The following is a 55150-nucleotide window of genomic DNA, read 5'->3' as shown; positions in this document are numbered from 1 at the left end:
GCCTACATTGACTGGGGCAAGCCTACGCAAAAAGCCATTGCCCAGGCCCACCCCGACGAACTCGAACGCCTGGGCTTCGCCGCTGGCTCCATGGGGCCGAAGGTGCAGGCGGCCAGTGACTTTGCCCGCAACACCGGCAAAGTGGCGGTGATCAGCTCGCTGGAGAACATCGAAGACATCGTCAAAGGCACCGCCGGCACCCGGGTTTCCACAGCCAAGCCTGGGATCAGCTACCGTTGAATGCAGTGGGTGGGCGCCTAGCGCCCGCCATTTTCGACCTTCCAAAGGAGCTTGCCATGGCCCAGTACCACCCTGGTCATGTACACATCGAGCGCAGCGCGCTGAACACCAATGACCACAGCTATGACCTGAACATCGAATACGAGGCCGCGACGGACCCCAAGGAAGGCAGAGGCATTCAGTTTCACATGCATGGCAGCATCGAAGGCAAGCCGGTGGAAGAAAAGTTCTTCCTCGCCAAGGACCAAGTGTTGCCCAGCTTCCTCATGCTGTTGACCCGCAAGGCTCAGTCTTACCTGGCCCCGCCGAAGAAGTTCGAGAACCTGAGCTCACCGCACAAACTCTACGACTACATGTTCGCGGACATTCGCGAAAAGCTGGACGTGAAATCGGGCGACGCGATCAAGCCTGAACATCTGGAGTGACCCAATCGCCGGCAAGCCGGCTCCCACAGGTACTCCACTATCTTGGGTCCAGCGGGGTACTTGTGGGAGCCGGCTTGCCGGCGATTGGGTTTAACACTGCTCCCAAGGCATACTACTGGCCTCCCCGGCCATGACCATCCGCCTCCCCCATGCGCATCCACGTCAGCTTCATCGACCGCGTCGGCATCACCCAGGAAGTCCTCGCCCTGCTCGGTGCCCGCAACCTCAACCTGGACGCCGTGGAGATGGTCCCGCCGAACGTCTACATCGACGCCCCGACCCTCAGCCCCGCCGTGCTCGAAGAGTTGCACGACGCCTTGTTCGAAGTGCAGGGCGTGCAGTCGGTGGATGTGGTCGACATCCTCCCGGGCCAACGCCGCCACCTGCAGCTCGACGCCCTGCTCGCGGCCATGAGCGACCCGGTGCTGGCGGTGGACAGCGCAGGCCTGGTGCTGCTGGCCAACCCGGCGTTGATTGCCCTGGGCGGGCGCGAGTCGGCCGGGCGCTCGGTGGGTGAACTGTTCGGCGACAACGGCCTGCTTCAGGCCCTGCAAGACAACAACTTCCACCTGCCAATGCGCGAGATGCAGCTCAATGGCCAGAGCCTGCTGCTCGACGCCACCCCCATCACCAACGCCGGCGGCCTGCTGACCCTGTACCCGCCGACGCGCATGGGCGAGCGCCTGTCGGCCTTGCACCATGACCACGCCGAAGGCTTCGATGCCTTGCTCGGTGAGTCACCGGCCATCCGTACCCTCAAAGCCCGTGCCCTGCGCGTGGCGGCCCTCGACGCACCCTTGCTGGTACATGGCGAGACCGGCACTGGCAAAGAGCTCGTGGCCCGCGCCTGCCATGCCATCAGCAGCCGCCATGCCGCGCCGTTTCTTGCCCTGAACTGCGCCGCGCTGCCCGAGAGCCTGGCCGAGAGCGAGCTGTTCGGCTATGCCCCAGGCGCCTTTACCGGTGCGCAACGCGGTGGCAAACCGGGGCTGATGGAACTGGCCAACCAAGGCACGGTGTTTCTCGACGAGATCGGCGAAATGTCGCCCTACCTGCAGGCCAAGCTGCTGCGTTTTCTCAGCGACGGCAGCTTCCGTCGCGTGGGTGGCGACCGTGAGGTGAAGGTGGATGTACGCATCATCAGCGCCACCCACCGCGACCTGGAGCGCATGGTGGCCGAAGGCACCTTCCGTGAAGACCTGTTCTACCGCCTCAACGTGCTCAACCTGCAGGTGCCACCGCTGCGCGACCGTGGCCAGGACATCCTGATGCTGGCGCACTTCTTCATGCAGCAGGCCTGCACGCAGATCCAGCGCCCACCCTGCCGGCTTACGCCAGCTACCCACTCGGCGCTGCTTGCCAACCCATGGCCAGGCAACGTGCGGCAGTTGCAGAACGTGATTTTCCGCGCTGCGGCCATCTGCGAAGGCAACCTGGTGGACATTGGCGACCTGGACATCGCCGGCACTTCGGTGGCCCGCGGCCAGGACGGCGAAGTGGCGAGCCTGGAGCAAGCTGTGGGCGACTTCGAGCGAGAACTCTTGCAGCGCTTATATGCAAGTTACCCCTCAACACGGCAATTGGCCGGCAGGCTGCAGACCTCGCATACCGCCATTGCGCAGCGGCTGCGCAAGTACGGTATACCCGGAAAGTCATGAGGCCTGTTGAACAGCCCGAAGGTTATTGACCGGACGCAACAGGGTGCTCAACCCCAACAGCACGAAGGCACCAATCATCATCACCGCCCAAGCCCAGTGCAATGAGCTGAGCTGGTCACGCACGATACCGGCGAGCAGTGGCATGCTGGCGGCAATCAGGTACCCACCACCTTGCACGAACGCCAACAGCGCGCCGGCCTTGGACGGTGAATCCGCGTGGTCCATGGCAACGATCAACGAGAGAGGGAAAAGCGCCCCAATGCCCAGGCCCAGGCATACCGTCGCCACGGCCGCCAACGCTACCGGCGCGACCATCAGGCACGCCAACCCTGCTATCAACAACAAAATGACCAACACCAAGGGGTGCCTGCGGTCAGGAAAGCGCTGGATCAAGGATGACACGAGCAACCCGGCGAGCACTTCGGTGACGGTCAGTGCCCCCAGCAGGTAACCCGCCTGGGCCGCTGTCCACCCCAACTCGATGTAGAACGGCGGCAACCAGGCCAGCACCAAGGTGTAGGCACCAGTGCCAATGCCGAAGAACAGCAACAGCAGCCAGGCCCGCGCGCTGCGGTAGGGCAATGTGGCCGCCACCTGTCCGCCAGGCGTACCACGCGCTAGCAACAGCCAGACGATCAGGGCGACCAATGCCGGGACGGCAGCGTAGCCCAACGACAGTTGCCAGCCGAACAGGCTCGCGCCGGGTGCTGCCGTGGCGGCGGCCAACGCGGCGCCCGCCATGATGCCGGTGGTGAACAACCCCATCAGCATGCCGGCACTTTGCGGATGGCTGCCTTTGAGGAACGCTGGCATCAGCGCCTGAATGATCGCAATGCCGATACCGCCCAGTGCCGCCGTGGCGATGAGCGCTTCGGCAGTGCTGACGTAGGCGCGTGCAGCGCAGCTCAGCGCAATCAGCACGATGCCTGTCGCCACGCCCGTGGTCTCGCCGACCAGACGCAGCAGCCAGGGGCCGGACAACGCGAACACGCCCATCATCATCACCGGCAAGGTTGTCAGCAGGCCGGCTTGGGTATTGCTCAGCCCCAGGTCGTGCTGCAGCAATTGCAGCAACGGGCCGATGGCAGCCATGACCGGGCGCAGGTTCAAGCCGATCAGTATCGCCAGCAACCCGACACAGGCTTTGTTGGGGGTATCAGACATGATGGAGGGGCTCCTGCAGAAACGCACCGGTTACCTGGTTGAATGCCTGTGCCAGCGGTACGTTGAATACGTGCCCCTCGCCAGCGAGGGTGGCCAGGCGAGCGTGACCGATGTTGCTGCAGATGGTTTCGGCCTCGGCGCTGGGGCTGATCGGGTCAAATTCTGCGGCAAGCACCAGTGTGGCAGCCTGAATGCGTTGCAAATCGCCAGTCAGGTCGTACTGCTTCATGCCCTCGCACCAGCGGACCTGGTTGTGCGCCCGCAGCTGCGCCGCCTGGGCGTGCCACGCCTGGTAAAGCCGCTGACCATCGGGCGAGGCGGCGAAGTCCGCACCCACCAATGCAGGCCAGCTCGATTTGAAGCGCTTGAGGCAACCATCCTGCTTGCCCAAGGCGGCCGCCCACTCGCTGAGCAGCCCTCGGCGATGCGCCGTGCTCATGCTGGCGAAGGTGCCGGCAACGATCAGTTTCTCTACGGCGTGCGGTGCATGGCAGGCCATCTCAAGGGCCACCATGCCCCCCAGGGACAAGCCGATCAGCTGGATGCTGTCGAGCCCAAGGTGGTCCAGCAGCGCCAGCATCTCCAAGGCTTGGGCGTGCGCGGTGATGCCTTCGGGTGCATCACTGGATGCACCGTGCCCTAGCAGGTCGGGTACGATGACACGGTGCCCGAGGCCAAGCAGCGCGCTGAGCTGCGGCATCCACGCCCTGCCGCTGTTGCCCAACCCGTGCAGCAGGAGTACAGGGCTACCGGAGCCGGTGTCATGATAATAGTGACGATGCTGTCCATGTATGAAAAAAGCCATGCTGCCTCCTGATCCTTGAGCTTCACCGCGCCAAGATAGCTTAACGTTAAGATTGTTAAAAGGTGCGGGGGTTCAGAAGATGCGCTGGTTACACATTTCCAGGTTGAACGATGAGTGCAGCAATGAACGATCATGTCGATTTCGTCGTCGCGCAGTGGGCGCAGGCGATGCCTTCCGTGGATGTTTCCTCCATGGAAATCTTTGGCCGAATGGCGCGTATCAGCAAGCACCTTGAGCGCATGCGTGCAGAAGCCCTGGCGCAGTATGGTTTCAAGGAGGGCGAATTCGACGTCCTGGCAACCTTGCGCCGTGCGGGGGCGCCCTACCGCCTGACGCCCACCGAGCTGTATCGCTCGTTGCTGATAACGTCCGGCGCGATGACCAACCGCTTGGCGAGACTGGAAAGCGCCGGCATGGTCGAGCGCATTGCCGACAATCATGACAAGCGCAGCTCCCAGGTGGCCCTCACAGCACAGGGCAAGGCATTGATTGATAAGGCCGTCCTTACCCATACTGAGATCCAGGAGCTGGTACTGGCCCCCCTGAGCGCCGAGCAGCGAGCACACTTCGCTCAGCTGTTGAAGCAAATGCTCGCTCATCTGCCAGGTGAGGGTGCGCCCAGGCAATGAACTGGAAAATTCAGGAGGAATTTTCATGCTTCACAGCAATTACCTGAAGCAATTGGATCTGCAGGACATCGTGGTGTTCATCAACCTGCTCGAACTGCGCAGCGCCAAGCGGACTGCCGAATTGATGAATGTCAGCCAGCCCACCGTCAGTTATTGCCTGAAGCGCCTGCGCGGGTGCTTCGACGACACCTTGTTCTCGTCGTCGCAAGGGGTGCTGAAACCCACCACCAAAGCGGAAAAGATTGCCCCGTACCTGCGCGTGGTGGTCGAGTCCGTCAACCGCTGTGCCGAGGACGACAGCAGCGCCTCGCCACAAGCACAGCGCAAGATCTGGCGCATCTGCGCGCCCGAGTATTTCGAACTGTCCTTCTTGCCGCAGGCGCTGGCGGTACTGTCACGTACCCACGGCAATACCTCGCTGCACCTCGAACGCTTGAGCCGTGACCTGCCGGTGGACCGGCTGATTTCAGGCGACATCGACATTGCCATCGGCTTTGGCCCGGGCTACCACCAGATGCACCCCGAGCTGCAGTGGCAACCCGTGCTCAGCGATGATTTCGTGTGCGTAACCAGCCAAGGCATGCTCGCCAGTGAAGAGGCCATGAGCCTGGACGAGTTCTGTGCGTCGCCCCATGTGTTCCCCACACCGTGGATATCGGAAAAGAACATGGTCGACAGCTGGCTGGACAAGGTTGGCCGATCACGCAACGTGCTGGTGCGCGCCAACGGCTATCAGGCCTGCGTGAATATCGTGGCCGCCGTGCCCGCCACGGTGGCACTGCCCGCACGCCTGTTGCCGCACCTGCGCATCGCGCCTGGGCTTAAGGTGTGCAAACCGCCACTGGGGTTCCCCAGTTTCACCCTCGACATGATCTGGTCGCGCGACCGCAGCGACAGCAAGGATATTTCCAGCCTGCGCGCACTGGTCGAAGCGGTGGCGCAAACGCTGTTGACGGAACGATGACCCGGCTTTATTAAATTTTCCCATCGCGTTTAAATTTCTTAAAACCAGCAGCTTGTTCTTTTCACTTACTGTGAGGTCATCGGGTAGCGGTGTTCTACCTGACCCACAGTTCACGGAGGAATAAGTCATGCTGGCGCACGTACAACCCACGGTGTTTCCGTTCTATCGACAACCGACGCCGTGCTACGGTTTTGAATGTATCTATGCCGTCGACCGCGACCTGCGGGTAGGCGATTCAATCAACAGTGCAACACTGTATGAAGACCTCGCCCACAGTGGCGCAATTATCTACCGCGACTTTGCCGATACGCTGCCGGACTTCAACGACTTCGTCAGTGCGCATTCCGCCCGCGTGACATTCGACCCGGCCCGCAAAGCCGCCACGTCCAACACGGCAGAAATCGAGGCCGGGGTGAATGAAATGGGGCTGCACCGTGAGAACGGTAACTTGCCATTCAACCCCGACCTGCAGTGGTTCTACTGCCTGGAGCCAGCAGCCGTGGGCTCTGAGACGACCTTGTGCGATGGCCAACGCGTACTGTTCGACTTGTCTTCGAAAACCCGAAAGTGTTTTGAGAACCGTGAGATTCGTTACAGCCGGCGCATCCCTTGGAACAATGTAAAACGTTTTCTGAGCATTGAACTGCAACTGCCCATCGATGACATTACCGACGAGCATTTGCACCACGTCAATCAACTTGTCAGTGGCCAAACTTACCGTCGCATCGATCAGAACCTGATTGCGTCCGAACTGGTTATCTCCGCGGTTGAAACCAGTTGCTTCAGCGGCAAGAAAGCGTTTTGCAATTCAATGCTCGGCCCCAGCGTCAATTATGAACCGCCGCTTATCACGTGGGCCGATGGTGAAGATATCGCCCTGGATATCTGGGACGAAATCAAAGAAGTCACCGCCCGCAATACCTATAGCCACTTCTGGCAGAAGGGCGACCTGGTGGTGATCGACAACACCCGGGTGATGCACGGTCGCCGACGCCTGGATGACCCCTCACGGCGCATATTCGGCGCGCAAAGCTACCGCCTTGGAGGTATCGGCCAATGATCAGCCAAAAAATGCAGAACTACCTGGCCGCCACCCCCGACCGCGTAGTGATCAAGGAAATGAACGGTCGCGCCTACACCTTGCACGAATTGCGCCGTGACGTGATGCGACTGGCCAGTGCCCTCGAGGGGCGGGTTGGCCGCTGCGAACGCAAAGTGTTTGGCATCGCCATGCGCTCTTGCTACGAGTGGGTGTACACCTTGTTGGCGATCCAGAAAGTGGGCGGTGTGTTGCTACCGGTGCCCATCGAGTTTTCCGACGACCAGATCGGCAGCCTGCTCGGCAAGGCAGCGGCAGTGTTCGTCAGCGATGAGCAAACCGCCGGTCGCCTGCACGCTATTTTGCCGGACAAGGCGTGCTTCATCCCCGCGCAACTCATGCACGAGACCATTGGTGATGAATGGCGCCAGGAGGACGAGCTCATCCCGGACGGCATTGTTTCGATCATCCACACGTCCGGCACCACCTCCAAACCCAAAGGGGTGATGATCCGCGACGAGGCCGTCGGGTTGCTGGTCGATAACGTGATGAAGCGCCTGCCACAACAGCCGCTGCACTACTTCTCGATCGTCCCCATGAGTTTGCTGATCGAGCAGGTGCTGGGGGTGTTCATCCCGATTCTGTCCGGCGGCACCTTGACCCTCATGCCCGAAGGCATGACCGAATACGGCGCAGCCAGCGGCAACGCACGGCAGTACCTGCAGTTGATAGCCCCCAACCAGCCGAACTTCCTGTACCTGCCGCCCAAGCTGCTGGAAGAGGCCAACCTGCTGCTCGAGCACTGCTCGGTCGAGGAACTGTTCGGGCCACAACGCCCGCACATCATCACCGGCGGCGCGAAGATTCCGGTAACGGTTTTGCAAGCCTTGGAAGCGCACGGCGTGCAGGTGTTCGAAGCCTATGGCCTGAGCGAGAACTCTTCGATCATTTCGCTCAACTCACCGGCGCAACGGCGTATCGGCTCGGCAGGCACACTGCTCGATGGCATCGAACCCAAGCTGGTCGACGGTGAATTGCTGGTCCGCACGCCGACCCTCTGCGCCGGTTACTACAACGCCGACGATACTGCCTGCGACCTGTCCGACGGGTATCTGCATACCGGCGATATCGCCGAATTTCGCGACGGTTATCTGTACATCACCGGCCGCAAGAAGCACGTGATCATCCTGTCTACCGCACGCAACATTTCGCCTGAATGGGTCGAGAACGTCTACAAAGAGAGCGCCCTGGTAGACGACATGATCGTCATGGGCGAAGGCAAGGACGAGCCTTGCGCCATCGTCTTGAGCAGCGCCTGCGCTGACTCGGTCCGCCAGGAAATGGCGCGCCTGGAGCACCGGCTCGCCGACTTTGCCAGGGTCAGGCAGATTCGCGTCATCGCTGACATCGCCACCTTCCGTGATCAGTTCTACACCGTCACGGGGCGGCCACGCAGGGCCGAGATCGAAGCGCGGTTCATCGACCAGATGTACGCCTGAGGAAGCCACCATGTACATCGTGCGTAATTTCTACAAAGGCCGACCTGGCTACCGATGCCTGCAGGAAGCGGTACGTGCCCACTACCTCAAGCACTATGGCGCGACGCCAGAGCCACAGCCTGATCTGTTCGTCTGCCTGACCGGCGCCAACGGTGGGGCTCCAGGTTACGCCTGTGCGGGGATCAGCTACGGCGATTCCGGCAAGCTGTTCAGCGAGTACTACCTGGATCAAAGCCTGGATGAGCGCTACCACATCGATCGGGCACGCATTGCCGAAGTGGGCGCATTCGCCTCGTTCCATAGCGGCAGTGGGGCCGGGAAGTACTTGCTCAACAACGTGATCAAGACACTGGCCCTGCGAAATTTCGGCTTGGTGGTGCTGACCGCGACCGAGCAGGTGCGCCAGCTGCTGATCCCCCTGGTAGACACCCTTGAGGACCTGGGCGGTGCCGACCGCAGCAGGCTCAAGGACCCTGGCGTCAACTGGGGCAACTACTACGAACACGGACCGCGGGTGGTGGCTTCGCGCCTGTCTGCACCGAGTACCTGGGGCAATGCCCCCGCCCTGGCGCTGAGCCAGCCGCATTTCACCTGCCAGGCATCCGCCTGACCACATCTGGCTCCGGGCATGGCCGTGCCCGGAGCACTGGAGGTAACCATGAACGCAAACAAGCGTTACGAGAATTTCATCGTGTTCCTTGCGCCCCTGATCAACAGCGTCGGGGGGATCGCCATCGACCTGTATGCGCCGAGCATGCCGTCAATCGGGCATGAGCTGGGCGCCAGCCCGTCGCTCATGCAAAACACCATCACCATCACCTTGCTGTTCTATGCCATCGGCCAGCTATTTTTCGGCATCATGACCGATGCGCGCGGGCGCAGGCCGGCAGTAATCCTGGGCCTGGCGCTGTTCCTCAGCGGTAGCCTGCTGGCCACCTTCTCGACCTCCATCGAAATGCTGTTGGTGGCCCGCGCACTGCAAGGTTTTGCAATCGGTGCCTGCCAAGTGGTTGCCCGTGCCTTGTTGGTCGATATCGTCAAGGGCCCGCGCTTCTATGTGGCGATCATCTACCTGAGCCTGGCGTTCGGCCTCGGGCCCGTCATCGCACCCTATGTGGGCGGCATGATCGAGGTCTACCTGGGGTGGCGCTACAATTTCGTCCTGTATGCGGTCTACGCCGTGATCGTGATGGCGTTCGTCCTGGCTGGGCTCAAGGAATCGCTGCCCGCCACTGCCCGCCGCAGTGCCATGCAAACGTTGGTGGGCTACCGGTGCATCCTGGCTGACGGGCGCTTCCGCTCTTCGGTCATCGTACTGGGGGCAAGTTTCTCGGCGTTTCTGCTGTGGAACGTGATTGGCCCGCATATCGTCCAGGAGCGGCTGGGCCATGACGCACAATACTTCGGCACCACGGCACTGGCGGTGGGCAGTTGCTATCTGGTCGGGACGCTGGTCAATCGCGCGTTGATCCGCAGGGTCCAGGCGGCCACATTGATGTGGACGGGCATGCTGTTGTTCCTGCTCGGTGTGTTGAGCATCGCCGCCATGCCCGCCGGGTTGAACCTGGTCAGCATCCTGGGTGGCATCATGCTTGTCGCGTTCGGCCAGGGCTTTATCTTTTCCAACGCCATGGCCCGCTCCATGTCCCTGTTCCCCGACCGCGCAGGCGTAGCGGCAAGCCTGCAAGGCTGCCTGATGCTGGTGTTCGGGTCGCTGGCGTCGGGCATCGTCAGTGCGCTGCCGTTGGCGTCCAACCTGGCGATCGCGGGCGTGTTCCTGGTGCTCTGGCTGATCTCGCTGTCGGGGATGCTGACGGTGCGCCTGCAACAGCGCCAAGCGTCGCCAGCCTGAGCCAGGTGCCGACCGCTAGGCTTAGATGACGTGTGTGTATTGATTTCAATACATCGTAATGGAATCAATACACACCCACACCGATCTGTATCTATAAGGGTTTGCCACGACTGGCGATTTGGGCCGTGGACCTTCTGTATCGATTTCATTCCGGCCTCGTTTTCACGAGCATTTCGATAATCTATCAAACCATTGATTTATAAGCGTTTTATTTTATTGGCCACATTTTTGCTACAGGAAATCCAACAAGTGCGTGGCTGACCACGCCTACCGCCCTGCTTTTCGAGGATTTCCCATGAGCGAGTTGCGTTTTACTGAAGATCACGAATGGCTGCGCGTCGAAGCTGACGGCAGCGTCACCGTGGGCATCACCGCCTACGCCCAGAACGCCCTCGGCGATGTGGTCTTCGTGCAACTGCCAGAGTTGCAGCAGTATGAGAAAGGCAGCGAAGCGTCCACCGTCGAATCGGTAAAGGCCGCCAGCGGCGTGTACATGCCGCTGACCGGCGAAGTGGTCGAGGTCAACGGCCAGCTCGAAAGCAGCCCGGAACTGGTCAACGAAGACCCGATGGGTGAAGGCTGGTTCTTCCGCTTCAACCCGGCCGACATGAGCGAAGTGACCGCCCTGCTCGACCAGGACGCCTACGACCGCCTGATCAAAGCCAACGACGACGCCTGAGGAACCGCACCATGACCATCAACCTCAGCACCGCCAACGAATTCATCGCCCGCCACATCGGCCCACGCACCGCTGACGAACAGGCCATGCTCGCCACCCTGGGCTTCGACTCCCTGGACGCCATGACCGCCGCGGTCATCCCCGACAGCATCAAGGGCACCAGCGTGCTCGGTGCTGAAGACGGCCAGAGTGAAGCCGACGCACTCGCCTCGCTGAAAGCCATCGCCGGCAACAACCAGCTGTTCAAGAGCTACATCGGCCAGGGTTACTACAACACCCACACCCCGGCACCGATCCTGCGCAACCTGCTGGAAAACCCGGCCTGGTACACCGCCTACACCCCTTACCAGCCGGAAATTTCCCAGGGGCGCCTGGAAGCGCTGTTGAACTTCCAGACCCTGATCAGCGACCTGACCGGCCTGCCGATCGCCAACGCCTCGTTGCTCGACGAAGCCACCGCTGCCGCCGAAGCCATGACCTTCTGCAAGCGCCTGTCGAAGAACAAGACCAGCCACGCCTTCTTCGCCTCCAGCCACTGCCACCCGCAAACCCTCGACGTGCTGCGCACCCGTGCCGAGCCGCTGGGCATCGACGTGGTGGTGGGCGACGAACGCGAACTGACCGATGTCAGCGCCTTCTTCGGCGCACTGCTGCAGTACCCGGCCAGCAACGGTGACGTGTTCGACTACCGCGACCTGGTTCAGCGCTTCCACGCGGCCAACGCCCTGGTGGCCGTGGCTGCCGACCTGCTGGCCCTGACCCTGCTGACCCCGCCAGGCGAGTTCGACGCTGACGTGGCCATCGGCAGCGCCCAGCGCTTTGGCGTGCCACTGGGCTTTGGCGGCCCACACGCGGCTTACTTCGCCACCCGCGATGCGTTCAAGCGCGATATGCCGGGCCGCCTGGTCGGCGTGTCGATCGACCGCTTCGGCAAAACCGCCCTGCGCCTGGCCATGCAAACCCGCGAACAGCACATCCGCCGCGAGAAGGCCACCAGCAACATCTGCACCGCCCAGGTGCTGCTGGCCAACATCGCCAGCATGTTCGCCGTGTACCACGGCCCGGCCGGCCTCAAGCGCATCGCCCAACGCACCCATGCACTGACCGCCATCCTCGCCGCCGGCCTCAAGGCCATGGGCGTTCAGGTCGTCGGCGACAGCGCCTTCGATACCCTGACCCTGGCCACCGGCGAAGCCACCGCCAGCCTGCATGCCAAAGCCCGTGACCAGCGCATCAACCTGCGCCAGGTCGACGCTGGCCACGTCGGCCTGTCGCTCGACGAGACCACCGCCCAGGCGGATGTCGAAACGCTCTGGCAACTGCTGGCCGGCGACCAACCGCAACCGGACTTCGCCGCCCTCGCGGCCAGCACGGGCTCGCTGCTGCCGGCCAACCTGCTGCGCCAGTCGGCGATCCTCGAACACCCGGTGTTCAACCGCTACCACAGCGAAACCGAGCTGATGCGTTACCTGCGTCGCCTGGCCGACAAGGACCTGGCGCTGGACCGCAGCATGATCCCGCTGGGTTCGTGCACCATGAAGCTCAACGCTGCCAGTGAAATGATCCCGGTCACCTGGGCCGAATTCGGCAACCTGCACCCGTTCGCTCCGGCTGAACAAAGCCAGGGTTACCTGCAGATGACCACCGAGCTGGAAGCCATGCTGTGCGCCGCCACCGGTTACGACGCGGTGTCGCTGCAACCCAACGCCGGTTCCCAGGGCGAGTACGCCGGCCTGCTGGCCATCCGCGCCTACCACCGCAGCCGCGGCGAAGGCCACCGTGACATTTGCCTGATCCCGTCTTCGGCCCATGGCACCAACCCTGCGACCGCGAACATGGCGGGCATGCGTGTGGTGGTCACCGCCTGTGACGCCCGTGGCAACGTCGATGTCGAGGACCTGCGCGCCAAGGCTATCGAACACCGCGAGCGCCTGGCCGCCATCATGATCACCTACCCGTCGACCCACGGCGTGTTCGAAGAAGCGATCGGCGAAATCTGCGCGATCATCCACGACAACGGCGGCCAGGTTTACATCGACGGCGCCAACATGAACGCCATGGTCGGCCTGTGTGCCCCTGGCAAGTTCGGCGGCGACGTTTCGCACCTGAACCTGCACAAGACCTTCTGCATTCCGCACGGTGGTGGCGGCCCGGGCGTCGGCCCGATCGGCGTCAAGTCGCACCTGGCGCCGTTCCTGCCCGGCCACGCGCAGCTGGAGAACCCGCAGGGCGCGGTGTGCGCCGCACCGTTCGGCAGCGCCAGCATCCTGCCGATCACCTGGATGTACATCCGCATGATGGGCGGTGCCGGCCTCAAGCGCGCGTCGCAAATGGCCATCCTCAACGCCAATTACATCGCCCGCCGCCTGGAAGAGCACTATCCTGTTCTGTACACCGGTGGTAATGGCCTGGTTGCCCACGAGTGCATCCTCGACCTGCGCCCGCTGAAGGACACCAGCGGTATCAGCGTCGACGACGTGGCCAAGCGCCTGATCGACTTCGGTTTCCACGCCCCGACCATGTCTTTCCCGGTGGCCGGCACGCTGATGATCGAGCCGACTGAAAGCGAGTCCAAGGAAGAGCTGGACCGCTTCTGCGACGCGATGATCCAGATCCGCGAAGAAATTCGCGCCGTCGAGAACGGCAGCCTGGACAAGGACGACAACCCACTGAAAAACGCCCCGCACACCGCAGCGGAGCTGGTTGGCGAATGGGCCCACGGCTACAGCCGTGAACAGGCGGTGTACCCGCTGCCGAGCCTGGTGGAAAGCAAGTACTGGCCACCTGTCGGCCGGGTCGACAACGTGTTCGGCGACCGCAACCTGGTCTGCGCCTGCCCGTCGATCGAGAGCTACCAGGACGCCTGATAGCGTGGGGCCGCTTCGCGGCCCATCGCCGGCAAGCCAGCTCCCACAGGTCAGCGCAGACCTCTAGGCATGCGCCATCCCTGTGGGAGCTGGCTTGCCGGCGATGGGCTGCGCAGCAGCCCCAACGGTTTAAACGGAGGAAGCAGCATGTCACTGAGCGTCTTCGACCTGTTCAAGATCGGCATCGGCCCCTCCAGCTCCCACACGGTCGGCCCAATGCGCGCCGCCGCACGTTTTGCCGAAGGCCTGCGCCGCGACGGCCTGCTGGCCAGCACGGTCAGCGTCAAGGCCGAGCTGTATGGCTCGCTCGGCGCCACGGGTAAAGGCCACGGCAGCGACAAGGCGGTGTTACTCGGCCTGGAAGGCGAGCACCCCGATACCGTCGATACCGAAGCCATCCCCGCCCGCCTGCAGGCCATCCGCGACAGCGGCCACCTGCGCCTGCTCGGCGAACACGGCATCGCGTTCGTCGAAAAGCAGCACCTGGCGATGATCCGCAAGCCACTGGCCTACCACCCCAACGGCATGATCTTCCGCGCCTTCGACCACGCCGGCCTGCAGATCCGCAGCCGCGAGTACTACTCGGTAGGCGGCGGTTTCGTGGTCGACGAGGACGCTGCCGGCCACGACCGTATCGTCGAGGACAGCACGCCGCTCCCCTACCCATTCAAGTCCGCCAAGGCGCTGCTCGGGCACTGCACCGCGCAACACCTGTCGATCAGCCAGGTGATGCTGGCCAACGAGGCGGCCTGGCGCCCGGAGGCCGAGACCCGTGCCGGCCTGCTGCGTATCTGGCAGGTGATGCAGGATTGCGTCGAGGCCGGTTACCGCCATGAAGGCATTTTGCCGGGTGGGCTCAAGGTCAAGCGCCGGGCACCGGCGTTGTACCGGCAACTCAGCCAACACCCGGAAGCCAGCCTGCGCGATGCGCTGTCGGTGCTCGACTGGGTCAACCTCTACGCGCTGGCGGTAAACGAAGAGAATGCCTACGGCGGCCGCGTGGTCACCGCACCCACCAATGGCGCCGCGGGCATCGTCCCAGCGGTCTTGCACTACTACATGCGCTTTGTACCGGGTGCCAGCGAAGACGGCGTGGTGCGCTTTCTGCTCACGGCGGCGGCCATCGGCATTCTCTACAAAGAAAATGCCTCCATCTCCGGCGCCGAGGTTGGCTGCCAGGGCGAAGTTGGCGTGGCCTGCTCGATGGCCGCCGGAGCCCTGTGCGAAGTCATGGGCGGTAGCGTGCAACAGGTCGAGAACGCCGCCGAGATCGGCATGGAACACAACCTGGGCCTGACCTGCGACCCGATTGGTGGGTTGGTTCAAGTGCCCTGCATTGAACGCAACGCCATGGGCTCGGTGAAGGCGATCAACGCCGTGCGCATGGCCTTGCGCGGTGACGGGCAGCACTTCGTCTCGCTCGACAAGGTCATCCGCACCATGCGCCAGACCGGCGCCGACATGAAAAGCAAATACAAGGAGACCGCCCGCGGCGGTCTGGCCGTCAACATCATCGAGTGTTGACCCGATAACAACACCAAGGAGTCACTGATGTCCGAAACACTGCTCAAGACCCCGCTGCACGCCCTGCACCTCGAGCTGGGCGCGCGCATGGTGCCATTCGCCGGCTATGACATGCCGGTGCAATACCCACTGGGCGTGCTCAAGGAGCACCTGCACACCCGCGAGCAGGCAGGCCTGTTCGACGTCTCGCACATGGGCCAGATCATCCTGCGCGGCAGCGACGCTGCCAAGGCGCTGGAAAGCCTGGTGCCCGTGGACATCATCGACCTGCCAGTGGGCATGCAGCGCTATGCCATGTTCACCAACGAACAAGGCGGCATCCTCGACGACCTGATGGTCGCCAACCTGGGCGATGACGTGCTGTTCCTGGTGGTGAACGCCGCCTGCAAGGACCAGGACCTGGCCCACCTGCAACAACACATCGGCAGCCGCTGCGAGATTCAGCCGCTGTTCGAGGCCCGCGCGCTGCTGGCCCTGCAAGGCCCGGCGGCGGTCAAGGTGCTGGAACGCCTGGCCCCGGAAGTGGCTGGCATGACCTTCATGCAGTTCCGCCCGGTCACCCTGCTCGGCGAAGACTGCTACGTCAGCCGTTCAGGTTACACCGGTGAAGACGGTTACGAAATTTCGGTGCCGGCCAACGCCGCTGACGCCCTGGCCCGCCGCCTGCTGGCCGAGCCCGAAGTGCAACCCATCGGCCTGGGTGCGCGCGACTCGCTGCGCCTGGAAGCCGGCCTGTGCCTCTATGGCCACGACATGAACACCCAGACCACGCCGATTCAGGCCAGCCTGCTGTGGGCCATCTCGAAAGTGCGCCGCGCCGACGGCGAACGTGCTGGCGGCTTCCCCGGTGCTGACATCATCTTTGGCCAGCAGCAGCACGGTGTAAAACAAAAGCGTGTCGGCTTGCTGCCGCAAGAACGTACACCGGTACGAGAAAGCGCAGAGATTGTCGATGCATACGGTAACCCGGTGGGCAAAGTCTGCAGTGGTGGCTTTGGCCCAACACTTGGCGCACCGGTTGCAATGGGTTATGTCGATATCGAACATGGCGCGCTAGACACATCACTGTTTGCATTGGTACGGGGCAAGAAGGTTGCCTTGAAAGTCAGCAAAATGCCTTTCGTACCGCAACGTTACTACCGTGGCTGAATGCAGAACATGAGGTCGGTGAACAGGCTCGCCCTATTCGATTTCGAACCTGTTCAATAACGAACGAACATGGCGCCAGCCCAGGCGCCATGCCGTTTGCGACAAATTGTTCGGCTATCGGCAAAAGCCCAGTTTTCCTGACGAGCAAGGGCTTGTTTTTCGCGCAGGAGTTGGCGTAGAGTCACTGCACTGTGTTTGCATGGGTCGCAACAGTTCGTGACCTGGGCCAGTAGCCGCAATCTGCTACAACCCGTTCGACGTCTCTTACTTTCCAGCAACCCAGCCCAGTCAGCTTTCATTCAATAACGATGTGAAAGTAACTGTTATCAAATTAATAGATTCATAGGAAATAAGAAAATGACACAGCGTCAGAACGGTACCGTCAAGTGGTTCAATGACGAGAAAGGTTACGGTTTCATCACTCCAGACAGCGGTCCGGATCTGTTCGTACACTTCCGTGCCATTCAAGGCAACGGCTTCAAAAGCCTGAAAGAAGGCCAGAAGGTTACCTTCGTAGCCGTTCAAGGCCAAAAAGGCATGCAGGCTGACGAAGTCCAGGCCGAAGCCTGATAATCCCTAAAAAAGAGCCCCTGCGTTGACGCGCAGGGGCTTTTTTTTGCCCGCAGTTCCCTAAAATGGGCCTTTGCCATCTGGAGCTGCAGCGTAATGTCCAAGCCTCCCCTCTTGCCTCAGGGTGACTTTCCGCCCGCTGGGCTAGGCCGCCGGCTGGCGGCGATGTTCTATGACTTTTTGCTGTGCACTGCCCTGCTGATCGTAACGGCGGGCGCTTACAAGATGATCCAGATGGCGATTATCGGCGAGGCCCGCATGCGTGAGCTGACCGATGCCGGGGCGCTGGATGGCGACCCGTTGTTGTCGACGATTCTGGTGTTCGCACTGTTTGGTTTCTTTGCCAAATTCTGGACCCACGGCGGGCAGACCCTGGGCATGCAGGTGTGGGGCGTGCGGGTGCAGAATACCGATGGCAGTGCCATCAGCCTGTGGCAGGCGCTGTTGCGCTTCGTGGTCTCGATCGCGTCGTGGCTGTGCCTGGGGTTGGGTTTCTTCTGGGCGTTGATCGACAAGCGCAAACGCGGGTGGCATGACATCTATTCGGAGACACAGCTGGTGCGGGTGCCGAAGCAGAAGAAATGACGCGCAGTTACGCACACTCTTCAATGCGGCCACCGTCTCTGTAGGAGCAGCCTTGTGCTGCGAAGAGGCCCGTGACAGCAGCCAAGATTGATTGTGCTGTCCCCGGCCTCTTCGCAGCACAAGGCTGTTCCTACAGGCCAAGGTCAAGCACACGCCTAAAGCCAGAATTGAACCCTCAAAAAAGCCGACCCTGAGGTCGGCTTTTGTACATCGATCAAACCCTCAACCCGCTCGGCGGAGTAACCACAACCCTGCCAGTGCGCAGATCCCGGCCGGTATCACGACCGCCAGCAACGGCGGGAACCCGAACACCTGGCTCGAAGGGCCTAGCAGGTCCTGCGCGATGCGGAACACGAAGCCCACCAGCACACCGGTGAATACCCGCTGGCCGAGGGTCACCGAGCGCAGGGGGCCGAAGATGAAGGAAATCGCCATCAGCACCAGTGCCGCGGTCACGGCCGGCTGCAACACCTTGGTCCAGAACGCCAGCCAGTAGCGGGCATTGTTCAAGCCTTGGTCGGACAGGTAGTGGATGTACTCCCACAAGCCGGTAATGGACAGCGATTCCGGCGCCAGGATCACGGTATTGAGCAGTTGCGGCGTGACCGAAACGTCCCAGCGCTCTTCCGGCGTCTTCACCACTTCCGTGTGGTCACCACGGAAATACGTGGTGCTGACATCGCTGAGCTGCCAGTGGTCGTCGTTGTACTGCGCCCGGCGGGCGAAGCTGGAGGTGACGATCTTGCGCTCACTGTCGAAACGGTAGCGGGTCACGCCCAGCAACAAACCATTGGGCTGCACGGCGTTGATGTGCACGAACTCTTCGCCCTGACGGTGCCACATACCCCGCTTGGAGCTCTGCGCCTCACCGCCACCCTGGGCCAGGGAACGGTCGGCCTGGGCCTTGTTTTCGGTGACCGGCGCCACGTACTCGCCAATCAACACGCCCACCAGCATCAGCACCAGCATCGGCTTCATGACCGCCCAGACGATACGGCCGATGGATACACCGGCAGCGCGCATGATGGTCAGTTCGCTGCTGCTGGCCAGGCTGCCCAGGCCGATCAGGCAGCCAATCAATGCCGCCATCGGCAACATGTCATACAAACGGCGCGGTGCGGTCAGCAGCGTGAACCAGCCGGCATCCATCACCGTGTAGGTGTCGCTCAGGTCACTCATCTCATCGATGAAGGCGAACAGCGAAGCCAGGCCGAGGATGATCCCCAGCACGGCCAAAATGGCCATGAGCACGCTCATGCCGATGTAGCGATCCAGTTTAACCACGGGCCACCTCCGCACGACGGGCAGCGCGTTTGAGGCTCAGCGGTTCCCAGTACATCAGCCCAAGCCCGATCAGCAAGAACAGGCCGTGCACCCACCACATGCCCAGGGCGATCGGCAATTTGCCCTTCTCGAGGGCGCCGCGTACGGAAATCAGCATTGTCAGGTAGGCCATGTACAGAAGAATCGCCGGCAGCAACTTGAGGAAGCGCCCCTGGCGTGGGTTGACCCGCGACAGCGGCACTGCCAACAGGGTCACGACGAAGACTAGGATCGGCAACGACAACCGCCATTGCAGCTCGGCGCGTTCGCGCAAGCCCTCCTGGCCGAACAATTGCGAAGTCGGAATAGCTTCGCGCTCGGTCACTTCCTCGCTGACTTCAGGCTTGGGCAGCAGTACGCCATAGGTGTCGTACTTGATGGCACGGTAATCGGCCTGACCAGGGTTGCCGTCGTAGCGGTAGCCGTTTTCCAGCACCAGGTAGCGGTTACCATCGGCCTGCACTTCCTGGTGGCCTTTTTCGGCGACCAGTACCGACGGGGCGCGGTCCTTGGTTTTGTCCTGGTTGAAGCGTTTTTCGGAGATGAACACGCCACCAAGGTTGATGCGGTCGTCCGACAGCTGCTCGGTGTAGGTCACCCGCGAGCCATCACGCAGGGTCTGGAAACGCCCAGGCACCAGGGTGTCGAACTCGGTCAGGGCATCCTGCTGGCTGATGATCTGCTGCACCTGGGCCACGCCCAGGGGCGCCAGGCTCAGGCTCAGCCAGGCAACCAGCAAGGCCACCAGGGCGGCGGGCGCCATGGTCAGGCCCAGCAGGCGCTGCTGGCTCATGCCCGTGGCCGACAGCACGGTCATTTCGCTTTCCAGGTACAAACGGCCGTAGGCCAGCAAAATGCCGAGGAACAGCCCCAAAGGCAGGATCAGTTGCAAGAAACCCGGCAGGCGGAAGCCCATGATCAGGAACAGCACGCTCGGGTCGAGCACGCCCTGCGCCGCCTGGGCCAGGTACTTGATGAAACGCCCACTCATGATGATCACCAGCAGCACGGCGCTGACGGCGCTCAAGGTCACCAGGACCTCGCGGGACAGATAACGAAAGACGATCAAACCAGACACTCCTGGGTTGTCAGGGCGGACTGCCAAACATTGGCGCCAAACAATGACTTAGTACAGCCAAGACCAATGTCGGTTCGCCACAGGCGAACCTCCATGTAAAGTGCGCGCATTATCCTGTGATTGACCGCCCCTGTCACTTGGCCGCGCATGAAGCCGCAAAACAGGGTTGTCAGCACGCTGGCCGCAGGCTCAAACTGGCAGCTTTTCCACGGGTACGCGACCACGCGGCCTGGCCCGCCCAGAGCGCTTGAATGCAAAGCGCCAACTGTATCGATCATTCGGGGACCCTGACATGGAACTGGTTGTAAAAAGCGTAGCTGCTGCATCCGTAAAAACCGCCACGCTGGTTGTACCGGTAGGTGAAGGCCGCAAGCTCGGCGCTGTTGCCAAGGCCGTCGACCAAGCCTGCGAAGGTGCCATCAGCGCCGTGCTCAAACGTGGCGACCTGGCCGGTAAACCGGGGCAGACCCTGCTGCTGCACAGCCTGCCAGGCCTGAAGGCCGAACGCGTGCTGCTGGTTGGCAGCGGCAAGGACGAAGCCCTGGGCGACCGCGCCTGGCGCAAACTGGTGGCCAGCGTCGCCGGCGTCCTGAAAGGCCTCAACGGTGGCGACGCCGTGCTCGCCCTGGATGATATCGCCGTCAGCAACCGCGACGCCCACTACGGCAAGTACCGCCTGCTGGCCGAGACCCTGCAAGACGGCGAATACGTGTTCGACCGTTTCAAAAGCCAAAAGGCCGAGCCACGCGCCCTGAAAAAGGTCACCCTGCTGGCCGACAAGGCCGGCCTGGCCGAGGTCGAGCGTGCCGTCAAGCACGCCACGGCGATTGCCACCGGCATGGCCTTCACCCGCGACCTGGGCAACCTGCCGCCCAACCTGTGCCACCCAAGCTTCCTCGCCGAACAGGCCAAGGAGCTGGGCAAGGCGCACAAAGGCCTCAAGGTCGAAGTGCTCGACGAGAAAAAGATCAAAGACCTGGGCATGGGCGCGTTCTACGCCGTGGGCCAGGGCAGCGACCAGCCGCCACGCCTGATCGTCCTCAATTACCAGGGCGGCAAGAAGGCAGACAAGCCGTTCGTGCTGGTGGGCAAGGGCATCACCTTCGACACCGGTGGCATCAGCCTCAAGCCAGGCGCCGGCATGGACGAGATGAAATACGACATGTGTGGCGCCGCCAGCGTGTTCGGCACCCTGCGTGCGGTGCTCGAACTGCAGCTGCCGATCAACCTGGTGTGCCTGCTGGCCTGCGCTGAAAACATGCCGAGCGGCGGCGCTACCCGCCCGGGCGACATCGTCACCACCATGAGCGGCCAGACCGTCGAAATCCTCAACACCGACGCCGAAGGCCGCCTGGTGCTGTGCGACGCCCTGACCTACGCCGAACGCTTCAAGCCCCAGGCGGTGATCGACATCGCCACCCTGACCGGCGCTTGCATCGTCGCCCTGGGTAGCCACACCTCGGGCCTGATGGGCAACAACGACGACCTGGTCGGCCAACTGCTGGATGCCGGCAAGCGCGCCGACGACCGTGCCTGGCAGCTGCCGCTGTTCGACGAGTACCAGGAACAACTGGACAGCCCGTTCGCCGACATGGGCAACATCGGTGGGCCGAAGGCCGGCACCATCACCGCAGGCTGCTTCCTGTCGCGCTTCGCCAAGGCCTACAACTGGGCGCACATGGACATCGCCGGCACGGCCTGGGTCAGCGGTGGCAAGGACAAGGGCGCCACTGGCCGCCCGGTCCCGCTGCTGACCCAGTACCTGCTGGACCGCGCTGGCGCCTGATGCCGTGAGGCCGGTGGCGCCTTGCGCGCCACCGGCCGGCAGAGACCACCATGAGCAAAGTCGATTTTTACATCCTGCCCACCGACGCCTTGTCGGCGCGGCTCGATTTCGCCTGCAAGCTGTGCGAAAAAGCCTGGCGCCTCGGCCACCGGGTCTACCTGCATTGCCAGGATGCCGAACAGCGCAGCGAACTGGACCAACGCCTCTGGCACTTCAAGGGCGAAGCCTTCGTGCCCCACGACCTCGCGGAGTTGCACGCGGATGCCACGGTGGCCTTAGGGATTGCTGAAGATGCCGGGCAACACAGTGACCTGCTGATCAACCTGGGCGCTGGCGTGCCCGCGTTCGTCGGCCAGTTCGAACGGGTGGCCGAGATCGTCGTCGAGGAGCCAGGCATCCGCCAATCGGCCCGTGAGCGGTTCCGTTTCTACCGCGAACAGGGCTATGCTCTGCAAGACCACCGCTTACAGCGACTTTGACGACGATGGACAAGCCTTCCCCTTTACCCGACTCCGCCCATCTGCTCGATGACCTCGAGTCGATCCGCCAGTTGCTTGGCGACGCCGACCTGCAACCGCCGCTGCTGACCGAGACGGTGGAGCAGATTCCACTGTTGCTGGACGAGCCCGGCGGCAACGCCGTGTCGGCCGTCGAGCCGATCGCCGCAGCCCCTGAGGAAGACCCGCAAACCCGCCGCCAGGACACCTTGCTGCACCTGGAAAGCGAGCTGCGCGCCGCAGCGCAGGCGATCATGCAAGACGTGATCAATGACTTTACCCCGCATATCGAGAACGAAATCAAGCGCCGGCTGGATGCGCGTATCGAGCGCTTGATCAAGCGTTCTGAGTGATATTTCGGGGCCGCTTTGCGGCCCATTCGCGGCACAAGGCCGCGCCTACAGGGATCGCGGTGCCTGTGGGCGCGGCCTTGTGTCGCGAAAGGGCTGCAAAGCAGCCCCCGGCCTGTCGCCTAAACCCTGTGCCTTCGTTATACTTTTCGGCTTTCCCGAATAAATGCACAGGGTCCCGCCGCGCATGGATAAGACCTACCAGCCGCACGCCATCGAAACTTCCTGGTACAACACCTGGGAGTCCGAGAACTATTTCGCTCCACAAGGTGCAGGTGAGTCCTACACCATCATGATCCCGCCGCCGAACGTCACTGGCAGCCTGCACATGGGCCATGGGTTCAACAACGCGATCATGGACGCCCTGATCCGTTTCCGCCGCATGCAGGGTCGCGACACCCTGTGGCAGCCGGGCACCGACCACGCCGGTATCGCCACGCAGATGCTGGTCGAGCGCCAGCTCGAAGCCAAAGGCCAGAACCGTCATGACCTGGGTCGCGAACAGTTCCTGGAAAAAGTCTGGGAGTGGAAGGACCAGTCCGGCGGCAACATCAGCCGTCAGATCCGTCGCCTGGGCTCGTCGGTCGACTGGAGCCGTGAGCGCTTCACCATGGACGACGGCCTGTCCGAAGCCGTCAAGGAAGCCTTCGTGCGCCTGCACGAAGACGGCCTGATCTACCGCGGCAAACGCCTGGTCAACTGGGACACCAAGCTGCACACGGCCATCTCCGACCTCGAAGTGGAAAACCACGACGAGAAGGGCCACCTGTGGAACCTGCGCTACCCGCTGGCCGACGGCGCCAAGACCGCCGAAGGCAAGGACTACCTGGTGGTTGCCACCACGCGTCCGGAAACCCTGCTGGGTGACGCTGCCGTCGCGGTCAACCCGAACGACGAGCGCTACCAGGCCCTGATCGGCAAGTTCGTCGAGCTGCCGTTGGTCGGCCGCCGCATCCCGATCATCGCCGACGACTACTGCGACCCGGAATTCGGCACCGGCTGCGTGAAGATCACCCCGGCACACGACTTCAACGACTACGAAGTCGGCAAGCGCCACAACCTGCCGCTGCTGAACATCTTTGACAAGAACGCGATGGTCCTGGCCAATGCCCAGGCCTTCAACCTCGACGGCAGCGTCAACGAGCAGGTCGACACCACCCTGCCCGCCCAGTACGCCACCCTCGACCGCTTTGTCGCGCGTAAGCAGATCGTCGCCGACCTTGATGCCCAGGGCCTGCTGGTCAGCATCGACGACCACGCCTTGAAAGTGCCGAAAGGCGACCGTTCGGGCACTGTCATCGAACCCTGGCTGACCGACCAGTGGTATGTCTCCACCAAGCCGCTGGCAGAGCCTGCCATCGCCGCCGTGGAAGATGGCCGCATCCAGTTCGTGCCCAAGCAGTACGAGAACATGTATTTCTCCTGGATGCGCGACATTCAGGACTGGTGCATCAGCCGCCAGCTGTGGTGGGGCCACCGCATCCCGGCATGGTACGACGAGGCCGGCCAGGTCTATGTCGGCCGTGACGAGGCTGAAGTCCGCGCCAAGCACAACCTGGGCGCCGATGTTGCCCTGCGCCAGGACGACGACGTACTCGACACCTGGTTCAGCTCGGGCCTGTGGACCTTCTCGACGCTGGGCTGGCCAGAACAGACCGAGTTCCTCAAGAAGTTCCACTCCACCGATGTGCTGGTCACCGGCTTCGACATCATCTTCTTCTGGGTTGCGCGCATGATCATGCTGACCATGCACCTGATCAAGAACGAGGACGGCACCCCGCAGGTTCCGTTCAAGACCGTGTACGTGCACGGCCTGGTGCGCGATGGCCAGGGCCAGAAGATGTCCAAGTCCAAGGGTAACGTCCTGGACCCGCTGGACATCGTCGACGGCATCACCCTCGACGCCCTGTTGGAAAAACGCACCAGCGGCATGATGCAGCCCAAGCTTGCCGAGAAGATCGCCAAGCAGACCAAGGCCGAGTTCCCGGACGGCATCGCCAGCTACGGCACCGACGCCCTGCGCTTCACGTTCTGCTCGCTGGCCTCGACCGGCCGCGACATCAAGTTCGACATGGGCCGCGTCGAAGGCTACCGCAACTTCTGCAACAAGATCTGGAACGCCGCCCGCTACGTGCTGGACAAGGGCGAGGACTGCGGCCAGAACGGCGAAGCCTACGAGCTGTCGCTGGCCGACCGCTGGATCATCTCGCAACTGCAGCGTACCGAAGCCGAAGTGACCCGCCAGCTGGAGCAGTTCCGCTTCGACCTGGCCAGCCAGGCCCTGTATGAGTTCATCTGGAACCAGTATTGCGACTGGTACCTGGAACTCTCCAAGCCTGTGCTGTGGGACGAGAACGCCCCGGTCGAGCGCGCCCGTGGCACCCGTCGCACCCTGGTGCGCGTGCTGGAAGTGGCCCTGCGCCTGGCGCACCCGTTCATGCCGTTCATCACTGAAGAAATCTGGCAGCGCATCGCGCCGCTGGCTGGCATTCAGGGCAAGACCATCATGCTGCAGCCGTGGCCGGTGGCCAATGAAAGCCGCATTGATGCCGCTGCCGAAGGTGACATCGAGTGGCTCAAGGAGCTGATGGTCGGCCTGCGCAACATCCGCGCCGAAATGAACATCGGCCCGGGCAAGCCGTTGCCTCTGTTCCTGAAAAACGCCAATGCCGACGACCAGCGCCGCCTGCAAGAAAACGAAGCCCTGCTGAAGAAACTGGCCAAGGTCGAGTCGTTCACCGTGCTTGGCGATGCCGACGAAGCGCCACTGTCGGCCACCGCACTGGTGGGTGATCTGCAGGTACTGGTGCCGATGGCCGGCCTGATCGACAAGGACGCCGAACTGGCTCGCCTGAACAAGGAGATCCAGCGTCTGCAGGGTGAAGTCCAGCGCGTGGGCGGCAAGCTGTCCAACGCTGCCTTCGTCGACAAGGCACCGCCTGCGGTGATCGAGAAGGAACGCGCCAAGCTGGCAGAGTCCGAACAGGCCCTGGCCAACTTCACCGAGCAGCATGCGCGGATTGCAGCGCTGTAACCTGACAATGCTGACCTGACCAGCGAGGGCTTCGCCCTCGTTCGCGGCACAAGGCCGCTCCCACAGGAATCGCGCTGCCTTCAAGGAGCCCCACTATCCTGTGGGAGCGGCCTTGTGCCGCGAAGGGGCCGCACAGCGGCCCCCTGGCCAGCACCTGCAGCACCGGACCTGACCATGACCCAGAAACCCACCCTGCACCCGCGCAACCGCCACCAGGGTCGCTACGACTTCCCCAGCCTGATCAAGGCCCACCCTGACCTGGCCCGCTTCACCATCACCAACCCGCACGGCAAACCCAGCATCGACTTCGCCAACCCCGAGGCGGTACGGGTGTTCAACCGCGCCTTGCTCAAGGCCCAGTACGGTATCCAGCACTGGGACATCCCCGCCGACTACCTGTGCCCGCCCATCCCCGGTCGCGCCGACTACATCCATGTGCTCGCCGACCTGCTGGGCGAAGACAATGCGGGTGAGATCCCCAAGGGCGCCCAGGTGCGCGCATTGGACATCGGCGTGGGTGCCAACTGTATCTACCCGCTGATCGGCCACAGCGACTACCGCTGGCGCTTCCTGGGGTCGGATATCGACCCTGTGGCACTGGCGTCGGCCAAGGCCATCGTCCAGGCCAATGGCCTGAGCAAGGCCATTACCCTGCGCCAGCAGGCCAACCGCACGCACATTCTCAGCGGCCTGTTGCAGGCGGACGAGCGCTTCGACCTGACCCTGTGCAACCCGCCCTTCCATGCCTCACGCGATGAAGCCACCCGCGGCAGCCAGCGCAAGTGGAAAAACCTGGGCAAGCAGGACCCCAAGCGCAAACTGCCCGTGCTCAATTTCGGCGGCCAGAACAACGAACTGTGGTGTGAGGGCGGCGAGATCCGCTTCGTGACGCAACTGGTCGGGGAAAGCGCGCAGTACGCCGAAAGCGTGCTGTGGTTCACCAGCCTGGTGTCCAAGGCCAGCAACCTGCCAGGCATCGAGGCTGCGCTGAAAAAAGCGGGCGCCAAGGCCGTGCGCATCATCGAGATGGGCCAAGGGCAGAAGCAGAGCCGCATGGTCGCCTGGAGCTTCCAGGACGACAACGCGCGCCAGGCCTGGCACGCACGGCGTAAAACACAAGGCTGAAAAAAACCGCGCCCGGGCAAGCCCGGGCGCGGTTTCGTCACAGCGTCAACAATTACTTGTTGATGGCGTCGGTCAGCACTTTGGCTGGCACGAACTTGACGACTTTCTTGGCAGCGATTTCGATGGCAGCGCCAGTCGAAGGGTTGCGGCCGGTACGGGCAGGACGCTCGGAGACTTTCAGCTTGCCGATGCCTGGCAGGGTGATTTCAGCGCCGTTTTCCAGTTGGTCAGCAACGATCTGGCCCAGTTGCTCCAGTGCGTTTTTGGCGGTGGCTTTTGGCGCGGCGATCGATTCGGCGATGTCGGCAATCAGTTGGTCTTTGGTCAATGCCATGGTGATGTTCCTTCCCTATCAAATTCAGTAGTTAAGCAGCGAGCTACGACGTTATCGGGCCAGCCCCTGAATTCTGGAGGGCCGCGCCAATCGCGTATGTAGATACGTAAATCGGCGTTTGGTTCGACACGACGCTAGCGTGCTGCCAGCAATGCGCCACGCGAGGGGCGCAAGACCGCGCAAAGCTACCACAGGAATGGATAAATATCCGCTGCGCACTTCGATTTAATGCAGGTTTTTCGGGGGTTTTAGCTTAAAACGCACAAAACTGAACAAAAAACGAACAACCGGCATTTCTGCCAACATCCGGCCACTGCATCACCTTGTCTCTGGGGTAAACTGGACGACTTTTGCAGCGCGGCCGTGCACCGCCCCCAGACTCGCCGAGGACTTCATGCCTATCCGTCATTGTATCGTTCACCTGATCGACAAGAAGCCCGATGGCAGCCCCGCCGTGCTGCACGCACGCGATACCGAACTGGGCGCCTCCGATGCCATCGAAAACCTGCTGGCCGACCTCAACGACAGCTACAACGCCAAGCAAGGCAAGGCGTGGGGCTACTTCCACGGCGAATCGGGTGCCTACCCGCTCAGTGGCTGGTTGAAGCAGTACCTGGAAGCAGAAAAGGACTTCGCGGCGTTCAGCCGCATCGCCGTCGAACACCTGCAAAAGCTGATGGAAGAGTCCAACCTGTCCACCGGCGGGCACATCCTGTTCGCCCACTACCAGCAAGGCATGACCGATTACCTGGCGATCGCCCTGCTGCACCACAGCGAAGGCGTGGCGGTGAACGCGGACCTCGACGTGACGCCATCGCGCCACCTGGACCTCGGCCAACTGCACCTGGCGGCGCGCATCAACCTGTCCGAGTGGAAGAACAACCAGAATTCCAAGCAGTACATCTCGTTCATCAAGGGCAAGAACGGCAAGAAGGTCTCCGACTACTTCCGTGACTTCATCGGCTGCCAGGAGGGCGTCGACGGCCCAGGTGAAACCCGCACCCTGCTCAAGGCCTTCAGCGACTTCGTCGAAAGCGAAGACTTGCCGGAGGCATCGGCCCGCGAGAAGACCCAGACCCTGGTCGACTACGCCACCACCCAAACCAAGCTGGGCGAGCCGGTGACCCTTGAAGAACTGTCCAGCCTGATCGACGAAGACCGCCCGAAGGCGTTTTACGACCACATCCGCAACAAAGACTACGGCCTGTCGCCGGAGATCCCTGCAGACAAACGCACCCTCAACCAGTTCCGCCGCTTCACTGGCCGTGCCGAGGGGCTGTCGATCAGCTTCGAGGCGCACCTGCTGGGCGACAAGGTGGAGTATGACGAGGTGGCGGGGACCTTGATCATCAAGGGGCTGCCGACGCAGTTGATCGATCAGCTGAAGCGGCGCAAGGACTGATACCGCCTGGGGCGCGTAGCGCGCCCTAGGCGTTGCTGAACGAGGCCACCAGCGCCTCCTTGGCCGATTTACGCAGCCGCTTCACCAGCCGCTCCTGGCGCAGCGCTTCGCCTTTGTCGGGCCACTGCTCGACATACACCAGCGCCTGCGCCGGGCTGGTCTTGAAGTACCGCGCCCCTTGCCCTTTCTGATGCGCCAGAAAGCGCCGCTGCGGGTCATCGCTGATCCCGCAATACAGTGACCCATTGGCCGCCCGCACCAGGTACACATACCAAGGTTTTACTGCCTGATCCGGCACTGCTTCACTCACGACGCCTGCTCTTTCCGTTAGTTGCCTTGGCTGTGCTGGAACGCCCGCAGGCCTTTGAACGCCTGCTGGCGCACCTTGTTCTGAATCAGCGGCGACCAGCCCAGCAGCACCCCGGGGGCCCCCAATGCCTGGCGCGACCAGCGCCAAAGGTCGAAGCTGTCGTCATGCTGGCAAATCAAGCCATCGCGAATGACGAAACGTGCCTGGATAGCGTTGACCACAGTACGGCCGGTCTGGCTGAACAGGTAGGTCGCGACCCAGTGCGCACTGCCACCGCGTTCGTCCGCACGGACGTTGCCGAAGGTGAGGGTGAAGTCCTTGGCGCGGGTGGTGAGCATCCGCCACATGTCGCCTGCATCCTTGCCGCGCAGGGTACCGAAGACCGGGTCGCTGAAGACGATATCGTCGCTGTAACAGGCCACCATGGCCTCGGCATCCAGCCGCTGGAAGGCCTGGTAGAAGCGGGTGATCAGGTCGCGGTTGGCGTCGCTCATGGTGCAGGTCCATCCTGGGATCGAAAGGTGCACGATAATCTGCTCGATGCGCTTACGCCAGTGCCGGCCCATTCGCGGGACAAGCCCGCTCCCACAGGAGCCCGCAGCACTGAAAGCACTCCCATCCTGTGGGAGCGGGCTTGTCCCGCGAATGGCCCGGCACTGGCACAATCGGTCTCAGACTTTTTCGCTGGTCACCTGCACATGCAACGCCCGCCCAGCCCCAAGCCCGAAAACAATGGCACCCAGGCCTAGCACGGCAAAGATCCACCCCAGTGCCGCCCAGCCACCGGTCAGGTCATGCACCAACCCCACCGCAAACGGCCCCATCGACGCCAGTGTGTAACCCACCCCTTGCGCCATGCTCGACAGGTTCGCCGCCACATGGGCGTCTTTGGAGCGCAGCACGATCAACGTCAACGCCAGGGCAAACGTCCCACCCTGCCCCAGGCCCAGCAGCACCGCCCACCCCCACAGCCCGGAAATAGGCGCATACAGACAGCCAAACAGCCCGGCCAGGGTCACCAGCATGACAATCACGATGGCCAAGCGCTGGTCCTTGCCGCGCGTGGCCAGCCAGGGCGCACTGAGCGAGCTGATCAATTGCACGATCACCGAGCCCGACAGCACCAGCCCCGCCTCGGTTGGGCTCAGACCACGACCCATCAGAATCGAAGGCAACCAACCGAAGACGATATAGGCCAGCGACGATTGCAGGCCCATGTACAAGGTCACCTGCCAGGCCAGTGGGTCCCGCCACAGGCCACGCACTCGATAGGCAACCTTGTGCAGGCCATGCCCCTGGCGCGCCTGCGGCAGCCAGATCAACATGGCCAACAGTGCCGGCACGGCCCAGAAGCCCAGCCCCAGCGCCCAGTTGCCTTCATAGTGCTGGGCCAGAGGCACCGTGGCGCCGGCCGCCATGGCCGCCCCCAGGCACAGCGCCATGGTGTAGACCCCGGTCAAGGTGCCGGCATGCTGTGGGAAGTCGCGCTTGACGATGCCCGGCAACAGCACGCCGATAATGCCAATGCTGGCGCCGGCCATGAGGCTGCCCAAGAACACCCCCGCCACCCCAAAGGCACTGCGCACCACAATGCCCAAGGCCAAGGTCAGAAGGATGCCGAGGATCACCCGCTCACTGCCAAAACGCCGCGCCAGCACCGGCGCCAGTGGCGCGAACAGGCCCAGGCACAGTACCGGCAAGGTGGTCAGCAAGCCAGCCTGCGAGGCACTCAAGCCCAGGTCATCGGACACCAGGCCCAGCACCGGCGCCATGCTCGACAAGGCCGGCCGCAGGTTCAGCGCCACCAATACCAGGCCCAGCAGCAACAGCCAGGGCCGGCGCAGCAGCACAGGCTGTTGCTGCACCTGCTCGTCATCGACTTCGGCGTCGATCAGCAGTTCGTCGAGTTCCCGCTCGCCGGGCGGGTTGCTACGGGTCATTGATTCAGCCATGGGCTTCTCGTGGTCAGGATTCGATGAGGGTCCGGCTCAGGCGCTTGGCCCGCTCCGAATCACGTTGCTCGATGGCGTCGACAATTTCCCCGTGCAGATCGAACGTGGACTGGCAGCGCGGAACAGTGGCCATGTTGTGCTGCAGCGCAGCGGCCACCACGCCGGAAAAGTACCGGTACAACTCACTCAATGCCGGGTTGTGGGCGGCGTCCACCAAGCGCTGGTGAAACACCAGGTCGCAGCTCACATACGCATCGATGTCACCGTGAAAATGCCCGGCGCTGCCCGCAAGGGCTTCACGCAACCCGTGCAGGTCGGCGTCGGTACGGCGCAGCGCTGCCAGGCCGATGGCCTCGGCTTCGAGGATATGGCGCGTCTCCCGCGCCTGCTCGGGGGTGCAGCGGGACATCGCCTGCACCGCCATCAACGGGTCCTGGGCCGTGCGCAGGTAACTGCCATCGCCCTGCCGTATTTCCACCAGGCCGCTGAACGCCAGCACGCGCATGGCCTCACGCACGGTATTGCGGCTGATGCCCAATTCCTGGGCCAGCTCCGGCTCGGTCGGCAGGCGCTGCCCTACCTGCCAGTCGCCGTTGAGGATGCGCTCGCGCATGCGCTCCACGGCAAGTTCGACCAGGGAACGCTTGGCCAACTCTACGCTCATTACATTCAACCAATCATCCGATGAATTACTGCAGCCTAATGGAAAGCCCTCTGAACAGCAAACCACCTGGCATTTCTGCCAGTTGTGAGCGGCACGCTTTATTGCAACGCTCGCTCTACCGTTCCCGGATGCCCCTTCATGCGATTATCAGCCCTGCTTCTGATGACACTGACGCTGCTGGCAGCTTGCGAGCCGGCGCAGCATGCGCGGCAACCGAAAACCCTGATCATCGGCATCGAAGGCGTGCAACTCGATCGTTACGAAGCCTTGGGCGACGCCAGCAATCTGCAGCAACGCCTGTATTACGGCAGCGCTTACACCGGCGGCATCACTGGCAAGGCCAGCGAACAGCCAACGCTCAGCGGCCCTGGCTGGGTCACCCTGCTCACCGGGGTCTGGAGCAACAAGCATGGCGTTAACTCGAATGCCGAGTCGCTGCGGGTCGCCCCGGCCTTCCCCAGCCTGTTCAAACGGCTGCGCCAGGCACTGCCCACCGCCTACCTGTCCAGTGTGGTGAACTGGTCGCCGATCAACACCGCGTTCCTGCTCGAGGACGCCCACGGCAACGACGTACGCGAAAGTGGCTTATCCGACGAAAACGTCATCGCGCGGGCGCTGCAGATACTGGAGACCACGCCCGCCGACTTCACCTTCATCCAGTTGGGCGAACCTGATGCAGCCGGCCACAACGGTGGCTTCGACAACCGCTACCAGCAGGCACTGCGAAAGGCCGACAACCAAGTGGGGGAACTGCTGGACGCGGTCGACCTACGCAGCCGCCGCCATCTGCGTGAAGACTGGCTGGTGATTGTCAGCACGGACCATGGCCGCGACTATTGGGGCAAAGGCCATGGCGGCGTCACAGAACAGGAAAAGACCATCTTCATCGCCAGCAATAAACCGCTGAACAAAGAACTGACTCAGCCCAGCATTCCGAAAGAAAAGCCAGGGCCAAACAACCTGTACCGTCTGCCTGCGCAGACCTCAGTGGCACCCACCGTCCTGCGCCACATGGGGCTGACACTCGAGCCGCAATGGCTACTCGACGGCACACCCCTGCTGGGTAACACGGGCGCTCGCAAAGCAAGGGCCGATGAAGCCACTGCCCGCCTGCGCTGGCACAGTACTGCCAAGGGCTACGTAACCATCCTCAAGAACGGGCATGTGGTTGCACAAGTACCGGCTGGGGCCGAGCAGTGGACCGACCCGGACGGTATGGATGACGTCAACGACTATGTGCTGCTACTCGATGGCACCCCGGCAGCCGTGCGCAACAGGCCGGCCGGCATGCCGTACAGCATCGAGGAAATCGCTTATTGAGAGCCAGGTTGAGCCCTGAAAGCAAAAGCCCCGCCTGACAATCAGTGCCAGGCGGGGTCAGATCGAAGCAGGCGGCTACGTGAGCCCGCCTTGATCAGTTCAGTGCATCGAGCAACGCCTGGTTCATTTCCGGCGTACCGATGGTAATCCGCAGGAACTGGGCAATCCGCGCCTGCTTGAAGTGCCGCACGATCACGCCTTGCTCACGCAAGCGAGCCGCCAACTCGGCCGCATCCTGCTGCGGGTGACGTGCGAAGATGAAGTTGGCCGCCGACGGCAGCACCTCGAAGCCCTTGGCCGTCAGTTGCTCGACCAGCACTTCACGGCTGTCGATCACCTTGCGGCAGGTTTCTTCGAAGTAGGCACGGTCTTCGAACGCCACGGCCGCACCGACGATGGCCGCACGGTCCAGCGGGTAGGAGTTGAAGCTGTTCTTGATCCGCTCCAGCGCTTCGATCAGGTCCGGGTGGCCCACTGCCAAGCCAACGCGCAGGCCAGCCAGCGAACGGGACTTGGACAAGGTCTGGGTCACCAGCAGGTTGTCGTAGCGGTCTACCAGGCTGATGGCCGTCTCGCCACCAAAGTCGATGTAGGCCTCATCCACCACCACCACCGAATCCGGGTTGCCCTGCAGCAGCTGCTCGACCGCTTGCAGCGGCATCAGGCAGCCGGTCGGCGCATTCGGGTTGGGGAAGATGATCCCGGCATTCGGCTTTTTGTAGTCCTCGACGCGGATCTGGAACTGCTCGTCCAGCGCTACTTGCTCGTAGGCAATGCCGTACAGGCCGCAGTACACCGGATAGAAGCTGTAGCTGATGTCCGGGAACAGCAGCGGTGCATCGTGCTGGAACAGGCCGTGGAAGATGTGCGCCAGCACCTCGTCCGAGCCGTTGCCGACAAACACCTGCCCCGGGGTGACGCCGTAATACTCGGCCACCGCCTGCTTGAGCCGGTCACCGTTCGGGTCCGGGTACAGGCGCAGGTTGTCGTTCAGCTCGCCGCGCATGGCTTCCAGCGCCTTGGGCGACGGGCCATAGGGGTTCTCGTTAGTGTTGAGCTTGACCAGGCGGGCCAGCTTGGGTTGCTCGCCCGGCACGTAAGGCACGAGGTCCTTGACGAAGGGGCTCCAGAATCGACTCATGCTCAGTTCCCCTTCTCTTGGGTCAGGATACGGTATTCGGCGCTGCGGGCGTGGGCGGTCAGCGACTCGCCACGGGCCAGGACCGAAGCGGTGTGGCCCAGCTCGGACGCGCCCTGCTCGGAGCAGAAGATGATCGACGAACGCTTCTGGAAGTCATACACCCCCAGTGGCGACGAAAAACGCGCGGTGCCGGAGGTTGGCAACACGTGGTTGGGGCCTGCGCAGTAGTCACCCAGTGCTTCACTGGTGTGGCGGCCCATGAAGATCGCACCGGCGTGGCGAATCTGCGGCAACCAGGCCTGCGGGTCGGCGACCGACAGCTCCAAGTGCTCAGGGGCGATGCGGTTGGCCACGTCGATGGCCTGCTGCATGTCACGCACCAGGATCAGCGCGCCGCGGCCATTGACCGATTTCTCGATGATCTCGGCGCGTTCCATGGTCGGCAGCAGCTTAGCGATGCTGGCGGCAACGCGGTCGAGAAACTCAGCGTCCGGGCTGACCAGGATGGCCTGGGCGTCTTCGTCGTGCTCGGCCTGGGAGAACAGGTCCATGGCGATCCAGTCCGGGTCGGTCTGGCCGTCACACACCACGAGAATTTCCGACGGGCCGGCGATCATGTCGATGCCGACCTGGCCGAACACGTGGCGCTTGGCGGTGGCGACATAGATGTTGCCCGGGCCGACGATCTTGTCCACCTGCGGCACACTCTCGGTGCCATAGGCCAGCGCGGCGACGGCCTGTGCGCCACCCACGGTGAACACACGGTCGACACCGGCGATGCAGGCAGCGGCCAGCACCAGTTCGTTGACCTCGCCACGCGGGGTCGGCACCACCATGACCACTTCGGTCACGCCCGCGACCTTGGCCGGAATGGCGTTCATCAGTACCGAGGACGGGTACGACGCCTTGCCACCCGGTACGTACAGGCCAGCGCGGTCCAACGGCGTGACCTTCTGGCCCAGCACGGTGCCGTCGGCTTCGGTGTACTGCCAGGAATCCTGCTTTTGCCGCTCGTGGTAGATGCGCACGCGCTCGGCGGCCTTTTCCAGGGCTGCACGCTGGGTGTCGGTAATGCGCGTCAGGGCAAGCTCAAGGCGTTCACGGCCAAGAATCAGGTCATCGATGGACTTAGCATCGACACCATCGAAGCGCTGGGTGAACTCCACCAGCGCCGCATCGCCGCGTTCGCGAACGGCCTTGATGATGTCGAGCACGCGCTGGTTGACCGCGTCATCGGACACACTTTCCCAGCTCAGCAGATGATCCAGATGTCGGGCGAAATCCGGATCAGCGGCGTTGAGACGGGCAATTGCAGTGGACACGGTCATGGCGAGGGCCTCGATTATTAGCGAATGCTCAGGCGCCCTAGGCTACCAGTCCATCCGCGCGGGCACCCGAGAAAAGTGGCTATGACGCGGATAGACGGGCGCGACAGCGGAGGTCGCGCGCAGGAGTCAGCCGCGGTGTCGCGATTCGACGGCCTTGCGCAGGGTGTCGATCAGGCTCTGGATACGGGCGTGCTGCATCTTCATCGATGCTTTGTTGACCACCAGGCGGGAGCTGATCGTGGCGATCATTTCCTGGGGTTCCAGGCCATTGGCGCGCAGGGTGTTGCCAGTGTCGACCACGTCGATGATCTTGTCGGCAAGGTTGATCAGGGGGGCCAGCTCCATCGAGCCATACAGCTTGATAATGTCGACCTGACGGCCCTGCTCGGCGTAATAACGCTTGGCGACGTTGACGAACTTGGTGGCCACGCGCAGACGGCCCTTGGGCTCAGGTGCGCCGACCACGCCAGCGGTCATCAGCTTGCAGCGGGCAATCTGCAGGTCCAGCGGCTCGTACAGGCCCTGGCCGCCGTACTCCATCAGCACGTCCTTGCCAGCCACACCGAGGTCGGCAGCGCCATGCTCGACGTAGGTCGGCACGTCAGTGGCACGCACGATCAGCAGGCGCACGTCGTCCTGCGTGGTGGGGATGATCAGTTTACGGCTCTTGTCCGGGTTCTCGGTCGGCACGATACCGGCCTCGGCCAGCAATGGCAGGGTATCGTCGAGAATTCGGCCTTTGGATAGCGCGATGGTCAACATGGGAAACGTCGGTCCTTAAGCGGCTACTGCCGGCCGGGCCTAGGCCCGACCTCATTCAATTCGTGTGTGGGAGCGGGCTAGCCCCCACATCGTGCGCCTGCGGGCTGTTAACCCGGTACGCGGCGGATCTTGGCGCCCAGCATCTGCAGTTTTTCCTCGATGCACTCGTAACCACGGTCGATGTGGTAGATGCGATCGATCAGCGTATCGCCTTCGGCCACCAGCGCCGACAGTACCAGGCTGGCGGAAGCACGCAGGTCGGTGGCCATGACTGGCGCGCCCTTCAGCGTCTTGACGCCGGTGACGATGGCGGTGTTGCCTTCGACCTGGATCTGCGCGCCCATGCGGTGCATTTCGTAGACGTGCATGAAGCGGTTTTCGAAGATCGTCTCGATCACCGCGCCAGTGCCTTCGGCGATGGCGTTGAGCGAGATGAACTGCGCCTGCATGTCGGTCGGGAACGCTGGGTACGGCGCGGTACGCAGGTTGACAGCCTTGGGCCGCTTGCCGTGCATGTCCAGCTCGATCCAGTCTTCACCGGTGGTGATGTCGGCGCCCGCTTCCTTGAGTTTTTCCAGTACGGCCTCAAGGATGGTCGGATCGGTGTCCTTGACCTTGACGCGGCCGCCGGTGACGGCTGCGGCGACCAGGTAGGTACCGGTTTCGATACGGTCGGGCATGACGCGGTAAGTGGCCGAGTGCAGGCGCTCGACGCCTTCGATGGTGATGGTGTCGGTGCCAGCGCCCTGAACATTGCCGCCCATGGCGTTGATGAAGTTGGCCAGGTCGACCACTTCAGGTTCACGGGCAGCGTTTTGCAGCACGCTGCGGCCTTTGGCCAGTGCAGCGGCCATCATGATGTTCTCGGTACCGGTCACGCTGACGGTGTCGAAGAAGAAGTGCGCACCGCGCAGGCCACCCTCAGGTGCCTTGGCCTTGATGTAGCCGGCTTCGACTTCGATCTTCGCACCCATGGCTTCAAGGCCACGGATGTGCAGGTCGACAGGGCGCGAACCGATGGCGCAACCGCCAGGCAGGGCTACTTCAGCCTCGCCGAAACGCGCAACCATCGGGCCCAGCACCAGGATCGAGGCGCGCATGGTCTTGACCAGCTCGTACGGCGCGACCAGCGTCTTGATGGTGCGTGGGTCGATTTCCACGGCCAGCTTTTCGTCGATCACAGGCTCGATGCCCATGCGCCCGAACAGCTCGATCATGGTGGTGATGTCGTGCAGGTGCGGCAGGTTGGCCACGGTGACCGGGCCGTCAGCCAGCAGGGTCGCCGCCAGAATCGGCAATGCCGCGTTCTTCGCGCCCGAAATGCGGATCTCGCCGTCAAGGCGAGCGCCGCCAGTAATAATCAGTTTGTCCATTGGAGTCTCGCCGCCAAGTTGGCTCAGGTGCGCTCAGCCCAGGCTGCGCTGCTGAAAAATTTCATGGTTACCGCATGGATGCTGCCATTGGCGATCCAGGGATTAAGGTGAGCATAGATCGCCTGCTGACGCTTGACCGGGCTCAGGCCAGCCAACTCGTCGCTGATCACGTTCAACTGGAAGTTGCAGCCTTCGCCTTCAACTTCGACCCGGGATCCCGGCAATTTTTCTTCAAGGAAGCTTTTAACTTCTACGGCCTGCATGCTCAACCTCAATCGGCGCCCGATGCGCACGGGTCGGCCATCATACAAAAAAGCCCCTCGCCTGCGAAGCCCACTGAGGGCGTGCGCTGACCGAGGGGCCATCCTTCAATGCATAGCCATCAAGTGGCCAGCACTTCATCGAGGTCATAGACCCCGGCAATTTCCCGCATGTCGTCGGGCATACCGCGCACCTCAAAGGCCTTGCCGGCCGCCTGGGCATCGCGAATAAACGCCAGCAGCAGCGACAGGCCGACGCTGGACGATTTCGCCACGGCCGAGCAATCCAGCACCATGTGCGGCTCGCGCGAGGCGTCGATCAATGCCTTGCCTTGCTTGCGCAAGGCCGGGCCGCTGCGATAGTCCAGCACGCCGGTCAAACGCAGTACGCCCGGCTCGGCCATGCTTACGCCAGCCTCACTCATTGCACTGCCTTCTCGGGCGACTTATCGGCGGTTTCCTTGGCCTTGGCCACTTCACCGGCCCAACCGTCGATGGTCTTGTCCAGGTTGTTGCCGTTGCGCTGCATGGCATCGGCGAACTGGTCGCGGAACAGTTTGCCGATGTTGATGCCGTTGACGATGACGTTACGTACCTTCCACTCGCCGGCAATGTTCTCCAGGGTGTACTGCACCGGGTACACGGCGCCGTTGTTGCCGGTCACCTTCATGCCGACGCTGGCACGCTTGCCGTCATCAGCCTTGGCCGGATCAACGACGATACCCTGGTTGTTGTATTCCAGCAGGGCGTTGCCATAGAACTGCATCAGGCTGCGCTTGAAGTTTTCCTGGAAGCGCTGCATCTGCTCAGGCGTGGCCTTGCGCGAATACTTCACGGTCATGATGCTGCGGGAAATGCCGTCAGCGTCCACCACCGGGCCCAGGATGCGGTTGAGCGCATCGTAGAAGGCGTTGGGGTTGGACTTGTACTGATCCTTGTTGGCCTTGAGGTCGCCAAGCAATTCGTTGGTCGTGCCTTGCACCACATCGTGAGGCGTCTGCGCCGCCACGGTCAGCAAAGGGAAGGCCGCCAGCAGGACCAGCAGGCCACGTCGCAGGATCGAAATCATGGAAACTCCTTAATTAGCCGGTTGCGCTTCTTTCGGTTCCTTGCCAACGGAGTTGAGCAGGAACTTGCCAATCAGATCTTCCAGCACCAGTGCCGACTGGGTGTCGTGGATGGTCGCGCCATCCTTGAGCACGTCGTCTTCGCCGCCCACGCTGATGCCGATGTACTTCTCGCCCAGCAACCCGGCGGTCAGGATCGAAGCAGTGGAGTCTGTCGGCAGGTTGTCGACGGTCTTGTCCAGCTGCAACGTCACCCGACCGGTGTAGGAATCACGGTCCAGATCGATGGCGGTGACCTTGCCGATCGTCACACCGGCCATGGTCACTTTAGCTCTGACCGTCAAACCGGCGATATTGTCGAAGTACGCATAAACTTTATAGGTATCGCTGCTCGGGCTGGCCGACAGCCCGCTGACTCGCAGGGCCAGCAGCAGCAGCGCCAGGATCCCGGCCAGGAGGAACAGGCCGACACCGATTTCCAGGGTGCGGTTTTGCATCAGAAATCTCCAAACATCAAGGCGGTCAGAATAAAGTCCAGACCCAGGACAGCCAACGAGGCATAGACCACGGTCTTGGTGGTGGCACGGCTGATCCCTTCTGAGGTGGGCTCACAGTCGTACCCCTGGAATACGGCGATCCAGGTGGTGACGAAGGCGAACACCAGGCTCTTGATCAAGCCGTTCAGCACGTCGTCGGTGAAGGAAACACTGTTCTGCATGTTGGCCCAGAACGAGCCCTCGTAGACGCCCAGCCAATCCACGGCGACCCACGACCCACCCCAGATGCCGACCACGCTGAAGATCAGCGCCAGCAGCGGCAGCGAGATGAAGCCGGCCCACAGGCGTGGCGCAACGATGTACTTGAGCGGGTCGACGCCGATCATTTCCAGGCTCGACAGCTGCTCGGTGGACTTCATGTTGCCAATCTCGGCGGTCAGCGCAGACCCTGCGCGGCCGGCGAACAACAGTGCGGTCACCACCGGCCCAAGCTCACGCAACAGGGTCAGGGCCACCATCTGCCCGACCGCCTGTTCAGAGCCGTACTTGGTCAGGATGCTGTAGCCCTGCAGCGCCAGCACCATGCCGATGAACACACCAGACACAACGATGATCGCCAGCGACAGCACGCCCACCGAGTACAGCTGCTTGGTCAGCAGCTGGAAGCCACCGCCAATACCGCCACGCCCGATCAGCGCATGAAACAGAAACAGACAGGAACGCCCGAGCACGGCCAGCACGTCGATCGCCGAGCGACCGAACAGGCGAACACGTTCGAGTAAGGATTTTCTGCGCATCAACGCGCCCCCAGCAGGTCGGCGCGGTAATCAGGCGCGGGAAAGTGGAAGGGTACCGGGCCATCCGGGTCGCCTTTCATGAACTGGCGAATACGCGGGTTGTCCGAGCCCATCAGCTCGTCAGGCGTGCCCTGCCCCAGCACCTGGCCATCCCCTACCACGTAGATGTAGTCGGCAATGCTGGCGGTTTCGGCCAGGTCGTGGGAAACCACGATGCTGGTGATGCCCAAGGCATCGTTGAGCAGGCGGATCAGGCGCACCAGTACCCCCATGGCGATCGGGTCCTGGCCGACGAACGGTTCGTCGTACATGAGGATCTGCGGGTCCAGGGCGATTGCACGCGCCAGCGCCACCCGGCGCTTCATGCCACCGGACAGTTCGTCAGGCATCAGGTCGATGGCACCGCGCAGGCCGACAGCCTGCAGTTTCATCAACACGATGTCGCGAATCATCTCTTCCGACAGCTGGGTGTGCACGCGTAGCGGGAAGGCCACGTTCTCGAACACATCGAGGTCAGTGAACAGCGCGCCGCTCTGGAACAGCACGCCCATCTGCTTGCGCGCGTCGAACAGGTCGCTGCGCGACAGCGTCGGCAGGTTCTGCCCGGCAACCCATACCTCGCCGCTGGACGGACGCAGTTGCGCACCCATCAGGCGTAGCAATGTGGTCTTGCCGCAACCCGATGGCCCCATGATGCCGGTGACCTTGCCGCGCGGGATGCGTATGTCGACATTGCTGAAAATGCTGCGCGAACCGCGCTTGAAGGTAAGCCCCTTCAACTCGACCGCGTAGGCGCTATCCACACTCATCTAGACTCCTTGCTAGTGCAGCCTCGTCCTAGTGGACGCTTGCCCTCATCGTGAAGGCACACGTGCCCCTGACAGGCCGAATAGCGGCGAACTATAGCACCGCTGACAGGGCGGCCCCAAGGCCATGGAACGTGTCGTTCAGCACAACGACAGACTTCCATGGCATTTGCCGGGCAATCGAAAGGATGAGGCTTTCTTCCATTGCGGCTATAATCGCCGCCTTTTCATCAGGCATTGTTTGACGACATGAGCCAATCCAGTGAGCTGATCCAGTCCGCCCTGCGCACCTTGCGCCTCGAAGTCGAGGCCGTGGAAAGCCTGGCGCCGCGTATCGACGCCAACTTCGTCAAGGCCTGCGAGCTGATTCTGGCCAGCAAGGGCCGGGTCGTGGTGGTCGGCATGGGCAAGTCGGGGCATATCGGCAACAAGATCGCCGCCACCCTGGCCAGCACCGGCACGCCTGCGTTCTTCGTGCACCCGGCCGAAGCCAGCCATGGCGACATGGGCATGATCACCCGGGACGATGTCATCCTGGCCCTGTCCAATTCCGGCAGCACCGCAGAAATCATCACCTTGCTGCCGCTGATCAAGCGTCTCGGCATCCAGCTGATCAGCCTGACCGGCAATGCCGATTCGCCCCTGGCCCAGGCTGCCGAGGTCAACCTCGACGCCCGCGTCACCCAGGAGGCCTGCCCACTGAACCTGGCCCCCACCTCTTCGACCACCGCAGCGCTGGTGCTGGGCGACGCCCTGGCCATCGCCCTGCTCGAAGCCCGTGGCTTCACTGCCGAAGACTTCGCCTTTTCGCACCCCGGTGGCGCCCTTGGCCGCCGCCTGCTGCTCAAGGTCGAGAACGTGATGCACGCAGGCGCCGAACTGCCCCAGGTGGCACGCGGCACCCTGCTCAAGGACGCGCTGCTGGAAATGTCGCGCAAAGGCCTGGGCATGACCGTAATCCTCGAACCGGACGGCAAACTGGCCGGGATCTTCACCGACGGCGACCTGCGCCGCAGCCTGGACCGCAATATCGACATGCACACCACCTTGATCGACCAGGTGATGACCGTGCATGGCAAGACCGCCCGCGCCGAAATGCTGGCCGCCGAGGCCCTGAAAATCATGGAAGACCACAAGATCAACGCGCTGGTGGTGGTCGACCAGGACGACCGCCCGACCGGCGCCCTGAACATGCACGACCTGTTGCGCGCCGGAGTAATGTAAATGACCCAGGATTTGATTCAACGTGGCCAGGCCATCAAGCTTGCCGTGTTCGACGTTGACGGCGTGCTCACCGACGGCCGCCTGTACTTCCTCGAAGACGGCAGCGAGTTCAAGACCTTCAACACCCTCGACGGCCAGGGCATCAAGATGCTCATGGCATCGGGCGTGACCACGGCAATCATCAGCGGGCGCAAAACCCCGGTGGTCGAGCGCCGTGCGAAAAACCTCGGCATCCCGCACCTGTACCAGGGCCGCGAGGACAAATTGGTGGTACTCGACGGCTTGCTCGCCGAACTCGGCCTAAGCTATGAACAAGTCGCCTACCTGGGCGACGACCTGCCTGACCTGCCGGTGATCCGCCGGGTCGGCCTGGGCATGGCGGTGTCTAACGCCGCCCCCTTCGTTCGCCAACATGCGCACGGGGTGACCCAGGCCCGCGGCGGTGAAGGCGCGGCGCGTGAATTTTGTGAACTGATCATGCAGGCCCAGGGCACCCTGGACGCTGCCAACGCACATTACCTTTAAGGCTGCTCATGTTCAGCAAGAAAGCCCGCAATATTGTGCTGCTCGTGGCCATCGGCGCCCTGCTGGCGGCGATCGGCTACTGGAATGTCAGCCCCGAGAGCTTCCTCGACCAGCCCACGGCCCAGGTCGACGAGAGCGCCATCGACTACTACGCGATCAATGCCCACAGCGTGCAGTTCCTGCCCGACGGCAAGTTGCAGTATGAAATGACCGCCGACAAGGTCGAACACCTGACAGCCACCGAGGTCACACTGGTGACCACGCCAGACCTGCACATGTACCGCGGCACCGAGTATCCGTGGCACGTGCAAAGCGTGCGTGCCGAGGTCAACCCGGACGGCACCGAGGTCGAGCTGATCGACCAGGTGCGCATTGCCCGCACCGACGAAAAGAAGCGTGAAACGATTATCACCAGCTCACGCATGACCGTATTCCCGCAGAAGCAATATGCGCAGACCGAGCAAGCCGTTAGAATCGACGGCGCCGGTGGCACGACCACGGGCAAAGGAATGAAAGCGTATTTGAAAGAAGGCAGGATGGACCTGCTCTCTAACGTAAGAGGACAGTATGAGGCTCGTTAAAACCCTCCCCCTTTTGCTCAGCCTGAGCGCAGCACTGGGAAGCGCGAGCGCCTTCGCACTGCCGACCGACCGTGACCAGCCTATCCGCATCCAGGCCGACAACGCGCACCTGGACGACAAGCAAGGCGTGGCCACCTATACCGGTGACGTCATCATCACCCAAGGTTCGATGATGATCAAAGGCAACACCGTGACCATGACCCGCGCCGCCAACGGCGACATCGACGTGGTCACCTCGGTGGGCAACCTGGCCTACTTCGAACAGCAGCAGAGCACCGCCAAGCCGGACAAGATGAAAGGCTGGGCCGTGACCATTCAGTACCAGGCGCAGAAAGACACGGTGATCCTCACCGACCGCGCCAAGGTCGAGAATGAAGGCAACACCACTGAAGGCGAGAAGATCGTCTACAACACCAAGACCCAGGTTGCGACCGCCGGTCGTGGTGGCAACGTGACTCAACCACGTCAGCGCATCGACATGGTGATCCAGCCGAAGAAGAAGGCCGAGTAAATGGCAACCCTCAAAGCCCAGCACCTGGCCAAGAGCTACAAGGGTCGGCAAGTCGTGCGCGACGTCAGCCTGTCGATCGACAGCGGCCAGATCGTCGGCCTGCTCGGCCCCAACGGCGCCGGCAAGACCACCTGCTTCTACATGATCGTCGGCCTGGTCCAGGCTGAGCAAGGGCGCGTGCTGATCGACAACCTCGATGTCAGCCACCAGCCCATGCACGGTCGCGCGCGTGCCGGCATCGGCTACCTGCCGCAGGAAGCTTCCATTTTCCGCAAGCTGTCGGTGGCCGACAACATCATGGCGATCCTCGAGACCCGCAAGGAGCTCGACCGCGACGGCCGCCGCAAGGAGCTGGAAAGCCTGCTGCAGGAGTTCCACATCAGCCACATTCGCGACAACCTCGGCATGAGCCTCTCGGGTGGCGAACGCCGCCGTGTCGAGATCGCACGCGCCCTGGCGACCGCACCGAAGTTCATCCTGCTCGACGAACCCTTCGCGGGCGTCGACCCGATTTCCGTCGGTGACATCAAGCAGATCATCCATCACCTCAAGGCCAAGGGGATCGGCGTACTGATTACCGACCACAACGTGCGTGAGACCTTGGATATCTGCGAAACCGCCTATATCGTCAATGATGGCCGACTGATCGCCGAAGGCGACGCCGAGACCATCCTGGCCAACGAACTGGTCAAAGAGGTTTACCTGGGTCACGAGTTCCGGCTCTGACCCCGGGACGCACCTGGAGCACTGGCAAATCGACCCTGTCGGGGTTTAAGTTGTTACGGTGCTCTAGGCAAACGCTACAATTTAAGGCATAAAACTTGCTTGAATTTGGCGCTCCGGCGCCCTCGTGTAGTGGATGGCGCATGCGCGCCGGCGAACAAGGTATTAAGCCCCTGCCATGAAACCATCGCTCGTCCTAAAAATGGGCCAGCAACTGACGATGACGCCTCAGTTGCAACAGGCCATCCGCCTCCTCCAGCTCTCGACCCTGGACCTCCAACAGGAAATCCAGGAAGCGCTGGAATCGAACCCGATGCTCGAACGTCAGGAAGACGGCGAGGACTTCGACAACAGCGACCCGATGGCCGATAACGCCGAGAACAAACCGGCCGCCGAAGTCCAGGACAACAGCTTCCAGGAAAGCACCAACAGTGCCGAAAACCTGGAAGACGGCGAGTGGAGCGAGCGAATCCCCAACGAGTTGCCCGTCGATACCGCCTGGGAAGACATCTACCAGACCAGCGCCAGCAGCCTGCCGAGCAACGATGACGACGAGTGGGACTTCACCACCCGCACATCGGCCGGCGAAAGCCTGCAAAGCCACCTGCTGTGGCAGTTGAACCTGGCGCCGATGTCCGACACCGATCGCCTGATCGCCGTCACCCTGATCGACAGCATCAATGGCCAGGGCTACCTCGAAGACACCCTCGAAGAGATCTGCGCCGGTTTCGACCCCGAACTGGATATCGAGCTGGATGAGGTCGAAGCGGTCCTGCACCGCATTCAGCAGTTCGAGCCTGCCGGCATCGCCGCACGCAACCTGGGCGAATGCCTGCTGCTGCAACTGCGCCAGCTACCGGCCAGCACGCCGTGGATGGCCGAGGCCAAACGCCTGGTCACCGACTTCATCGACCTGCTCGGCAGCCGCGACTACAGCCAGCTGATGCGGCGCATGAAGATCAAGGAAGACGAGCTGCGCCAGGTCATCGAACTGGTGCAAAGCCTCAACCCGCGCCCTGGCTCGCAGATCGAATCGAGCGAGCCCGAGTACGTCGTGCCCGACGTCATCGTGCGCAAGGACAGCGACCGTTGGCTGGTGGAGCTTAACCAGGAAGCCATCCCGCGCCTGCGCGTCAACCCGCAGTACGCAGGCTTTGTCCGCCGCGCCGACACCAGCGCCGACAACACCTTCATGCGCAATCAGCTGCAAGAAGCGCGCTGGTTCATCAAGAGCCTGCAAAGCCGCAACGAAACCCTGATGAAAGTGGCCACGCAGATCGTCGAGCATCAGCGCGGCTTCCTCGACCATGGCGACGAAGCGATGAAGCCGTTGGTCCTGCATGACATCGCCGAAGCCGTCGGGATGCACGAGTCGACCATTTCGCGGGTCACCACGCAAAAATACATGCACACGCCCCGCGGCATCTACGAACTGAAATACTTTTTCTCAAGCCACGTCAGCACCGCCGAAGGCGGAGAATGCTCGTCCACAGCGATCCGCGCGATCATCAAGAAACTGGTTGCGGCGGAAAATCAGAAAAAGCCATTGAGTGACAGCAAGATCGCTGGTTTACTGGAGGCACAAGGCATCCAGGTAGCCCGTCGCACCGTCGCCAAGTACCGCGAGTCTCTCGGCATCGCACCGTCGAGCGAGCGCAAGCGACTGATGTAGCACCTGGTATGTGCCACAGCGTTTTTGGGGCAGGTGCAAGACTTGCCTCTTTATGCACGGGCAATAAAGGAGAAGCTGTATGCAAGTCAATATCAGTGGACAGCATGTAGAAGTCACCCAGCCGCTGCGCGATTATGTGCTTGAAAAGCTCGCCCGCGTGGAAAGTCACTTCGACAAGATCACTAACGTGCAGGTCATCATGAAGGTCGAGAAGCTGCAGCAGAAGGTCGAAGCGACCCTGCAGATTCCGGGCGGTGAAGTGGTAGCCAACGCGGAACACGAAGACATGTATGCAGCGATCGACGCCTTGGCCGACAAGCTCGACCGCCAACTGAAAAAACACAAGGAAAAACAGCAAAGCCTGCTGCAAGGTGCAGCTGCCCGCTGATCCCCCTCATCCATGATCCGACTTGAAACCATCCTGACCCCCGGCCGTTCCCTCGTGAACGTGCCGGGCGGCAGTAAGAAGCGCGCCCTCGAAAAGGTCGCCAATCTCATCGCCAACCAAGTGCCAGAACTGGAGATGCAAGACGTCTTCGAAAAACTGGTCGCCCGTGAAAAGCTCGGCTCGACCGGTTTCGGCAACGGCATCGCCATCCCCCACTGCCGACTCGAAGGATGTACCGCCCCGGTCAGCGCATTGCTGCACCTGGAGGCACCGATCGACTACGACGCCATCGATGGCGCGCCTGTGGACCTGCTGTTCGTCCTGCTGGTGCCCGAAGCTGCCACCGATGCGCACCTGGAACTGCTGCGCCAGATCGCCAGCATGCTCGATCGCAAAGAGGTTCGTGATCGCCTGCGTGCCGCCAGCAGTGACGAGGCCCTGTACCAGGTTGTCCTGGACGTACAGAACGAGCACTGAACATGCACCTGATCATCGTCAGCGGCCGGTCCGGCTCCGGCAAGAGCACCGCCCTCGATGTCCTGGAAGACAACGGTTTCTATTGCATCGACAACCTTCCCGCCGGGCTGCTGCCGCAGCTTGCGGAAGATGCCTTGATCAATACCGAGTTGCTGCAACCCAAGGTCGCCGTGTCGATTGACGCGCGCAACCTGCCCAGCCACCTGACGCGTTTCCCCGAGCTGCTCGAAGAGGCCCGTGCCCGGCATATCAAGTGTGATGTGCTGTACCTGGATGCCGACGAAGACACCCTGCTCAAGCGCTTTTCGGAAACCCGTCGGCGCCACCCGCTGACCAATGCCGACCGTTCCTTGGCAGAGGCGATACGCGTTGAAAGCGATATGCTGGGGCCGATCGCCGACCTTGCCGACCTCAAGATCGACACCACCAGCCTCAACCTTTACCAGTTGCGCGACTCGATCAAGCTGCGCCTGCTCAACCAACCAGAGCCTGGCACCGCGTTCCTGGTCGAATCCTTTGGTTTCAAACGTGGTATGCCGGTCGATGCCGACCTGGTGTTCGACGTGCGCTGCCTGCCCAACCCCTACTGGAAGCCCGAATTGCGTGAGCATTCTGGTCTCGAACAACCGGTAATCGACTACCTCGCCGCCCAGCCGGACGTCGAAGAGATGTTCAACGACATTTCCAGCTACCTGCTTAAATGGCTGCCCCGCTTCGCCGCCAGCAACCGCGCCTACGTCACCATCGCCATTGGCTGCACCGGTGGCCATCACCGGTCGGTGTACCTGACCGAACGCCTCGGCACGTTGCTGCAGCAATCCCTGAAAAACGTCCAGGTCCGCCACCGCGACCTCTAGCCCACAGGATCCACCCCACGATGCCCGCCCGCAAAATCACCATCATCAACAAGCTGGGCCTGCATGCCCGGGCGGCGGCCAAGTTCGTCGGCGTGGCCGGGCGCTTTCCCTGCCAGGTCAGGGTAGGCCGCGCGCCAGACAAGCTGGTGGACGGCAAGAGCATCATGGCGGTGATGATGCTCGCGGCAGGCAAAGGCACCGAAGTGCACTTGCTGACCGAGGGCGAACAGGACAACGACGCGCTGGACGCGCTGGTCGAGTTGATCAACAACTACTTCGACGAAGGCGAGTAGGGAACGCTGGGCTTGTCACAACACCTTCAGCGCCTGTGAGATCGAGCGCCGCGCGGGCGGCGCTCGGCCTTACAGGCCCAGACAATCTCCCGCCGAACGGTCGCAACCACGACACAATCATCATGGCGCAATCAATTCAAGACATCGCCGTGTCCATCACCATCATCAGGCAAAAGCCGATACACAACCCCAAACTGGCCAGACGGTGATGCCCATTGCTACGCGACTCGGGGATGATCTCCTGGGTCACCACCAGCAGCATCGCCCCTGCGGCACACGCCAGGCCCAACGGCAACAGCAGTTCGGCAACATTCACCAGCCAGGCACAGATAACCGCTGCCACCGGTTCGACCAGGCCTGAAGCGGCACCAATCAGGAATGCCTTGAAACGCGGCATGCCCGCCCCCGCCAGCACCAGCGCAATCACCAGCCCTTCCGGCACATCCTGCAAAGCGATGCCCATCGCCAAACTGTCGGCATCGGCCATGCCGCCGCCCGCAGACACGCCGATGGCCATGCCTTCAGGAATGTTGTGGGCGATGATGGCGATCACGAACAACCAGATTCGCGCGGCGATCACCGGCTGGTTGTCCGTGCCGACCAAGGCTTCTGGCGAGGCACCGGAGACCTTGAGGTCGACCAGGAACAGGCACAAGGCGCCAAACATCAGGCCAAAGCTGATCAGGCCGCCCGCGCCCCAAGGGCTGAAGCCTATGCCTTGCGCCGCCTCCAGCCCCGGGATGATCAGGGAAAACGCGGTGGCCGCCAGCATCACACCCGCGCCGAAGCCCAGCAGTGTGTCGGCCAGCGCCACCGGCATGTTACGAATCACCAACACCGGTACCGCGCCCAGCGCTGTCCCCAACGCACACAATGCGCCCCCTTCGAGGGCACGCAGCATGCGCGGCTCCAGGCCCAGCCAGGCAATGCCCTGCGCCAGCAGCAATGCTGTGCCCGCCAGCAACAGCAAGGTTCCTATCGCCAGACGAAACAGACGCACGCTGCTGACGGACAACACCTGTGAACGCATACCGGATCGACTCACTTCAAGGCTTCGAGATAACGACGTTCCACTTCCGCCCAGTCGACGACGTTGTAGAAGGCACCGATGTATTCAGGGCGACGGTTCTGGTATTTCAGGTAGTAGGCGTGCTCCCACACGTCCAACCCGAGAATCGGCGTGTTGCCGTGCATCAGCGGGCTGTCCTGGTTACCGCTGCTTTCGACCACTAACGTGTTGCCCGGGGTGACGCTGAGCCAGGCCCAGCCACTGCCAAAGCGGGTCAGCGCTGCTTTGGTGAAGGCGTCCTTGAACGCGTCGAACCCACCCAGCTCGGCCTCGATGGCCTTGGCAACCTGACCGTGTGGCTGGCCGCCGCCGTGTGGCGCCATCACCGTCCAGAACAGCGTGTGGTTGGCGTGGCCGCCGCCTTGGTTGATCACGGCGCCCTGCAGCTTTTCTGGCAGTTGCTTGACCGCGCCTACCAGCTGCTCCACCGGCCATTCGGCCCATTCGGTGCCTTCGATGGCAGCGTTGAGGTTGTTGATGTAGGTCTGGTGGTGCTTGCTGTGGTGAATTTCCATGGTCTGGGCATCGATGTGCGGCTCCAGCGCATCGTAGGCATAAGGCAACGCAGGCAAGGTATGTGGCATATCAATGGATTCCGTAAGCGTGGGTTCTGGGTGTCACGCCTGTTTGCGCGGCCAGCTCGCTGGCGGCGGGGGCGTGACGGTTGAGCAAGCGCTCGGTGCGCGGGTACTGTCCGTACTCGGCAATGAAACTCAGCAATTCGGTGTAGGTGCGTGAACTGTGGCGCAGCGCTGCATTCCGCAGCGCCTGGGGCAAGCGCGCTTCCTGGCTGGCCTGGAGCAGGCGCTGGTGTGCAGAGCACAGGTAGTCGGCGCTCTCGTGCGGCTGGTTCAGGCGCAGGTGCAGGTCGGCCAGGTTGTGGTGAGCGATGACGAACACCGCCACCGCTTCGTCGACGTCATGCCAGCGCTCGAACAGCACCTGGGCCAAGGCCAAGGCTTGCAGGTAGTGTTCCCGGGCATCGACCCATTCACCTTGCTCGAACAGGCGGTTGGCGGTTTCAGTGGTGCGTTTCCAGTGCTGCATGACGTTTCTCCTGAGCGCAATGGCTCGTACGCTCGGCGGTGACGCTGAGTCAGATACCGCCGGCCGTGAGTTTTTCCGGGTCCAGCAGGGCCTCGAGCTGGTCACGCGACAAGTCGGTGTGCTCCAGCGCCACGTCGATGATCGGGCGGCCCTGCTTGTAGGCGGTCTTGGCGATTTCGGCGGCCTTGAGGTAGCCGATGATCGGGTTCAGCGCAGTGACCAGGATCGGGTTGCGCGCCAGCGCCTCTTTGAGCTTGCTTTCATTGACCTTGAAGGTGGCGATGGCCTTGTCGGCCAGCAGGCGGCTGACGTTGGCCATCAGCTCGATGCTTTCCAGCAGGTTGCGGGCAATCACCGGCAACATGACGTTCAGCTCGAAGTTGCCCGACTGCCCGGCGATGGCGATGGTCGCGTCATTGCCGATCACCTGCGCGGCGACCATGGCGGTGGCTTCCGGGATCACTGGGTTGACCTTGCCCGGCATGATCGACGAGCCCGGCTGCAAGCCTTGCAGCTCGATCTCGCCGAGGCCGGCCAAGGGGCCGGAGTTCATCCAGCGCAGGTCGTTGGCGATTTTCATCAGTGCCACGGCGGTGGTCTTGAGCTGGCCGGAAAGGGCCACCGCCGTGTCTTGCGAGCCGATCAGCGCAAACAGGTTTTGCCCGGGGGTGAACTCGACCTGGGTCAGGGCACTCAGCTGACGCGCGAAACCGGCAGCGAACTGTGGATGAGCGTTAATGCCGGTCCCGACGGCGGTACCGCCCTGGGCCAGCGCCTGCAAGCTCGGCAGGGTCGCCTCAATGTGCGCCAGCGCGCCGTTGATTTGCGCCGCCCAGCCGTCGAGCACCTGGCTCATGCGCACGGGCATGGCGTCCATCAGGTGAGTGCGGCCGGTTTTTACAAAGGCGTGCACCTGCACCGACTTGGCCTCGATCACCTGCACCAGGTGCCGCAACGCTGGCAGTAGCTGCTCGTGCAGCGCCAAGGCGGCACTGACATGGATGGTGGTCGGGATGATGTCGTTGCTGCTCTGGCCGCAGTTCACATGGTCGTTGGCATTGACCGCATCACCGAGCACCCGGCTGGCCAGGGTGGCGATCACTTCGTTGGCGTTCATGTTCGAACTGGTGCCGGAACCTGTCTGGAACACGTCCACCGGGAAATGCTGGATAAAATCTTCCGCAAGCAGTTGCTCGACCGCCTTGACGATGGCCTGGCCTTGGTCGGCGGTCACTTGCTCCAGCTCGATGTTGGCCTTGGCCGCTGCCGCCTTGGCCAGCAGCAATGCGCGAATGAACTGGGCCGGCATGCGCTGGCCGCTGATCGGGAAGTTGTCGACCGCGCGCTGTGTCTGGGCGGCATACAGGGCCTCGGCAGGCACCTGAAGCTCACCCATGCTGTCACGCTCGATACGGGTATTACTCATCGTCTAATCCTTGCATCAGTTCATTGGGAGAAATCGAAGGCAGCAGCACGCAGTTGGCCAACTGCAGGGCGTAGGGCTGCCAGCGCTGGTTCTGTTCGCGGCGGTCGAGGTTGCGCAGGTCCAGCAACGGGCGCCAGGCCTGGTCCAGGCACAGGCAGCGCCAATGCCACGGCAGCATGCGGTCGCAGGCGGTATCCAGCAGCAGGCGGAAGGAGGTCAACGCCACCGTCCAGGACGAGGTTTCGGTGCAGCACACCAGGTAACGGCCTTCGGCCAGGTAGTGCTCGATAAGGCGCGGTTCATCGGGCTCGAGCGCGCAGCGAATGCGCCGACTGAGCCAGCGCCAGTTTTCCAAATAGGGCAATTCGTGAAGGACGGATTTCATGAACACCATCGCCAAGCAACTGGGTAATGATATTCATTATTAAGTGATAAATAGAATCACTTCAAGTGCGAATAGACTAAAGCAGTGAGGTCGGACGCATAAAAAAACCCGGCACCAGGGCCGGGTTCTCTAAATCAGTCTGAAACAGGCTGGGCTGTACCGGCCTCCTCGCGGGTAAACCCGCTCCCACAGTACCTGAAGCCAGTCGGTATCCTGTGGGAGCGGGTTTACCCGCGAAGAGGCCAGAGCAGGTTACCTATCAGCTCCCTGCAACCGTCATTCGCTCGATCAGCACCGAGCCCGTATGGATATTGCTGCGTGTCTCTAGATCGTTACCGATCGCGACAATTTGCTGGAACATATCCTTCATGTTCCCGGCGATGGTCACTTCCTGCACCGCATGCTGAATCTCGCCGTTCTCGACCCAGAAACCCGCAGCCCCACGCGAATAATCGCCGGTCACCATGTTCAGGCCATGCCCCATCAGCTCGGTCACCAGCAAGCCACGCCCCATGCGGCGGATCAGGGCAGCCTGGTCTTCGACGCCATGGGTCACATACAAGTTGTGAACACCACCGGAGTTGGCCGTGCTCGGCAGCCCGAGCTTGCGCCCAGAGTAGGTGCCCAGCAGGTACGACACCAACTCACCCTTGTCGACGAACGGTTTGGCATAAGTTGCCAAGCCATCGCCATCGAACGCGGCACTGCCCAAGGCCCGAGGAATATGCGGGCGCTCATCGAGGGTCAGCCAGCTTGGGAACAGGCGCTGGCCGAGTGTGCCTTCAAGGAACGATGACTTGCGGTACAGGTTGCCACCGGAAATCGCCGAAAGGAAGCTGCCGAACAGGCCGCCGGCCAGCTCCGCCGAGAACAGCACCGGCACTTCGCAGGTTGGTACGGGGCGCGCGCCGAGGCGGCTGGCCGCACGCTGGGCCGCGCGCTGGCCGATGCTGCGCGGGTCAGCCAGCAAGTTGCCTTGGCGGTTCACGTCATACCAGTAGTCGCGCTGCATCTGCCCTTCGCCCTCAGCGATCATCACACAGCTCAGGCTGTGCCGGGTCGACGCATAACCACCGATGAATCCGTGGCTGTTGCCGTACACCCGGCACCCTTGATGGGTGTTGAGGGTGGTGCCATCGGCGTTGAGAATGCGGGCATCGGCGTCGAACGCCGCGGCCTCGCAGGCCAAGGCCATCTCGATCGCCTTTTCGGGTTCGATATCCCAGTCGTGATAAAGGTCCAGGTCCGGGATTTCGCGCGCCATCAGCGCGGCATCGGCCAGCCCCGAGCACTCGTCTTCGGAGGTGTGCTTGGCGATGGCCAAGGCTGCGGCAACGGTCTCGCGGATCGCGTCTGGTCCACTCGCGGAGGTGCTGGCCGAGCCTTTGCGCTGGCCGACATAGAGGGTGATGCCAAAGCCTTGGTCACGGTTGAACTCGACCGTTTCGACTTCACGCTGGCGCACCGTGGTGGACAGGCCCTGCTCCAGCGACACCGCAACTTCGCAGGCACTGGCACCCTGGCGACGCGCTTCGGCGATGATCGCTTCGACCTGTTCCTGCAACGCTGGCAGGTCTTTCGGACCTACGCTCTGGACTGCACTCATGGTTCTCTCCACTCAAATTCTGCGTTCGGCGAAGGTCATTCTACGACCGGGCCGGACAAGCGGCCCCCGACTGGTTATCATGGCGGCGATTTCTAGCGGACTGCCACCATGGTTGATTCAAACGACGCCTACGACGGCGAAAAAAGCAAAACCCAGATCAAGCGCGAACTGCATGAACTGGTTGAACTCGGCGAGCGCCTCACTACGCTCAAGGCTGACACCCTGGCACGCCTGCCGTTGACCGACGAGCTACGCAAAGCGTTGGCCGAGGCCAGCAAGCACACAGCTCACGGAGCCCGCAAACGGCACATGTCGTTCGTCGGCAAGCTGATGCGCGTCCAGGACCTGGATGCCATCCATGCCTTGCTCGAACAGATGGACAGCTCGACCCGCCAGTACAACGAACGCTTCCACGGCCTGGAGCGCTGGCGCGACCGGCTCATCGACGGTAATGACGAAGACCTCGAGCGCTTCGTCAACGAATACCCCGACACCGATCGCCAGCAACTGCGCTCGCTGATCCGCCATGCCCAGCACGAAAAAGCGCGGAACAAGCCGCCTGCTGCTGCGCGCAAGGTGTTCAAGTACATCCGCGACCTCGACGAGCTGCAGCGCGGCTTGCGTTGATGCCGTGGGGCCGCGTTGCGGCCCATTCGCAGCGCAAGGCTGCTCCTACAGGGGCATGCGATACCTGTAGGAGCAGCCTTGCGCTGCGAAAGGACCGCAACGCGGTCCCCAACGCCATCACGCGCCAGTACCGCCAACTGTGATCGCATCCAGCTTCAGCGTCGGTTGCCCTACCCCTACCGGCACCGATTGCCCATCCTTGCCGCAGGTCCCGACACCACTGTCCAGGGCCAGGTCATTGCCGACCATCGACACGCGGCTCATCGCCTCCGGTCCGTTACCAATCAGCGTTGCCCCTTTGACCGGCGCAGTAATCTTGCCGTCCTCGATCAGGTACGCCTCACTGGTGGAGAACACGAACTTGCCGCTGGTGATATCCACCTGGCCACCACCAAGGTTGGCGCAGTAGATGCCTTTTTTCACCGAGGCGATGATTTCTTGCGGGTCGCTCTCGCCGGCACGCATGTAGGTGTTGGTCATACGTGGCATCGGCAGATGCGCGTAGGACTCGCGACGGCCGTTGCCGGTCACGGCCATGCCCATCAGGCGGGCGTTCAGCTTGTCCTGCATGTAGCCTTTGAGCACACCGTTTTCGATCAGCGTGGTGCACTCGGTCGGGGTGCCTTCGTCATCCACGCTCAGTGAGCCACGGCGGCCTTCAAGGGTGCCGTCGTCGACGATGGTGCACAGCTTCGACGCCACCTGCTCACCGATGCGGCCACTGAACGCCGAGCTGCCCTTGCGGTTGAAGTCGCCTTCCAGGCCATGGCCTACCGCCTCATGCAACAACACACCCGACCAACCCGAGCCCAGCACCACCGGCAAGGTGCCCGCCGGCGCTGGAATCGCTTCCAGGTTCACCAGCGCCTGGCGCAAGGCCTCAC

59 protein-coding genes (2 of these 59 only partly in view) are annotated in these 55150 nt (G+C 62.4%); 33 read left to right on the top strand and 26 right to left on the bottom strand.

Annotated elements, in window-relative coordinates:
* The 3 genes from arcC to gcsR form a co-directional block, all read left to right on the top strand.
* Positions 1–240 carry the 3' end of a carbamate kinase gene (gene arcC / locus HU750_RS00830; RefSeq protein WP_186675690.1) on the top strand. 690 nt of this gene lie to the left of the window's left edge, so the window shows 240 of its 930 coding nt (coding positions 691–930); its start codon lies beyond the left edge, outside the window; the stop codon is at positions 238–240.
* 56 nt (positions 241–296) lie between these two features.
* Positions 297–665 (top strand): DUF5064 family protein, encoded by a 369-nt coding sequence (locus HU750_RS00825; protein ID WP_186675687.1) that lies wholly within the window; start codon positions 297–299, stop codon positions 663–665.
* A 149-nt stretch (positions 666–814) separates the two neighbouring features.
* The gene (gcsR, locus tag HU750_RS00820; RefSeq protein ID WP_186675684.1) at positions 815–2323 is read left to right on the top strand and encodes a transcriptional regulator GcsR; all 1509 of its coding nucleotides are present in this window, start codon (positions 815–817) and stop codon (positions 2321–2323) included.
* Here gcsR and HU750_RS00815 read toward each other — a convergent pair.
* Together HU750_RS00815 and HU750_RS00810 are read right to left on the bottom strand one after the other, a co-directional pair.
* Entirely contained in the window at positions 2318–3487 is a 1170-nt protein-coding gene (locus HU750_RS00815) for an MFS transporter (RefSeq protein WP_186675681.1), read from the bottom strand. The two genes, gcsR and HU750_RS00815, sit on opposite strands and share 6 nt — an antisense overlap.
* A complete protein-coding gene (locus HU750_RS00810; RefSeq protein WP_186675678.1) occupies positions 3480–4292 on the bottom strand; it encodes an alpha/beta fold hydrolase in 813 nt (270 codons plus the stop codon). The genes HU750_RS00815 and HU750_RS00810 overlap by 8 nt, the downstream gene beginning before the upstream one ends.
* 122 nt (positions 4293–4414) lie before the next feature.
* Here HU750_RS00810 and HU750_RS00805 point away from each other — a divergent pair, with 122 nt between their 5' ends.
* From HU750_RS00805 to HU750_RS00750, 12 genes are all read left to right on the top strand, one after another.
* Entirely contained in the window at positions 4415–4921 is a 507-nt protein-coding gene (locus HU750_RS00805) for a MarR family winged helix-turn-helix transcriptional regulator (RefSeq protein ID WP_027595645.1), read from the top strand.
* A gap of 25 nt (positions 4922–4946) precedes the next feature.
* Positions 4947–5885 carry a LysR family transcriptional regulator gene (locus HU750_RS00800; protein ID WP_099453027.1) on the top strand — a complete coding sequence of 313 codons (939 nt, stop codon included), beginning with the start codon at positions 4947–4949 and terminating at the stop codon, positions 5883–5885.
* A 127-nt stretch (positions 5886–6012) separates the two neighbouring features.
* Positions 6013–6945 carry a TauD/TfdA family dioxygenase gene (locus HU750_RS00795; RefSeq protein ID WP_186675675.1) on the top strand — a complete coding sequence of 311 codons (933 nt, stop codon included), beginning with the start codon at positions 6013–6015 and terminating at the stop codon, positions 6943–6945.
* The gene (locus HU750_RS00790) at positions 6942–8423 is read left to right on the top strand and encodes an AMP-binding protein (RefSeq protein WP_186675673.1); all 1482 of its coding nucleotides are present in this window, start codon (positions 6942–6944) and stop codon (positions 8421–8423) included. The genes HU750_RS00795 and HU750_RS00790 overlap by 4 nt, the downstream gene beginning before the upstream one ends.
* A 10-nt stretch (positions 8424–8433) precedes the next feature.
* Positions 8434–9033: a thermostable hemolysin gene (locus tag HU750_RS00785; RefSeq protein WP_027595641.1), complete on the top strand. Its 600-nt coding sequence runs from the start codon at positions 8434–8436 to the stop codon at positions 9031–9033.
* A gap of 48 nt (positions 9034–9081) precedes the next feature.
* Entirely contained in the window at positions 9082–10275 is a 1194-nt protein-coding gene (locus HU750_RS00780; protein ID WP_186675671.1) for a multidrug effflux MFS transporter, read from the top strand.
* Positions 10276–10570: 295 nt separating this feature from the next.
* Positions 10571–10954, top strand: coding sequence for a glycine cleavage system protein GcvH (gene gcvH / locus HU750_RS00775; protein WP_016501301.1), 384 nt, complete (start codon positions 10571–10573; stop codon positions 10952–10954).
* An 11-nt stretch (positions 10955–10965) separates the two neighbouring features.
* Positions 10966–13821: an aminomethyl-transferring glycine dehydrogenase gene (gene gcvP / locus HU750_RS00770; RefSeq protein WP_186675669.1), complete on the top strand. Its 2856-nt coding sequence runs from the start codon at positions 10966–10968 to the stop codon at positions 13819–13821.
* Positions 13822–13968: 147 nt separating this feature from the next.
* The gene (locus tag HU750_RS00765; RefSeq protein WP_186675668.1) at positions 13969–15345 is read left to right on the top strand and encodes an L-serine ammonia-lyase; all 1377 of its coding nucleotides are present in this window, start codon (positions 13969–13971) and stop codon (positions 15343–15345) included.
* 24 nt (positions 15346–15369) lie between these two features.
* A complete protein-coding gene (gene gcvT / locus HU750_RS00760; RefSeq protein ID WP_186676183.1) occupies positions 15370–16494 on the top strand; it encodes a glycine cleavage system aminomethyltransferase GcvT in 1125 nt (374 codons plus the stop codon).
* A 357-nt stretch (positions 16495–16851) separates the two neighbouring features.
* A complete protein-coding gene (locus tag HU750_RS00755) occupies positions 16852–17064 on the top strand; it encodes a cold-shock protein (RefSeq protein WP_186675667.1) in 213 nt (70 codons plus the stop codon).
* Positions 17065–17160: 96 nt separating this feature from the next.
* A complete protein-coding gene (locus tag HU750_RS00750) occupies positions 17161–17649 on the top strand; it encodes an RDD family protein (RefSeq protein WP_099428405.1) in 489 nt (162 codons plus the stop codon).
* 222 nt (positions 17650–17871) lie between these two features.
* Here the strand turns inward: HU750_RS00750 and lptG are convergent, their stop codons facing one another.
* Together lptG and lptF are read right to left on the bottom strand one after the other, a co-directional pair.
* The gene (gene lptG / locus HU750_RS00745; protein WP_099453018.1) at positions 17872–18933 is read right to left on the bottom strand and encodes an LPS export ABC transporter permease LptG; all 1062 of its coding nucleotides are present in this window, start codon (positions 18931–18933) and stop codon (positions 17872–17874) included.
* Positions 18926–20041, bottom strand: coding sequence for an LPS export ABC transporter permease LptF (gene lptF, locus HU750_RS00740; RefSeq protein WP_027595632.1), 1116 nt, complete (start codon positions 20039–20041; stop codon positions 18926–18928). Before lptF ends, lptG begins: the two co-directional genes overlap by 8 nt.
* Before the next feature lie 301 nt (positions 20042–20342).
* Between lptF and HU750_RS00735 the strand changes: the two genes are divergently transcribed.
* From HU750_RS00735 to rlmF, 5 genes are all read left to right on the top strand, one after another.
* Positions 20343–21836, top strand: a complete 1494-nt coding sequence (locus HU750_RS00735) for a leucyl aminopeptidase (RefSeq protein WP_186675666.1) — start codon at positions 20343–20345, stop codon at positions 21834–21836.
* Positions 21837–21886: 50 nt separating this feature from the next.
* Positions 21887–22315 (top strand): DNA polymerase III subunit chi, encoded by a 429-nt coding sequence (locus HU750_RS00730; protein WP_099428403.1) that lies wholly within the window; start codon positions 21887–21889, stop codon positions 22313–22315.
* 5 nt (positions 22316–22320) lie between these two features.
* Positions 22321–22686: a DNA polymerase III subunit chi gene (locus tag HU750_RS00725; protein WP_099428402.1), complete on the top strand. Its 366-nt coding sequence runs from the start codon at positions 22321–22323 to the stop codon at positions 22684–22686.
* Between the two features lie 184 nt (positions 22687–22870).
* Complete coding sequence (locus HU750_RS00720) at positions 22871–25717, top strand: valine--tRNA ligase (protein WP_027595627.1); 2847 nt, start codon at positions 22871–22873, stop codon at positions 25715–25717.
* Positions 25718–25891: 174 nt separating this feature from the next.
* Positions 25892–26842, top strand: coding sequence for a 23S rRNA (adenine(1618)-N(6))-methyltransferase RlmF (gene rlmF / locus HU750_RS00715; protein WP_186675664.1), 951 nt, complete (start codon positions 25892–25894; stop codon positions 26840–26842).
* A 52-nt stretch (positions 26843–26894) separates the two neighbouring features.
* Here rlmF and HU750_RS00710 read toward each other — a convergent pair whose 3' ends face one another.
* Positions 26895–27176, bottom strand: a complete 282-nt coding sequence (locus tag HU750_RS00710) for an HU family DNA-binding protein (protein WP_003255106.1) — start codon at positions 27174–27176, stop codon at positions 26895–26897.
* A gap of 394 nt (positions 27177–27570) precedes the next feature.
* Between HU750_RS00710 and yejK the strand changes: the two genes are divergently transcribed.
* Positions 27571–28578 carry a nucleoid-associated protein YejK gene (yejK, locus tag HU750_RS00705; RefSeq protein WP_186675662.1) on the top strand — a complete coding sequence of 336 codons (1008 nt, stop codon included), beginning with the start codon at positions 27571–27573 and terminating at the stop codon, positions 28576–28578.
* Positions 28579–28603: 25 nt separating this feature from the next.
* Here the strand turns inward: yejK and HU750_RS00700 are convergent, their stop codons facing one another.
* From HU750_RS00700 to HU750_RS00685, 4 genes are all read right to left on the bottom strand, one after another.
* Positions 28604–28888, bottom strand: a complete 285-nt coding sequence (locus HU750_RS00700) for a GIY-YIG nuclease family protein (protein WP_027595624.1) — start codon at positions 28886–28888, stop codon at positions 28604–28606.
* A gap of 17 nt (positions 28889–28905) precedes the next feature.
* Complete coding sequence (locus HU750_RS00695; protein ID WP_186675660.1) at positions 28906–29382, bottom strand: nuclear transport factor 2 family protein; 477 nt, start codon at positions 29380–29382, stop codon at positions 28906–28908.
* A 177-nt stretch (positions 29383–29559) separates the two neighbouring features.
* A complete protein-coding gene (locus tag HU750_RS00690; RefSeq protein ID WP_186675658.1) occupies positions 29560–30840 on the bottom strand; it encodes a CynX/NimT family MFS transporter in 1281 nt (426 codons plus the stop codon).
* 13 nt (positions 30841–30853) lie between these two features.
* Positions 30854–31504 carry a FadR/GntR family transcriptional regulator gene (locus HU750_RS00685; RefSeq protein WP_186675655.1) on the bottom strand — a complete coding sequence of 217 codons (651 nt, stop codon included), beginning with the start codon at positions 31502–31504 and terminating at the stop codon, positions 30854–30856.
* Positions 31505–31642: 138 nt separating this feature from the next.
* Between HU750_RS00685 and HU750_RS00680 the strand changes: the two genes are divergently transcribed.
* Complete coding sequence (locus HU750_RS00680) at positions 31643–32824, top strand: alkaline phosphatase family protein (RefSeq protein ID WP_186675652.1); 1182 nt, start codon at positions 31643–31645, stop codon at positions 32822–32824.
* A 94-nt stretch (positions 32825–32918) separates the two neighbouring features.
* Here HU750_RS00680 and hisC read toward each other — a convergent pair whose 3' ends face one another.
* The 10 genes from hisC to HU750_RS00630 all read right to left on the bottom strand — a co-directional run bounded on the left by hisC (position 32919) and on the right by HU750_RS00630 (position 40858).
* Positions 32919–33965, bottom strand: a complete 1047-nt coding sequence (gene hisC / locus HU750_RS00675; protein ID WP_027595619.1) for a histidinol-phosphate transaminase — start codon at positions 33963–33965, stop codon at positions 32919–32921.
* Between the two features lie 2 nt (positions 33966–33967).
* On the bottom strand, positions 33968–35293 hold the full coding sequence (gene hisD, locus HU750_RS00670) for a histidinol dehydrogenase (protein WP_186675641.1): 1326 nt from the start codon (positions 35291–35293) through the stop codon (positions 33968–33970).
* A gap of 126 nt (positions 35294–35419) precedes the next feature.
* Positions 35420–36055, bottom strand: coding sequence for an ATP phosphoribosyltransferase (hisG, locus tag HU750_RS00665; protein ID WP_027595617.1), 636 nt, complete (start codon positions 36053–36055; stop codon positions 35420–35422).
* Between the two features lie 107 nt (positions 36056–36162).
* Complete coding sequence (murA, locus tag HU750_RS00660) at positions 36163–37428, bottom strand: UDP-N-acetylglucosamine 1-carboxyvinyltransferase (protein WP_027595616.1); 1266 nt, start codon at positions 37426–37428, stop codon at positions 36163–36165.
* Between the two features lie 23 nt (positions 37429–37451).
* Positions 37452–37691 (bottom strand): BolA family protein, encoded by a 240-nt coding sequence (locus tag HU750_RS00655; protein ID WP_003255121.1) that lies wholly within the window; start codon positions 37689–37691, stop codon positions 37452–37454.
* A 119-nt stretch (positions 37692–37810) separates the two neighbouring features.
* Positions 37811–38113, bottom strand: a complete 303-nt coding sequence (locus tag HU750_RS00650; protein ID WP_027595615.1) for an STAS domain-containing protein — start codon at positions 38111–38113, stop codon at positions 37811–37813.
* Positions 38110–38757, bottom strand: coding sequence for an MlaC/ttg2D family ABC transporter substrate-binding protein (locus HU750_RS00645; protein WP_186675639.1), 648 nt, complete (start codon positions 38755–38757; stop codon positions 38110–38112). The genes HU750_RS00650 and HU750_RS00645 overlap by 4 nt, the downstream gene beginning before the upstream one ends.
* Before the next feature lie 9 nt (positions 38758–38766).
* Complete coding sequence (mlaD, locus tag HU750_RS00640; protein WP_027595613.1) at positions 38767–39252, bottom strand: outer membrane lipid asymmetry maintenance protein MlaD; 486 nt, start codon at positions 39250–39252, stop codon at positions 38767–38769.
* Positions 39252–40049, bottom strand: coding sequence for a lipid asymmetry maintenance ABC transporter permease subunit MlaE (mlaE, locus tag HU750_RS00635; RefSeq protein WP_027595612.1), 798 nt, complete (start codon positions 40047–40049; stop codon positions 39252–39254). Before mlaE ends, mlaD begins: the two co-directional genes overlap by 1 nt.
* Entirely contained in the window at positions 40049–40858 is an 810-nt protein-coding gene (locus HU750_RS00630) for an ATP-binding cassette domain-containing protein (RefSeq protein WP_099453002.1), read from the bottom strand. Before HU750_RS00630 ends, mlaE begins: the two co-directional genes overlap by 1 nt.
* A 246-nt stretch (positions 40859–41104) precedes the next feature.
* On the opposite strand from HU750_RS00630, the gene HU750_RS00625 reads away from it, so the two are divergent.
* The 10 genes from HU750_RS00625 to HU750_RS00580 all read left to right on the top strand — a co-directional run bounded on the left by HU750_RS00625 (position 41105) and on the right by HU750_RS00580 (position 48106).
* Positions 41105–42079: a KpsF/GutQ family sugar-phosphate isomerase gene (locus HU750_RS00625; RefSeq protein ID WP_027595611.1), complete on the top strand. Its 975-nt coding sequence runs from the start codon at positions 41105–41107 to the stop codon at positions 42077–42079.
* Positions 42080–42604, top strand: coding sequence for a KdsC family phosphatase (locus HU750_RS00620; protein ID WP_186675632.1), 525 nt, complete (start codon positions 42080–42082; stop codon positions 42602–42604). It abuts the gene before it with no gap.
* Between the two features lie 8 nt (positions 42605–42612).
* Positions 42613–43185 carry an LPS export ABC transporter periplasmic protein LptC gene (lptC, locus tag HU750_RS00615; protein ID WP_027595609.1) on the top strand — a complete coding sequence of 191 codons (573 nt, stop codon included), beginning with the start codon at positions 42613–42615 and terminating at the stop codon, positions 43183–43185.
* Entirely contained in the window at positions 43172–43696 is a 525-nt protein-coding gene (lptA, locus tag HU750_RS00610; RefSeq protein WP_027595608.1) for a lipopolysaccharide transport periplasmic protein LptA, read from the top strand. The genes lptC and lptA overlap by 14 nt, the downstream gene beginning before the upstream one ends.
* Positions 43697–44422, top strand: a complete 726-nt coding sequence (gene lptB, locus HU750_RS00605) for an LPS export ABC transporter ATP-binding protein (protein ID WP_027595607.1) — start codon at positions 43697–43699, stop codon at positions 44420–44422.
* 175 nt (positions 44423–44597) lie between these two features.
* Complete coding sequence (locus tag HU750_RS00600; protein ID WP_027595606.1) at positions 44598–46091, top strand: RNA polymerase factor sigma-54; 1494 nt, start codon at positions 44598–44600, stop codon at positions 46089–46091.
* A 79-nt stretch (positions 46092–46170) separates the two neighbouring features.
* The gene (gene hpf, locus HU750_RS00595) at positions 46171–46479 is read left to right on the top strand and encodes a ribosome hibernation-promoting factor, HPF/YfiA family (protein ID WP_003255135.1); all 309 of its coding nucleotides are present in this window, start codon (positions 46171–46173) and stop codon (positions 46477–46479) included.
* 12 nt (positions 46480–46491) lie between these two features.
* Positions 46492–46956 (top strand): PTS IIA-like nitrogen regulatory protein PtsN, encoded by a 465-nt coding sequence (gene ptsN / locus HU750_RS00590; RefSeq protein WP_099453000.1) that lies wholly within the window; start codon positions 46492–46494, stop codon positions 46954–46956.
* 2 nt (positions 46957–46958) lie between these two features.
* Positions 46959–47813, top strand: a complete 855-nt coding sequence (gene rapZ / locus HU750_RS00585) for an RNase adapter RapZ (protein ID WP_027595604.1) — start codon at positions 46959–46961, stop codon at positions 47811–47813.
* Positions 47814–47833: 20 nt separating this feature from the next.
* The gene (locus HU750_RS00580; RefSeq protein WP_186675631.1) at positions 47834–48106 is read left to right on the top strand and encodes an HPr family phosphocarrier protein; all 273 of its coding nucleotides are present in this window, start codon (positions 47834–47836) and stop codon (positions 48104–48106) included.
* Between the two features lie 136 nt (positions 48107–48242).
* On the opposite strand, the gene HU750_RS00575 is transcribed toward HU750_RS00580, so the two are convergent.
* From HU750_RS00575 to pmbA, 6 genes are all read right to left on the bottom strand, one after another.
* On the bottom strand, positions 48243–49136 hold the full coding sequence (locus tag HU750_RS00575) for a ZIP family metal transporter (RefSeq protein ID WP_027595602.1): 894 nt from the start codon (positions 49134–49136) through the stop codon (positions 48243–48245).
* Between the two features lie 11 nt (positions 49137–49147).
* Positions 49148–49759 (bottom strand): superoxide dismutase, encoded by a 612-nt coding sequence (locus HU750_RS00570; RefSeq protein WP_186675629.1) that lies wholly within the window; start codon positions 49757–49759, stop codon positions 49148–49150.
* A 1-nt stretch (position 49760) separates the two neighbouring features.
* Positions 49761–50222: a DUF2753 family protein gene (locus HU750_RS00565; RefSeq protein WP_186675627.1), complete on the bottom strand. Its 462-nt coding sequence runs from the start codon at positions 50220–50222 to the stop codon at positions 49761–49763.
* A gap of 49 nt (positions 50223–50271) precedes the next feature.
* Positions 50272–51648: a class II fumarate hydratase gene (locus HU750_RS00560; protein ID WP_186675624.1), complete on the bottom strand. Its 1377-nt coding sequence runs from the start codon at positions 51646–51648 to the stop codon at positions 50272–50274.
* Positions 51641–52042 (bottom strand): FagA protein, encoded by a 402-nt coding sequence (locus HU750_RS00555; protein ID WP_186675621.1) that lies wholly within the window; start codon positions 52040–52042, stop codon positions 51641–51643. The genes HU750_RS00560 and HU750_RS00555 overlap by 8 nt, the downstream gene beginning before the upstream one ends.
* 250 nt (positions 52043–52292) lie before the next feature.
* A complete protein-coding gene (gene pmbA / locus HU750_RS00550) occupies positions 52293–53639 on the bottom strand; it encodes a metalloprotease PmbA (RefSeq protein ID WP_186675618.1) in 1347 nt (448 codons plus the stop codon).
* Between the two features lie 108 nt (positions 53640–53747).
* Here pmbA and yjgA point away from each other — a divergent pair, with 108 nt between their 5' ends.
* A complete protein-coding gene (gene yjgA / locus HU750_RS00545; protein WP_027595596.1) occupies positions 53748–54266 on the top strand; it encodes a ribosome biogenesis factor YjgA in 519 nt (172 codons plus the stop codon).
* A 117-nt stretch (positions 54267–54383) separates the two neighbouring features.
* Here the strand turns inward: yjgA and tldD are convergent, their stop codons facing one another.
* Positions 54384–55150, bottom strand: partial view of a metalloprotease TldD gene (gene tldD, locus HU750_RS00540; protein WP_099452990.1) — the 3' portion only. Its footprint extends 673 nt past the window's final position; 767 of the gene's 1440 nt are visible here — the last part of the coding sequence; its start codon lies off the right edge, out of view; the stop codon is at positions 54384–54386.

It is taken from the genome of Pseudomonas sp. SWRI50, assembly GCF_014269095.1.
Taxonomy (GTDB): Bacteria; Pseudomonadota; Gammaproteobacteria; order Pseudomonadales; family Pseudomonadaceae; genus Aquipseudomonas; species Aquipseudomonas kermanshahensis.
Note: the sequence above shows the minus strand (reverse complement) of the source record. Positions and strands in the feature narration are given on the sequence as shown.

What these genes read in the sequence shown, in the direction of transcription:
- HU750_RS00825 (WP_186675687.1), top strand. Translation starts at nt 297, where the DNA reads ATGGCCCAGTACCACCCTGGTCATGTACACATCGAGCGCAGCGCGCTG.
- gcsR (WP_186675684.1), top strand. Translation starts at nt 815, where the DNA reads ATGCGCATCCACGTCAGCTTCATCGACCGCGTCGGCATCACCCAGGAA.
- HU750_RS00815 (WP_186675681.1), bottom strand. Translation starts at nt 3,487, where the DNA reads ATGTCTGATACCCCCAACAAAGCCTGTGTCGGGTTGCTGGCGATACTG.
- HU750_RS00810 (WP_186675678.1), bottom strand. Translation starts at nt 4,292, where the DNA reads ATGGCTTTTTTCATACATGGACAGCATCGTCACTATTATCATGACACC.
- HU750_RS00805 (WP_027595645.1), top strand. Translation starts at nt 4,415, where the DNA reads ATGAACGATCATGTCGATTTCGTCGTCGCGCAGTGGGCGCAGGCGATG.
- HU750_RS00800 (WP_099453027.1), top strand. Translation starts at nt 4,947, where the DNA reads ATGCTTCACAGCAATTACCTGAAGCAATTGGATCTGCAGGACATCGTG.
- HU750_RS00795 (WP_186675675.1), top strand. Translation starts at nt 6,013, where the DNA reads ATGCTGGCGCACGTACAACCCACGGTGTTTCCGTTCTATCGACAACCG.
- HU750_RS00790 (WP_186675673.1), top strand. Translation starts at nt 6,942, where the DNA reads ATGATCAGCCAAAAAATGCAGAACTACCTGGCCGCCACCCCCGACCGC.
- HU750_RS00785 (WP_027595641.1), top strand. Translation starts at nt 8,434, where the DNA reads ATGTACATCGTGCGTAATTTCTACAAAGGCCGACCTGGCTACCGATGC.
- HU750_RS00780 (WP_186675671.1), top strand. Translation starts at nt 9,082, where the DNA reads ATGAACGCAAACAAGCGTTACGAGAATTTCATCGTGTTCCTTGCGCCC.
- gcvH (WP_016501301.1), top strand. Translation starts at nt 10,571, where the DNA reads ATGAGCGAGTTGCGTTTTACTGAAGATCACGAATGGCTGCGCGTCGAA.
- gcvP (WP_186675669.1), top strand. Translation starts at nt 10,966, where the DNA reads ATGACCATCAACCTCAGCACCGCCAACGAATTCATCGCCCGCCACATC.
- HU750_RS00765 (WP_186675668.1), top strand. Translation starts at nt 13,969, where the DNA reads ATGTCACTGAGCGTCTTCGACCTGTTCAAGATCGGCATCGGCCCCTCC.
- HU750_RS00755 (WP_186675667.1), top strand. Translation starts at nt 16,852, where the DNA reads ATGACACAGCGTCAGAACGGTACCGTCAAGTGGTTCAATGACGAGAAA.
- HU750_RS00750 (WP_099428405.1), top strand. Translation starts at nt 17,161, where the DNA reads ATGTCCAAGCCTCCCCTCTTGCCTCAGGGTGACTTTCCGCCCGCTGGG.
- HU750_RS00735 (WP_186675666.1), top strand. Translation starts at nt 20,343, where the DNA reads ATGGAACTGGTTGTAAAAAGCGTAGCTGCTGCATCCGTAAAAACCGCC.
- HU750_RS00730 (WP_099428403.1), top strand. Translation starts at nt 21,887, where the DNA reads ATGAGCAAAGTCGATTTTTACATCCTGCCCACCGACGCCTTGTCGGCG.
- HU750_RS00725 (WP_099428402.1), top strand. Translation starts at nt 22,321, where the DNA reads ATGGACAAGCCTTCCCCTTTACCCGACTCCGCCCATCTGCTCGATGAC.
- HU750_RS00720 (WP_027595627.1), top strand. Translation starts at nt 22,871, where the DNA reads ATGGATAAGACCTACCAGCCGCACGCCATCGAAACTTCCTGGTACAAC.
- rlmF (WP_186675664.1), top strand. Translation starts at nt 25,892, where the DNA reads ATGACCCAGAAACCCACCCTGCACCCGCGCAACCGCCACCAGGGTCGC.
- HU750_RS00710 (WP_003255106.1), bottom strand. Translation starts at nt 27,176, where the DNA reads ATGGCATTGACCAAAGACCAACTGATTGCCGACATCGCCGAATCGATC.
- yejK (WP_186675662.1), top strand. Translation starts at nt 27,571, where the DNA reads ATGCCTATCCGTCATTGTATCGTTCACCTGATCGACAAGAAGCCCGAT.
- HU750_RS00695 (WP_186675660.1), bottom strand. Translation starts at nt 29,382, where the DNA reads ATGAGCGACGCCAACCGCGACCTGATCACCCGCTTCTACCAGGCCTTC.
- HU750_RS00690 (WP_186675658.1), bottom strand. Translation starts at nt 30,840, where the DNA reads ATGGCTGAATCAATGACCCGTAGCAACCCGCCCGGCGAGCGGGAACTC.
- HU750_RS00685 (WP_186675655.1), bottom strand. Translation starts at nt 31,504, where the DNA reads ATGAGCGTAGAGTTGGCCAAGCGTTCCCTGGTCGAACTTGCCGTGGAG.
- HU750_RS00680 (WP_186675652.1), top strand. Translation starts at nt 31,643, where the DNA reads ATGCGATTATCAGCCCTGCTTCTGATGACACTGACGCTGCTGGCAGCT.
- hisC (WP_027595619.1), bottom strand. Translation starts at nt 33,965, where the DNA reads ATGAGTCGATTCTGGAGCCCCTTCGTCAAGGACCTCGTGCCTTACGTG.
- hisD (WP_186675641.1), bottom strand. Translation starts at nt 35,293, where the DNA reads ATGACCGTGTCCACTGCAATTGCCCGTCTCAACGCCGCTGATCCGGAT.
- hisG (WP_027595617.1), bottom strand. Translation starts at nt 36,055, where the DNA reads ATGTTGACCATCGCGCTATCCAAAGGCCGAATTCTCGACGATACCCTG.
- murA (WP_027595616.1), bottom strand. Translation starts at nt 37,428, where the DNA reads ATGGACAAACTGATTATTACTGGCGGCGCTCGCCTTGACGGCGAGATC.
- HU750_RS00655 (WP_003255121.1), bottom strand. Translation starts at nt 37,691, where the DNA reads ATGCAGGCCGTAGAAGTTAAAAGCTTCCTTGAAGAAAAATTGCCGGGA.
- HU750_RS00650 (WP_027595615.1), bottom strand. Translation starts at nt 38,113, where the DNA reads ATGAGTGAGGCTGGCGTAAGCATGGCCGAGCCGGGCGTACTGCGTTTG.
- HU750_RS00645 (WP_186675639.1), bottom strand. Translation starts at nt 38,757, where the DNA reads ATGATTTCGATCCTGCGACGTGGCCTGCTGGTCCTGCTGGCGGCCTTC.
- mlaD (WP_027595613.1), bottom strand. Translation starts at nt 39,252, where the DNA reads ATGCAAAACCGCACCCTGGAAATCGGTGTCGGCCTGTTCCTCCTGGCC.
- mlaE (WP_027595612.1), bottom strand. Translation starts at nt 40,049, where the DNA reads ATGCGCAGAAAATCCTTACTCGAACGTGTTCGCCTGTTCGGTCGCTCG.
- HU750_RS00630 (WP_099453002.1), bottom strand. Translation starts at nt 40,858, where the DNA reads ATGAGTGTGGATAGCGCCTACGCGGTCGAGTTGAAGGGGCTTACCTTC.
- HU750_RS00625 (WP_027595611.1), top strand. Translation starts at nt 41,105, where the DNA reads ATGAGCCAATCCAGTGAGCTGATCCAGTCCGCCCTGCGCACCTTGCGC.
- HU750_RS00620 (WP_186675632.1), top strand. Translation starts at nt 42,080, where the DNA reads ATGACCCAGGATTTGATTCAACGTGGCCAGGCCATCAAGCTTGCCGTG.
- lptC (WP_027595609.1), top strand. Translation starts at nt 42,613, where the DNA reads ATGTTCAGCAAGAAAGCCCGCAATATTGTGCTGCTCGTGGCCATCGGC.
- lptA (WP_027595608.1), top strand. Translation starts at nt 43,172, where the DNA reads ATGAGGCTCGTTAAAACCCTCCCCCTTTTGCTCAGCCTGAGCGCAGCA.
- lptB (WP_027595607.1), top strand. Translation starts at nt 43,697, where the DNA reads ATGGCAACCCTCAAAGCCCAGCACCTGGCCAAGAGCTACAAGGGTCGG.
- HU750_RS00600 (WP_027595606.1), top strand. Translation starts at nt 44,598, where the DNA reads ATGAAACCATCGCTCGTCCTAAAAATGGGCCAGCAACTGACGATGACG.
- hpf (WP_003255135.1), top strand. Translation starts at nt 46,171, where the DNA reads ATGCAAGTCAATATCAGTGGACAGCATGTAGAAGTCACCCAGCCGCTG.
- ptsN (WP_099453000.1), top strand. Translation starts at nt 46,492, where the DNA reads ATGATCCGACTTGAAACCATCCTGACCCCCGGCCGTTCCCTCGTGAAC.
- rapZ (WP_027595604.1), top strand. Translation starts at nt 46,959, where the DNA reads ATGCACCTGATCATCGTCAGCGGCCGGTCCGGCTCCGGCAAGAGCACC.
- HU750_RS00580 (WP_186675631.1), top strand. Translation starts at nt 47,834, where the DNA reads ATGCCCGCCCGCAAAATCACCATCATCAACAAGCTGGGCCTGCATGCC.
- HU750_RS00575 (WP_027595602.1), bottom strand. Translation starts at nt 49,136, where the DNA reads ATGCGTTCACAGGTGTTGTCCGTCAGCAGCGTGCGTCTGTTTCGTCTG.
- HU750_RS00570 (WP_186675629.1), bottom strand. Translation starts at nt 49,759, where the DNA reads ATGCCACATACCTTGCCTGCGTTGCCTTATGCCTACGATGCGCTGGAG.
- HU750_RS00565 (WP_186675627.1), bottom strand. Translation starts at nt 50,222, where the DNA reads ATGCAGCACTGGAAACGCACCACTGAAACCGCCAACCGCCTGTTCGAG.
- HU750_RS00560 (WP_186675624.1), bottom strand. Translation starts at nt 51,648, where the DNA reads ATGAGTAATACCCGTATCGAGCGTGACAGCATGGGTGAGCTTCAGGTG.
- HU750_RS00555 (WP_186675621.1), bottom strand. Translation starts at nt 52,042, where the DNA reads ATGGTGTTCATGAAATCCGTCCTTCACGAATTGCCCTATTTGGAAAAC.
- pmbA (WP_186675618.1), bottom strand. Translation starts at nt 53,639, where the DNA reads ATGAGTGCAGTCCAGAGCGTAGGTCCGAAAGACCTGCCAGCGTTGCAG.
- yjgA (WP_027595596.1), top strand. Translation starts at nt 53,748, where the DNA reads ATGGTTGATTCAAACGACGCCTACGACGGCGAAAAAAGCAAAACCCAG.